Raw genomic sequence first — 57,671 nt, 5'->3', positions numbered from 1 at the left:
TCGTTGTAGATATTCCAAAAGACATGGCTGTACCGACTGAAAAGTTCGAGTACAAATACCCAGAATCTGTATCACTGCGTTCTTATACGCCACCAACAAAAGGCCACAGTGGTCAAATCAAGAAAGCGATTGATTTACTACTAGCGGCTAAGCGCCCAATTATTTATGCCGGTGGTGGTGTTATTCTGGGTGGTGCTTCAGATTTGCTTATTAAATTAGCACGATCTTTGAACGTCCCGGTTACTAATACGCTGATGGGCTTGGGCGGTTTCCCTGGAACCGACAAGCAATTCGTTGGCATGTTAGGCATGCACGGTAGTTACGAGGCAAACATGACAATGCATCACAGTGATGTGATTCTTGCTGTTGGTGCTCGCTTTGATGACCGCGTAACGAATGATCCAGACAAATTTTGTCCTGGTGCGAAAATTATTCATATTGATATTGACCCAGCTGCGATTTCTAAGACGATTCGTGCAGACGTCCCTATTGTTGGCCCTGTTACGCAAGTTCTAGAAGAAATGTTGTCCTTGGTTGAAGGTGAAAGCTCTAACACAGAAGCTTTAGTTAGCTGGTGGAAGCAAATTAATGAATGGCGTGGAGTTCACGGTGGCCGTTACGATACGAGCAACGATAAAATCAAACCTCAAGCGGCTGTTGAAGCGTGCTGGCGAGCAACCAAAGGCGATGCGTTTGTTGCCTCTGACGTAGGCCAGCACCAAATGTTTACTGCACAATACTATAAGTTTGATAAACCAAACCGTTGGATTAATTCTGGTGGTTTAGGCACGATGGGCTTTGGCCTTCCTGCTGCAATGGGGGTGAAGTTAAACTTTCCTAAAGAAACGGTTGTTTGTGTAACAGGTGAAGGCAGTATTCAGATGAATATTCAAGAGCTTTCGACTTGTTTGCAATACGGTTTGCCGGTCAAAATTTTGTGTTTGAATAATGGTTACTTAGGCATGGTTCGCCAATGGCAAGACATGAACTATGAAGGTCGTTACTCGAATTCGTTCATGGATTCTCTACCTGATTTCAAAATATTGATGGACGCTTATCGTCATAAATACGTTGAGATCAGAAGTAAAGATGAACTTGATGCCAAGATGGAAGAAGCGTTTGCAATGACAGACCAACTTGTCTTCATCAACTGTTACGTAGATCCAGATGAACATGTGTATCCAATGCAAGTACCTCGTGGTGCAATGCGCGATATGTTCTTGAGCAAAACGGAGCGTACTTAATATGAGACACATTATATCTGTATTAATGGAAAATGAGCCGGGTGCTTTGTCGCGTGTTGTAGGTTTGTTTTCTCAGCGTAACTTTAACATCGAATCATTGAACGTAGCGGCGACGGATGACCCAACCTTGTCTCGCTTAACACTGACAACATACGGTTCTGACCAGGTCGTCGAGCAAATCACTAAGCAACTAAACAAGTTGATTGACGTAATTAAGCTGGTGGACTTAACCGAAGGTCAGCACATCGAACGTGAAATGATGTTGGTGAAAGTACGTGCCACTGGCGCTCAACGTGCCGAAGTGAAACGTACGGTTGATATCTTCCGTGGCAACATTGTTGATATGACACCTTCTATCTACACGATTCAAATCGTTGGTGAATCAGACAAGTTAGACGGATTCCTACAAGCCTTGGGCGGTGCTCATTTGCTTGAAGTGGTTCGTACTGGTGTTTCTGGTATCGCTCGTGGTGAGAAGACCTTGTCTTTGTAATTATTTTTACGCGATTTTAAAAGCCGCTCATATGAGCGGCTTTTTTGTGTTTGTAACTTGTGGTAAACCCGCAGGGACGAATCCTGAAGTATTACTGCGAATTAAAGTCACAAAGCCTTCTCTCTTAAACCGCAGTTCGGTGAATATTCGAATTCATTTTTTCCATCAATGTAAACGTGACTTTTAAATTGATGGAAAGTGCTTTTTTATCTAGGAAAAAGTGAGTGAGGACTCTACGTTTTCTATAAGAAGATATTTAAAAACTTCACCATGGATTGTTTGAGCTGGTTGGTAGATCCACATAACAAGTGAGATGAAAAATTTTAAAAATCAAATGAAGGTAGGTAATGTATTTGCAGAATTGCTAGATTTTCCTGAAATCTATTCCATAGCTTCTTACTGTAGATTATCACTTTTTGAAATTTACTAAAGTTCTATATATTGAAAAACGAGTTTCAGCATATATTGTTATGCTGGCAAAGGGGATTTAGATAAGTAAAAAGAACTCAAGTAATCCCATGAAAAACGTATCCAACTAATTGATGCTATTAAAATTCCCTAAATCCATCACTGATACTTCTATTGATCTGCTCTGAGTTTCATTCGCTGTTTTTCTACCCGTATAGCTCACTTTATTGAAGTTGCCATTCTTTAGTAGTTGACGTTTAATGTCGCTCTTAAACATTAATGTTTTTTGCACCATGATTGTGCGATCATGTTGGTTATGGGAAACCAGATAATTCAGCTACCGCTACGACGAAAGAGTCAAAGTAAGGGGCTTTCAAGTAATACAAAGATGGCAGGTATGCCTGATACCATAGTAAAACTATATGAATAGTTAATGAGGAAAGAATGAAAACAAGACCAGAGATAACAATCTCTTCCTTAGATTCACAAAGACTGGAAGACCTAATAGATTCCTTACCTAAAGGTGCTGTTGCGGGTGTTAATGAGCTAGAAGAAGAGCTTGCACGTGCGACGGTTGTAGCGCCAAGGGAAGTTCCAGATAACATTGTTACCATGAATTCAACGGTGAAGTTTTTCGTTGAGTCGACAAACAAAGAATTTGAATTGACCTTGGTGTATCCAAAAGACATGGATTCAAGCGGTAAAACAATTTCAATTTTGGCCCCAGTTGGTAGTGCCTTGCTTGGTCTTTCTATCGGTGATGAGATTGAATGGCCAAAACCAGGTGGTGGTAATTTGAAAATTAAAATTATTCAAATTACTTTCCAACCAGAGAGATCAGGTGAGTATCAGCTTTAAATGACTAAGACTCAGACACTTCAGAGCTAAGTAAATACTTGAAGATTATAAATGAATTAAAGGATTGTTCTAGTTAGAGCAGTCCTTTTTTTATGTTGGTTGTCATAAGAAAAGCGGAATAGGTTAACCTATCACTTGTTTCACTTTATAATCTCAGCGATTGAGCAATGATGGCACTTTTAGTCACTCTAGCTGTAAGTAGATTTTTTAAGATATAAGGAACATCTTGATATGTTGATTTTGATAGTAGGGTTAGCGATTTTCTTCGCGGTACACAGTGTGCGTTTATTTGTTCCTGATTGGCGAAAAATGGCAGTGACGAAAGCGGGTTTGATGAGCTGGCGAGTTCGATTCAGTATGTTGTCTTTGCTATCTATTGGTTTCATTTTTATGGGTTATGGTCAAGCTCGGTTGGCACCCGTTTGGTTGTGGTTTCCACCTGTGTTTATGCCGCATGTCACTAGCTTAATTATGCTGGTTGCCTTGTTTTTCTTTTGCTCGGCTTTGGTGCCAAAAACCACCTTGAGAAGAGTGACGGGCTATCCTTTGTATTTGTCTGTGAAGTTGTGGGCTTTTGCCCATTTACTCAGTAATGGTAACTTAGCCGATGTGCTTTTATTCGGTAGCTTCTTGATTTGGGCGATTGTAAGTTTCGCTGTTTTCCGTCGTCGTGATAGAAACGAAGGCGTTACACCAGAAGAATCTAATATTCGATTTGACCTGATCGCTTTCGGATTTACCTTGGTGTCTTGGTTTGCCATTGTTCTATTTTTCCATAAAGCCGTGATCGGTGTTTCACCTTTGGTTTAGTCTTATCGGATGTATTAGAATCGCTCGCTTTATAAGGCTTACAAAAAAACGCCTGCTAAATGGCTTTAGCAGGCGTTTTTTTAGCTTCTAATTTTTGATGTCTAATTATTAAACTTAGTAGATACGTTTGTAGACGTTGCTGAGTAACGGTATGGATTTACCATAGATTATCTTCACCAGTACTAAGAAAAGTTCACCAGTAGCAATAGAGTCAGCCAAAGCATTGTGTGCTAAGTAAGGTGGTAAATTATGGCGTTCACGAACCGATGCTAACTGGTAATCGCCTGTGCCTGTATCGTTTTTGTTTCTCAGTAATGACTTTTCTAAAATAAGTGTGTCTAACCAAAGTAGTGGTAAAGGCTCTAAGCCAAAACGTAGTTTGACGTAGGTGTCGATAAAGCTCTTTTCCACTACCGTGCCGTGGGCAATGAGAATTTTTCCCTTCATAGCGCGAAATAAATCGTGCATGGCCTCATCAAAAAGTTGTCCTTCGCTGAGCATCTCCGGAACAATATGGTTGATGACGGCAGCTTCTGGTTTGACGTATTTTTCTGCCTTGATGTAGGTGTGAACAGAGGTACTGATGTCTACCAACATATTATGAATTAGCAAATGACCTATGCTTAAAATACGGTCTTTCTTGGGGTCCAATCCGGTTGTTTCTAAATCGAATACCAAAAATTCCAGCTCATTCAATTTAGCGTCTGGCAAAGGATAGGGCTCACCCAATAATTCCGCTATTGGTTCAGGCAAGTTGCCTTCGGCAATAAGGGTCGCCCGCTTTTTTTCAAGCTGATGTATCGGATGAAAACGATCTAATAAATTCATCACAAATATTAAGCTCCACTGAACTTGAGTTTGGCGGCATCTTGCAAATTCGAAATGATACGAAACGCGTCTTTTAAATGCATGCGCTCAAAGCTACCGAAAGACTGAGGTTCAATGTGATTATTTGGTTCATCTCCTTGTTTTAACGCTTCGAATTGGTGAGTGAAACGCAACTGACAAATGAAGCGATAAGCACCAATAATATTCTTCAAGGCATCTTCGCTGAGTACCTTTTTCTTATGGGCAAAACGGAAACGTTCTTCGGTGTTGGTTGATGTACAGCCAACAGAAATTCCGTAAATTCTCGCTAAATCGACCACCAAGGTAATGGCGTATTTTTTAATGTTGAGTGTGTTGCTGTTTTCACCGCCTTTTTCCAATACGAGATTATTGAAAATCCCCAGTGGTGGTGAAACCGCCACCGCGTCATTGATGAGTATGGATAAGAAACTTCGGTTTTGGCTAATGATTTTGTGAAGGTGTTGATGAAGAATGTCGCAAAACGCGCTTTCACCATAAATGCTTCGAGTTTCTAAAAATACACTGGCGTTCAATAGGGCGTTATGGTCTGGCGTGGTGATCCAATCTTTATAGTATTTTTTCCACGTACTTAGTTTCTGAGTCCACTTAGGGTTGGACGCCATAAAGTTACCAGGACAAAGGGTAAAGCCACATTCATCTAAAGACTTGCAGACAAAGTCTGCCATGGTTTTGAAGTATTCCAAATCTTCCTCTGTAGCAGAGTCGTCAATCACTAGAGCATTGTCTTGATCGGATGAAATATGAACTTCATTTCGAGCATGAGAACCAGCAACAATCCAAGCAAATTTACAGGGTGCTGGGCCAAATTTTTCTTCAGCTAATTGAATGATACGACGATTGTATGCATCGTAAATCATTGCCATTACTTGGCCAATAATTTCAGAGCGAACCTTACCTTCCACAAGAGCTTCAAAAATGGCTTGACGCTCGGAGGTTAATGACACCAGTTTTTCGACGGTTTTGGCTCGTTTCATTGTGTCGATCAAAAAGATGGCTTGAACTCGGTTTTTTTGCACCATATCGAAAGTGGTTAAAAGGCCATGTACTTTATGACCACTGACCACAGGAAGACTACGGACGTTGTTTTGCATCATCAAAGTGGCAGCAGTAAGAACCAAGTCATTTGGACCAACCGTAAGCGGAGATTTGGTCATTACATCACTGATGGGCCTATCAATATTGACGCCGTCTGCAATAACGCGTTTAGTCATGTCTCGGTCTGTAATAACACCAACGATTCGGCCTTTGTTTTTGATCACTGCGGTAGAAGTGCGAATAACATTACGCATCTCATGGGCGACTTGCTGGATGGTCATGTCAGAGGTCACTACCGCAGGGAAGCTATTGGTTACTTCAGACACTTTTTTAACAAACAGACCTTTGTCATTATCGGACCACACCACATTGAGGGCGTTTTGAATTCGTATTTGCGCCTGTGAGGCAAAGTGTTCTGCGTATTCAGGGTGATCTGCTAGCAGTTTCTCTAAGGCTTCGTGTGGGATCAGATAAAGTAATGTGGATTCTAAAGCAATCGCGCTGTAGCTTTCTTCACCAGCCGCATGGTCATCCAAAAAGGTAAAGCCGAATAGATCCTGTGGACCAAGCTTGGCACGTAATACGCCATTGGGTTTACGCTGTTCCATCACGCCAGTACGAATGATGTAAAGGAAACGCTTAGGGTCGCCTGGGTGGAAGTCAATTTTTTCTCCACGGCTTAAATAACTGATGTTAACTGAACTGGCGATTTTCTTCTGTAACTCAGGTGGCAACTTATCGAATGGATCAATTTGGTGTATGAATTCAAGAATGTTAGGCAGTAGTGATTGAATCATAAAGGGTACCGAATGACGGCCATTTAAAGGCCTGAATTTTATTTGTATGATTATATATTACACCACTGTAAAGCTTACTTATACCTTGCTTTATCAGTTCTTCTCCTTTCATTTCTTCTTTCCTGTTATTATAGAAAGTTACTTTTAAGGTAATTAAATAAAGACATTTTTTTAAGAAGAGTATGTACGGCTCTTATTCCCTATCTCTCTTAACTTATCTATCTTTCAGACTTAATAAATTTAACTTCAGGGGTTATAAATAGAATGATTTGCGGTTTCGATTATGGAACATCTAACTGTGCGCTTGGTTTGTCTCAAGACACTGATATTCGTCTTGTTCCCTTGGAAGGACAATACACTTTTTTGCCTTCCACTTTATACGCATTAGATCGAGACCTTATTACAGAATTCGTTGGTAAAAACATGTTAGTAGGAGATGATCGCCAAGCGTTTGTGTCGTCTCGGCAGCATGTTCTTACTCGTGCACAACGTGCTCGCCGAGAAGAAGACATTGATGATAATGATCAGACGTTGTTCTTTGGTCGGGCGGCATTTGATGAATATTTTCAATGGCCTGAAGATGGCTACTTTGTAAAATCACCAAAGTCGTTTTTAGGTGCGACAGGGTTGCGATCAGAGCACATTAATTTCTTTGAAGATGTGGTTGCCGCGATGATGCAAAACATCAAACAAAATGCGGAGAAGCACCTTGGCGAAGAAATTACACACACAGTGATTGGTCGTCCGGTGAATTTCCAAGGTATCGACTCGGAAGCCAGTAACCGCCAAGCATTAGAAATTCTCACAGCAGCAGGTAAGCGGGCTGGCTTTAAAGAAATTGAATTTTTGTATGAACCTATTGCTGCTGGTTTGGATTTTGAAACCAAACTTTCTGAAAACAAAACTGTGCTTGTTGTTGATATTGGTGGTGGTACAACCGATTGCGCTATGGTGCGAATGGGACCGGAATACCTAGGTAAAATAGATCGTCGTGCTGACTTTCTAGGGCACACAGGTGAACGGGTTGGAGGAAATGATTTAGATATTCGCATTGCAGGGAAACATCTAATGCCCTTGTTCGGTATGGACACCTTGCTAAAAAATGGTTTGCCGATGCCAACGCAATTGTATTGGAATGCAGTCACAACTAATGATGTTTCTGCTATTTCGACATTCAACAGTATGGAAACAAAGCATCAAATTGAGCAGCTTCGTTTAGATGCCGCGCAACCTAGATTGATTGAGCGTTTCTTGCGAATGCGTGAAGAGAAGCACAATTACCATATTGTTCGCAATGCGGAAGAAGCCAAAATAGCCTTGTCCGATGAAATGGAGCACAAGGTACTTATGGATTATATAGAAATGGGTTTAGCTTGTTCTATTCAACGTGATGCCTTGGCGAAATCCATTGATCCACCCTTAGAGAAAATGTTGCGATTAATGACTGCAGCCATTGAGCAAGCGGGTGAGAGTCCAGATCTAATTTATATGACGGGTGGGTCGGCAAAGTCCCCTGTGATTAGAGATGCGATTCAGCAACGAATTGGTGATGTGCCAGTGTTAGATGGTGATCATTTTGGTAGTGTTGCAGCGGGTTTAACAGTTTGGTCTGAACGTATTTTTAGATAAAAATTAGAGGAATACCTTATTCAATTGGATAGGGCATAACTTAAAGTTCTATTGTTTTACTTTAGCTGGCTTTCTGAGGTTTTCCGTATAGCCAGCCTTGGTGATATTTTATATGAATTGAATCCAATCTTTTTTTATCCGTATCGTTTTCTACTCCTTCTATGATGCAAGGAATTTCCAATGTGTTAAATATTTCCAGAAACGAGTGAAAAAAGGCCTCGTTTTTAAATCGTAAAACACTTTTATCAATCTTAATGAAGTCAAATTCGAATTCAAAAATGTAAGAAAAGTTTGAGAAGCCGGAACCAAAGTCATCTAATGCAAAGCGATATTCAAGGTTTCTCAGTTGTTGCATGGACTTTTTTACTTTTTCGCGATTCTTAAAGAGATCTTCGTCTTCAGTGATTTCAATGATAATTTCCCTTCTCGATCCCATAGCAATTTTAGACAAATAGGTGATCATCTTGTCATTAGTGAGGTGTCGTGCTGATAAGTTTACTTGGAAGTTTTTACAACTAAAATGTTTTTTTTCTTCTTCTAGTTTTTCCAATTGTCTCAAGGTGTGTTCGACATGAAGGTTGTGGTACTTAATCTCTTTTATGATATCGAGGGCGTTATTTTGACCTTCACATCGAGTGAAAACTTCGTATGAAAAAATAGTCTTGTTGTCGGTATTAACAATAGGTTGGTACACGTTGAAAAAAACATCATTTTGTATTTTTCTTTTGAGGCCTGCTTTTTTAAACGTAAATACTAAATATGGAATAATTATAAAATGAAAGAGAGCAAAGGAAAGTGCAAAGGTTGAAATATAAAATAGATTAGATGTTTTAACTTTGGTTTTGTATTGATATGTATAGGTTAGGTTAGAAATAAGTTGAGAAGAAACTTCTTTTTCATCTGCTCTTAACACCGCTTTAGGTATGGAGGAGGATGAAAGTTTTATATTCTGTAGTAGATTCTCAATAGATGACTGCTTGATTAGAGCATTAAATTCATAGTCTGTTGTAGTTTTCTTAATAACAGATATTCTTTCGTGATAGAAGTTTGAAGTATGAGGGCCTGAAAATAAAAAGCCATCATGGGGTAAGGTTTTTTTGACTTTGAAATGATTCTTCCCCCAAGAATTACACACTAAAGTACTGTCATTTTCTCCATTTTTGATGATACCTATTTCAATTACGCCATCAATGTTGAAGATGGATTTTCGCATAAAATTGAGTAAATCAGCAGAGCATTCTCCTTTATAAAGATGAGATGTTTGATTAAGAGTGGAGGCGATGGATTGAAAAAGGTTTTCTAAAAAAAAGATTTGTTTATTATTTTCAAATGAAATGTATTCAGATTCTTGTGCTGATATCCTATTGCTTTCTGCTTCTCCTAATAAGAAAGAAAGAGATAAAGCACAGATGAGACTAATTACAAAAACTCTCATTTTTCTAAGGAACATCATCAAATCCATAAGATAAAGGCTTAATGATTCTATACTAAGAAAAAGGCATTAGGATTTTTGTATTTGTAACGAAATGTATTATCTTTATTCGATTTAATTTCTCTAAAAAGAATTGTTTTCTCTCGTCTAGCTTTACTTGAAATGTCCTATTAATAATTTTGTATAGCCAAAAAAATGGCTAACAGTAAACTGTCAGCCATTACCTTAGAAAAATTTACTATAGTGAGAAGCGATCAACTGATGATTGTAGTTTCGTTAATACCTCAGATAAGACTTGTGTTGTCTCCATCATCTTACCTACACCATTAGCTGTTTCATTAGAAACGGTACGAATGTTAGAAACGTTTTCGTTAACGCTTGTTGCAACTGCTGATTGCTCGGTAATTGAACTGGCTATATTAATAGACATGCTGTTGATTAAGCTGACAGATTGAGTCACTTTTAATAGCCCTTGACTGGCTGATAATGCTTTTTCTGCATTGAGAATTGCTTGATCTTTACCATGTTGAACTTCAACAGAAGCACTTTTAGAGAGTTTTTGAAGTTGTGTGATCATTCCCTCAATTTCGGTTGTTGCGACTTGGGTTCTACTTGCGAGTGTTCTTACTTCATCCGCCACAACTGAAAAACCACGGCCTTGCTCACCGGCTCTTGCCGCTTCGATGGCAGCGTTTAAGGCGAGTAGGTTGGTTTGGTCGGCAATGCTGCGAATAACTTCTAGAACAGAGCCTATGTTTTCAGTTTCTTTTTCTACATCTTGCATAACTGTAGAGGCTTTACCAACAACATCGGCTAAGTTTTGCAAGTCGTTTGCCATGTCATTGACGACTCGTGTACCTGCTTTTGTTTCTTCATCTGCTCTTTGGGTTTCGTTAGTGGTATCTGTCACGTTCTGTGAAACATTTTCTACTGCAATTACCATTTGGCTCATGGCTGTTGCGACTAAATCGGTTTCTATCTGTTGTTGAGTTATACCTTGAGAAGCGATAGATGCTGTGGTGTGGACCTGATCACTAGAATTGGCTAACAGCTCCATACATGTTCTAATTTCTGTTTGCATTGAACGTAATTGCGAAACAGTGTCACGACCATGTCCAAATAAAATGTCTATTTCATTTCTGCTGTTTTCTCGGTTATTTTGAGTATTCGTAAATAGTTGAGTTGAGAGATTTCCGCTACCGAGTTCTTGCAAATCATTTCCTACACGCTTTAATGGAGATAAAATTCGCTGTGCAATAAAAGTGATCAAAAGAACCAAAATAATGGCGCAAACAAGAGAAATAACAATTAGATTATTACGAACAGAGTGAGCAACAAGGGTGAACTCTTCAACAGGGCCGCCAGTTAGAATTGCCCATCCCCATTTGTCAGCATGACTAAATGCGATGACTTTTTCCTTAATCACGCCATCAATTTCTTGCTCTGTTAAAAAGAACCCTTTGTTTTTCTCTTTAATCATGGCTAGGTATTTGTCAGAATCTTTAATGCCGATTTCAGTAAAGAGTTTTCCTTTGTGATCGGAATCAATCATGATTTTGCCGAAGTTATTACCTTCTTTAATATTGATAACAGTAGCTTTTCCAGTTTCACCAAAGGATAGCTGATTGATTTTATCCTCTAAGTTTTTTAAACCTTCTGTGTAGTCAAATCCTACATATAGAATGCCGTTTACTTGCCCCTCGCTATCTTTAAAAGGTACGTATTTGGTCATGTAATTACGACCGAAAAGATCAGCTGGACCTGAGTAGGTTTCACCATTAATTAATTTTTCATAACCAGGATGGTTTTTACCTAATAATGTGCCATATGCACGGTCACCATTGGTTTTTTTAAGAGAGGTACTTATGCGAAGAAAGTCATCACCATAACGGATAAAAACAGTGGCAGTACCACCAGTCATATTTGTAAATTGGTCTGGTTTATCGAAATTTAGGTTGATTACTTCTCCTGAATTCGTTGCTAAAGGACTGTCATATTCTCCAATTTTGACAGTATCAATATCACTAACGTTGATACCATCGGGAAAAAGAGTAAAAAAAATATCGGCTAATCTGTCTGTGCTTTTTTCTAAGTTTTCATTATAAAAGTTAAGTAGGGTTTCTCCTTGAGTTGCACTGATTTGAAGTTCATGTTCTATGCTTTCCATAAATCCATTATAGGATTTATTTGATGCTAGCCAGCTAAGAGTTCCAAAACAAATGATAGAAACAGTAAAAACAGTGATAGCGAGTTGATGAGCAACGGGGATAAATCTTATTCCTTTTATCATATAATAATACCTTTTACTTCTTGGTCCGATGAGTCAAATATCAAGTAAGATTATAATGCTTGAATAAAACAACCCTATTTGTTCAAGTCATTGTTAATTTGGAGTTTACTTGAAAAATATGTGTTGAGCCCTCCTTTAATTTTAAATAAAACAAAAAGGACGTGTTAACGGCCTTTTTGTTTTTAGTTTAATTAGTTTCTATTGTACCGTTTGGTTTGGGTGCGTGTTTTCAACATGGTGTTTTTGGTTTACAGGACGCACCATTAAGTTTGCAAAAAAACCAACTACAAGCAAGCTAGCCATTACATACATAGTGGAGTTATATAAACCTGATGTGGGGTCAACAGTTCCGCTTGGGGAAATTTCCATTAATGCTGAAACTGTAACCGTTTTGGCTGTAATCAATTCATTGAGCTGAGAAATAGATGCATTGAATTTCGCTTCAAATCGTAATGGATCTATTTTACTCGCCAAATCATGTATAGCTCTTTCAACAGATAAATTACGCAAGTAGGTAATAACAAACGGTCCTAATACACCTGCAGTTGCCCATGCTGTTAATAAACGCCCATGTATTCCACCAACATGTAAGGTGCCAAAAATATCTGCAAGATACGCAGGTATTGTCGAAAATCCACCACCGTACATAGTAAAAATAATCATGGTTGCGGCGTAAAACATAATTAACCAAGTAACGGATTGATCGGCACTTACTGCAGACGCAACAAAAGGTATAGAAAGGTATAAAACGGTTCCTATAATAAAGAAGCAATGGTATGTATTTTTACGACCAATGAAGTCCGATGCAGAAGCCCAGAAGAATCGACCACACATATTAAATACTGAAATCATAAGTACGTAAGTTCCAGCGAAAGAGGCCGTTGCAATGGTTGGTAAAGTTGAGCCAAAGATCTCTGTCATCATAGTTTTAGCGATGCCGATAACACCTATGCCAGCTGTGACGTTGAGGCATAAAACCAGCCAAAGTAACCAAAACTGAGGTGTTTTAAGAGACTGATCAATATGTACATTGTTAGTACTGATCATGGTATTTTTCTTGTCTTTTTCTGATGGTGTCCAACCTTCTGGCTTCCAATCTTTTGCTGGAACACGATATAAGAAAGAGGCAACCAACATGATGAGGAAATACACGATCCCTAAGGTTAGGAAAACACTAGATGCACCTGTGTCACCCGATCCGACGACATAAACACCGGCTTCACCTGGTGATGGTAGTTTTGATGCTTCTGTTAATGTAGCAACAACAACTTCTACTTTTTCATTAGCAACTTCAGCAAAGCGTCGACCACCTTCAGTGATCATCTGAACGGCAGATTCTGGACCAAGATAAGTTGGAGCCACAGCAAACTTTTCCAGTAAGAAAGTTTTTAAGGGGGCACCTATAATGGCACCGCCACCGAACCCCATAATTGCCATCCCTGTTGCCATGCCACGTTTGTCAGGGAACCAACGTAATAAGGTTGAAACAGGGGATACATAACCTAATCCCAAACCACAACCACCAAAAACGCCATAGCCTAGATACACTAGCCAGAGTTGATGAGTTGAAATACCTATGCTGCCAAGGATAAAACCACCACCCCATAAGAAAGCAGCGGTAACACCGACACAACGAGGGCCTACCTCTTCTAGCCATTTACCCGCTACAGCGGCAGATAGGCCAAGGAATACAATGGCAACAGAAAATATCCATACAACACTGCTTAAGCTCCAGTCATTGGCGGCACTTGTTACAACACCAAATTCTTTTGTGAGTGCAGGGTTGAAGATACTCCATGCATAGACAGAACCAATACATAAATGAATGGCAATAGAGGCGGGTGGCACTAGCCAGCGGTTAAAACTAGGCGAGGCAATTATTTTATCTTTCATTAAAAAAGATAAAAGAAAACGAAGATAATTCATAGGGGATGTCCTTATGGGTAATTGTTTTATTTTTATTTTTACAAAAGATTACATTTGGCCATTACATCATTATCCTAGATGTTTATAAATAGCCATAAAAATATTATCTGTTTTTTTTATTTTTTCAATGCAGTGTTTTTATTTAAAAAAACATTTTCATTTGGAAAAAACTTTTTAGATTAAAGTAACTATAAGCTGTATTTATAATAAGTAAGTTGCTAAAAAGGCATATAAAACGTACTCTTCCGGTTATTGGCTTCTGTACATTTATAGGTGGCCAATTCTTGTAAAGGTGTCAGTATTTACTGGTGAAACGGGAAATAGGAATGTTCTTCAAACAAAGCCTATACTGCCCCCGCAACGGTATGTAAGTGATGCGTTTTTTGGCTTGATTTCACTGTTTTTAATGGGAAGGGATGAAGTGATCAAAAATGCATGCTTAACACTTATGAGTCCGGAGACCGGCCTTTATTAATTAGGAATTTTTACTTTACTAAGAATAAGTGAAGATCCGCTAATTTGAATCATACGGGTGAGTATGAATCCTATTTTGGAGAATATAGTAATGCATATTGAACCAGGCGTTGTAGATGGCGCAAAAATTATTTTAAGTTACGCAACGGCAATTGCTGCTCTTGGATTTTCTGCGAGAGCATCGGTCAACATGATCAAAAAAGATGGTCTTATGTCTTTAATTGGTCGTAGTTTACTGACTACTTTATTGGTGTTTATTTTCTTTGAAGTGATGCCACATCATGCCGTTGGTGTATCAGAGGTTCATTTTATTCTTGGCTCAACATTATTTTTGATGTTTGGTCCAGCGGCCGCTGCAATTGGATTGAGTTTCGGGTTATTAGCGCAGGGTGTATTCTTTGCTCCTTTTGATCTACCTCAATATGGTATGAACTTAACAACCTTGTTGTTGCCTTTGTTTGCTATGGCAGCTATCGCTCGTCGTACCATTGCAGAAAATACCGCCTACGTGGACATCACTTATAAGCAGGCATTGCAATTGTCACTAACTTTTCAGAGCGGAATCATTGCTTGGGTGGCTTTCTGGGCATTTTATGGGCAAGGTTTTGGCGTGGAAAATATGAGTTCTGTTGCTAGCTTTGGTTTGGCTTATTTGAGTGTCGTATTGATTGAGCCTGTTTTGGATCTTGCAGTCCTTGCAGGAGCAAAAAATTTGAATCGTTTTAGGCATTCTTCATTGCTTGAAACGCGCTTGTTTAGCTAACTTAAAAATAGCATTTAAAACGGCCAAGCGATTCGATTGTTTGGTCGTTTTTTTATATTTGCTATCTGAATTAAGGCGACCTTTACTGATTCCTTCCATGTTCACTCACGAATTCTAAAAAAGCTTGGTTTGCTTTAGAAAGGTAACTGTCTTTGCGCCAGGCGATGCCAAGATCCAGCCATATTGGTGGATCAAATGAGCGGGTGATGAGTTCATCGTCATCGTCGATTACCATATTGAGTAGAGTTGAGACACCGAAGCCTTGTTGAGTAATGGATTTGATCAAGGGGATAAGGTTGGTTTCAAAACCAATTTTAGGTGTCATTTTGCATTGCTTTGCTAATTTATCAACAATCCGGCGGTGAAAGTAACCCTCTTTAAACATAACTAGCTCTTCTTCGAAAAATGCCTCAGGCGTGACCTTATTTAACTGACTAAATGGGTGATCAGTTGCCACGGTGACGCGCATCTCTTCTCGAATCAAAGCTTGTGTTTGCAAGCTATCTGGTAATGTTTCAGCGACAATGACACTTAGATCCAATTCACCACTTTCAAGCATCTTTTGCAGTTGCCATGTCCCACCTTCAATCACTTTTAAGGTGATTGTTGGGTAACAATGCCGAAAGGCCATAAGTATGGGAGGAAAGTAGTAAGAGCCAAGCATGCTTGGAATTCCGACACGCACTTCACCTTGGCTTAAGCCTTTTAGCTCGCTCATTTCTAGAAGCGCTTCGTCCATGGATTGGATTATTTTTTCTGCATGAAGGAGTAGTTTTTTACCTTCATCTGTCAGACCTATGTTTCTGTCTGCACGGTGGATTAGTGTTAGGCCTAGATCTGTTTCCAATTTTTTTATTGCCATACTAACAGCAGGTTGTGCCACGTTAAGTTGTTGCGCAGCTTTAGTGAAGCTTTCAGTTTTTGCGATGGCAATGAGATAACGTAGTGGCTTAATGTCCATCATTAATCCTTATGGATTGAATAAAATAGATATATTTTATTGATAAATTGGCTGGGCGTATAGTAGGCGAATAATATCAGTCTGTTTTGAATTTTATCCCTGTGGAGTTTGTCGTGATTGAAGCTGGTAGTTTAGTATTCTGGCGAGGCACTTTAGCCCTAGTAATTGGTTCTTTTATGGTGTTTGCTAATGTTTATGTAACTCAGCCATTATTACCAATGATAGCAAATGAGTTTTCGATTAGCCCGCTTCAGGCCAGCGCCAGTTTTACGATCACCACATTAACCTTAGGTATTTCTCTACTTTTTTATGGGCCAATCTCCGATGCTATTGGTCGCAAAGGTATTATGGTGATGACCATGGTTGGAATTACCATTACTACCTTTTGTCTTTCCTTAGTGCAAAGTTATGAATCCTTATTAGCATTACGCGGATTACAAGGCTTTTTCTTAGCAGGATTACCTGCCATTGCTGTCGCTTACTTGGGTGACGAATATACACCTGAAGCCTTAATGGTAGCAGTTGGTTTATACATTAGTGGTAACAGTTTAGGTGGTATTGGTGGCCGTTTGATTGGCGGTTTTGTTGGTGAATGGTTAGGGCGCTCAACAACCTTTGCTGTGATGAGTGGCATCAGCTTAATTTGTCTTTTGGTGTTTTTCTTTTTATTGCCTGCTTCCCGTCATTTTGAGCCTAAACCGTTACGAGTTGGCCATATTTTGAAAAACATGAAAGACCACTTACATAATCGTCGTTTGCTGACTAGTTATCTAATTGGTGGCTTCAGTTTTTTTATTTTCATTAATCAATACAGTTACATTACCTTCGTATTAGAAGCCGCGCCTTATAATCTTTCTGCCAAGTACGTAGGTTTACTCTTTCTGACTTATTTGTCCGGTACGCTTGGCTCGGCTATTTCGGGTAAATTAGCTAAGCGTTGGGATCAGCCTAATATTATGGTGTTGGGAACCTGTATTTTAATGTTTGGCTCATTAGTAACCCTTGGCGGCTCATTATTTACCATCATCACAGGTTTATTGATCAACAGTTTTGGTTTCTTTCTAGGACATTCTACAGCCAGCAGTTTTGTTAGCCGAAATGCGAAATATGCTAAAGCCAGCGCTTCCTCTTTGTATTTAATGTTTTACTATCTTGGTGCCAGCTTGGGCGGATTTTACCTTGACCCATTCTGGCAAGTGGGTGGGTGGATTGGAGTAATTATTGGATCTTGGGTGGTTTTGTTTTTAGTCGCTTTAGCTGGTGTCAGTTTGATTAAAGATAAGAAAAGAGTGTTACAAGTGAAAGGGGGAGTTGACAGTTTTAGTAAGTTTCATTTAACGAGTAGAGTAGTTACGGAGAAATATTCTTTGCTGCTTTTTTGATGGATCTTGTTATTTATGGTTTATGATTCCATTTTTGGCTTAATGTTACTCAATCTAGTTCCAGAATGTCAGTTTCTGAGGCTTTTATGTTGAGTCATATTTTTGTCTTACTTAGGTGGTATAAACTGTTTTATATCAAAGGCAGAGTATGACACTGTATGAGTTATTTATTCATTTCTCGAAAAAATGTACATTCCCGTTATTACAAAACCATCATTAAGCGTTTAAATCTAGATGCTCAATTATATATAATGGGGCTGCCAAAAATGTCTGCTTTACTTTATTTTAAACAAGCCTTTCAAATAGATTTCAAAGACATTCGAGAAGAACAATTAAAGCGTAAAAAAGCCTATAATCCTATTTGGTGTAATCCTGTTTTGAGTTTCCTCTACAGTCGTATTCTTATGTGTATTGAGCGACTAAGATATATGAAGATGATTGCTATATTAACTGAAACAAAGCCAAGCTATGTCGTTCTTTGGAATGGTCGTAAGTTACCAAATATGACAATCGTCATGGCTGCGAAGCGGTTAGGTATTAAGCTGTTTTATTTTGAAAATGGTTTGTTGCCAAATACCGTATCATTAGACCCAAAAGGCGTTAATTTCGCATCTTCTTTGAGTTGTGATCCAAATTTTTATTTGAAATTTGATCCAAACAACAATTACTCATTTTTTCCTCCAGAAGTCGTGCCTCGTAGCAACATTAGAAAACGCCAGAGTTTTGATAAAACTGAATTACCAAAGCGTTTTATTTTTGTGCCATTTCAAGTGCCTCATGATACGCAAATCGTCTGTTACTCGACTTGGATTAATTCGATGGAAATGCTGTATGACGAAGTTATAAGGGCAGTTAAAGCATTAAATGATCCTTCATTAAAAGTCGTCTTCAAAGAACACCCTTCTTGGCATAAACATTACACATCATTATATCAAAAAGACGAAATAGGGGTGTTTGCCAATGGTAATTCAACCAAGGAGCTCATTAAAAAAGCGGAGGTTGTATTAACCATCAATTCAACTGTTGGATTGGAGTCTTTATTACTTAATAAACGAGTGATTACATTAGGAGATACCTGTTACAACATTGAAGGCCTTGTTCTACATGCAAATGACAACCAAGAGTTAATGAAATGCTTAAAAAATATTTACCAAGGTTGGAAAATGAATAGCCTGTTACGAGATAAATTCTTCTCTTATTTAGAAAATATTTATTGTGTGCCACGTGTAAATAAAGACGATGAAGAGCATATTCTTGCAGTACAGATGCGATTAACAGGCGAAGATGCTTTTTCAGATTTTGAAAGAAGTAAGCTGCATTAGAATCACTTTTATTTACTACCTTTCTAATCTGCAGCCTTCCTCATTGTTTTCCTGCTTTTCATTGGTATCGGATCGTATTTATAAGTACTGTATCTGGTAATGCAAAATTATCTACTTGGGAAAAAAGATGAAAAAGCTAAAAGAACAAACCCTTGCTAAAGTAGCGGAAGGTCGCGCAGCAAAACCGGAGTTTATGAAAGGTGTAGATGATGTTATTGCACAAGCTAAAAGTTTTGAGCAAGGTGCTGATGCCTTAGGGTTAGGTGAACCAGCGCCAAACTTTGATCTCCCCAACCAAAACGGACAAGCAACGTCGTTGTTCTCTTTGTTAGGAAAAGGTCCAGTGGTTGTTACCTTTTATCGTGGTAGTTGGTGTCCATACTGCAATTTACAGCTTAGAGCTTTACAGTCGCGTTTAGGGGATATCCATGATTTGGGTGCTGAACTTATTGCCATCAGTCCGCAAGTCCCAGATGACTCATTAAGCAAAGATGAAATCAGTCAAATAGGCTTTCAAGTACTGTCAGATCAAAGTGCAAAAGTCGCTGTAGAATACGGCGTAGCATGGGAAGTGCCTGAATTTCTACTGGAACACATGCGAGTTGATCGCGGCCTTGACCTTGAAACAGTTAATAACGGCAATAGTAATGTGCTACCCATTCCTGCGACATTTGTTATTAATCGTGATGGAAAAGTGGTGTGGCGTTTTGTTGATGTGGATTATCGTATTCGTTCAGAGCCTGAGGATATTATTGAAGCCTTGCATAAATTACTTTAAAGCTAACAAGCAAAATGAACATTAAAGAAAACAGGCTCTCTCTAATGTTCAATTTTAGTGTTCAGCCTTCCAAGCTAACCATGGTAAACCAAGGCGAAGAGCATCAATTAATTGCTCTCGTGAATGTGTGTGATAGCCATAAACACGTATACCAAATATGTGTAGCATGACACTAGCAGCCTTTGCCCTTGCTTCACTTTCGGTATTATTTTTTCGAAAATTTTCGAAATAGAGGGACTCCACTTTACGTAAACTCTGTGAAACGTGGTTTTTTAGTTCGGCTTGTTGGTCACTCAGTTCGAGTTGGCTTTTGACCAGAAAACAGCTGCAATATTCTGCCTTGCAAGATTCTTCGATAAAACTCATGAAAATATCTGGGAGTGCTTCTTCTACCGAATTATATTGGGTAAGGGTAGCTTCTAAGTTATATAGGGATTGCTGAGCATAATAATCAAGTGACTCTTTGAATAAGCCTTCTTTGTTACCAAATGCCAAATAAATACTACCAGGCTTTAACCCTGTTTGTTCTACAAGAGTATGCATAGAGGTGGCCGTATAACCCAAGCGCCAAAAAGCATTGGTCGCCCTTTCTAATACCTTCTCTCTGTCAAACTGTATTCTAGTCATAGGATGTTTTTTACTCTGTGTTGTATGCAATCTTTTTGCACTTTCGCTAAGTATAGCGACTAAATTAAGGTAACTGCAAATTGTTGAGCGATTGTTCAAAAAAATTCTTGAATGATCACTCAACAACTGTTTGAATAAATTATCACGTTAATTTTATTTATTCATGAGGTTCCCTATGTCATTACAAGATCAAATTGCAGAATACAAAGCCGCATTTGTTCAAAAAGCGCCAGTTGATGTTCAAGAACTGATGAAGCTAGTTACTAAAAACCTAGCTGAAACAGGTATTGTTGATAAAGCTCCAAAAGTATCAGAAAAATTGCCAACATTTTCTTTGCCTAATCAAAACGGAAAAACAGTGAATCTAGATGATTTATTGGTGAAAGGCCCTGTTGTGATGACGTTTTATCGTGGCGGCTGGTGTCCTTACTGCAACTTAGAATTAAAAGCTTACCAGGATCAATTGGCTAATATTAAAGCTGCCAATGGAACTCTTGTTGCGATTACGCCTGAATTACCAGATGTTTCTCTTTCTACTGCAGAGAAAAATGCATTGGAATTTGAAGTCTTGTCTGATGTGAATTCTGATTATGCAAGAAGCCTTGGCTTAGTCTTTTCATTAGCGGAAGAGCTTCGTCCTATTTACTTATCTTTCGGTATTGAAATAGAAAAACACAACGGTGAAGGTCAATTCGATTTACCTTTGGCTGCCACTTTTGTTATTGCACAAGACGGTACGGTTGCCAGCGCTTTTGTTGATGCAGATTACACTGCTCGTCAAGAGCCTGCAGAAGCGGTTGCTGCACTTAAAGCTCTGTAATAGATAGCAAATAGTAGATAGTGTATTTAGCGTTTTACTAAAAAAGCTAAAGTAACTAAAAAAGCCAGTATGGACTTGTTTCTTACTGGCTTTTTGTTTTTTAAATTTTTTGAAACAAGACAAAAGCTGTCATAAATCCGCTATTAAAATTAACATGGTGTTTATTAAACCGCAGAACCTGTTAAACCGAGTGAAATATGAACACAAAAATTTATAAAGAAGTCCTTTTCTTAGCCAAAGAGCTAATGAGTTGTGCACATAAAAAAGACCAAGAAAATTTCGATGCTTATTATGAAGAATTGAAGCAAATTTGTGATGACAATGACGGCACAGATAAAGATCATCCGGTGCAGTGGGAAACACTGGCAGATTTCACGGATGATATAGAGCTCGCTATTTCGATATACGACACAGCCTTCAAAAAAGCTGAAGTGATTAACAATAAAGACTACCTTTCATCTATCAGTTTTTCAGCCGCATTATTAAAAATAGAGTTTGGTGATAAAGCGGGCGCCATTGAGTCTTTAGAAAAAGCCAAAATCCACAGTAATAAAATCATCGATAAAGAGTTAAAAGCTGAGATTCATGATTTATTAAAAGAACTGCAAGAATCATAAAGCTCAATAAAAAATAGTTAACGAGAAGACTAGGGTGTTATGTGAGAATGCTTTTTATGAATTTTCAACATTCTAGTATTGTTATCATATTGCTACTAACATCTATCTGCTTCCTTCGGTACACACCTTGATTAGTGTTAAAAGTGAGAGGTTTAAGTTACTGCCCTAAATAGATAATTTCTATATTTATTAACGTTTTCGTTCAAAAAATAATGCGCAAAAATTGAATAACACAAAGTTATGTTATTTACTGGTGTTAACAATATTCCAGTGGTGAACTGCTTTGGCATCATAGGCGTTGAATTTATAAAATAGAGCACTCCTAGCCCTCAAAATACTGCTTTATAAAGGGATTAACATGCATATAAGGTTTGTTTCAAATAATGACTTCAAAGTAAATGAGGTAAAGAAAATATTAGCAGAAGCAGGCGTGAAGGTGATCGAAACAAAGTATTCAATCAATGGGATACAGACTGAAAATGTTAATGAGTTAGTAAAAGATAAATTATTGAAAGCCTTTAAAAAAGTAGGACGCCCAGTTTTTGTGGAACACACTGGGCTTTATATTGATAGTTTGAATGGTTTTCCAGGCGGTTTGACCCAAATGTTTTGGGATAAATTAGAAGCCGATAAATTCTCGTCTCTATTGGGGCAAGGTGACAACCCTAGTTTAGTGGCTAAAACAACCATAGGTTACTGTGACTCTAAAAAAATGTATTTTTTTGAAGGCGAAATAAAAGGGCGTATTTCTCCTGAACCTAGAGGCGATAGAGGCTTTCAATGGGATTGTGTATTTATACCCGAAGGCGAAACAGAAACCTTCGCTGAAATGGGTGATAGGAAAAATGACATTTCAATGCGAAAAATTGCTTTTGATAAATTTAAAGCGTTTTTGGAAAAGGAATAAAGGTTAATGGAAAGGGCATCAATGGAACAATTATTAACTTCCTTTAGAGAAGGCAATGTCATTCTATTTGTTGGTGCCGGTGTATCTATGAACCTTGGGTTGCCATCATGGGATTCGTTGATTGATAAAATAGCGGAAGATTTGGATTATGATCCTGAAATTTACAAGACATTTGGCGATCATTTGGCTTTAGCGGAATATTATCGATTAACAAAAGGCAGTATCGGAGAGCTTGGTAGCTGGATGGATGAAAATTGGCATACTTCTGATATTGATGTATCAACTTCGAAAGTCCATGAAGAAATCGCTAAAGCAGAATTTCCAATCATATACACAACGAACTACGATAGATGGTTAGAGCATGCATTTGATTATTACAATATGCCTTATACTAAGATTTCATCCGTTTCGGATTTGAAAAATGTGAAAGATAATAGTACTCAGATTGTAAAGTTTCACGGTGATTTTGATGATAACAAATCCATTGTTTTAGATGAGACAAGTTATTTTGAGCGTTTAGGGTTTGAAACCCCTTTAGATATAAAATTGAGATCGGATATTCTCGGCAAATCTGTCTTATTTATTGGTTATAGTTTGGCCGATGTAAATATACGTTTTCTTTTCTACAAATTATCAATGCTTTGGAAAGCGCATCATCTTGGCGAAGCCCAACCCAAATCCTATGTGTTTTCACCCAAGCCAAATCCAGTACAAAAGAAAATTCTAGAGCAGTGGGGGATTGAAATGATTTCATCTGAGATTGAACATCCAGGTAAAGCATTAGAAGATTTTCTAAGCAAATTTATTGGCGATAGTATTAAGCAATAAAGCACGAATTAAAGGCTCTAATAACTTAATCCAAAAACTCCATGCTTTAGAGTGTGTCATTACTTATCTGCTCGTTTTATACCGCAAACCATTCTGCTAATCTTCTGGAAACCACTCTCGCTGCGGAAGAGGGCGTTTCTGATTCACGGATCAATGCAGACCAATTAAGGTCAAGTTTCGATTTTCCTAAACTTACGGCCGATACGGTTTTATTTTTAATCGCTGATTGAACTGCCCACCGAGATAATATACTGACACCAAAATTTGATGAGATTAGCTCGATTACCGCATCCGTGACTTCCACAACGGTAACTAAGTGAGGCACAACTCCAGAAGGGCGGATGAAGCGTTCGTATTCGAAGCCCGGTTGCGCAGATCTACTGTAGGTTAGATAGTCTTCACTTTCTAGGTCGACGGCATCAATAAAAAGTCTGTTTGCTAATTTGTGCTTAGGGTGAGTGATTAAAACAAGTTCGTCCTGAAAAACAGGAATAGAATCGATGCCAAGAGTCGCCATATGCCCAGGCGCTAAGATGACATCAACATCGCCGTGCTGAAGGTTTTTAAGTGGATTTTGTGTAGCGGACGCGACCAATTCTAATTGAATGTGAGGTTCTTTTTTTGACATGACTTTTAAAAAAGACGGTAACCAGTGGTAGCAGCTATAAGCCGCGATACCAAAGCGAACGACTGTCGTTTTGTTGTTTGTCATTTGCTGAAAATCAAATTCAGCCCTCTGTAGTGCAGGAATAATCTGATTAGCAGTTTGTGTCATGGCACGTCCTGACGGTGTTTGTCTAAGTCGACGGCCTTCACGCTCAAACAACAATCCTCCTAAGCGTCTTTCTGCTTCGGCAAGCCGATGGCTTAATGCTGACTGTGTTATGCCTAGCACATCCGCTGCCTGCCTTAGGGTGCCAGTTCTGTCTATCGCATTGAGCATTTCCCAGTGCTTGATGTCTAGTCTCATAAACTCGCCTTACTTCTTGGGATTTAGATTTCATCGATGATGTTTTATATATGCACAGTATTAATCAATAGAGTTTATTATTCATTATTTTTTTAATCAGTAGTGCGTTATCGTTTTGTCTCAACAGGATGGAATGAAATCGAGATGAAACAAGAATCTACAATGGACGGGCAGTATTTGGTTTTAATGGCAGCTTGCTTTTATGGTCTAAATCCGTACTTTGCTCAGCAGTTATTCAAGGACGGCTTAGGTGCTGAAATGGTCAGTTTGTACCGTTTTATTTTGCCAGCGATGTTTTTCGTTTTCTGCTTACGTGTGCCGCGAGAAAATAGAGCGGAAGCGTCTAGAAGTTTAGTTCTAGGCTTAGCGAGCGGCGTTTCTATCTTTGGGTACTTTCATGCTTTGGACACGATTCCTGCCGCCACCGCGATTCTTATTTATTACAGTTATCCCTTTTTTAGTGTGTTGATTGGCTGGTTGATTTTTAAGCGAGCACCGTCTCAAAATACCTTGGTATCGGCGGCACTGGTGCTTATTGCCGTGTCATTAACAATACGACCTGAATCCTTACCTGAGGGTGCTTTATTGGCTGTCGCTGCTTGCTTTCTAGCACCTTTAGCCGTTGCGACTCAGGTTCAATACTTATCTAATCCCAGACAAAAAATCCCCACACGTAGTCGAATGGCATGGATTACCATTGGTCATGTTCTGGTGTTATTGCCGATTGCACTCTGGGTTGGTCCCGTACAAATATTGCCAGTTTCTTCTGTCGGTATGCTTTCTGTATTAGGCATTGCTTTGTTAGCGGCTGTGATTCCTCAATTGCTGTTTATGTTAGGAGCGCCAAAGTCATGTGCGGATAGAAACGCATTAACGGGATCGTTGGAATTAGTGGTTGCATTAATAACTGGCGCGGTTTTATTAGGGTCTAATTTAGATCGACTAGAACTGACCGCTATGGTGTTGATTGTGTTGGCGTTGTTTATTAAACAAGTGAAAAGCAAACCGATTGTAGAGGCGGCTCTACAACGTCGACATCAGTAATTCCAATCATAGATGGTTGTTACAGTGAAAAATTATTTTTAGAATAAAAGATTGCGATCACAACAAAAGTGTCTTGGTTGTTGAGTTATTGGGTCTACAAACGACAGTTCTTTTGCGAGTAGTTGTAACGGTGATTGATAGTTATCTGCCGACTCTGGTTGCAGCTCACTTCCTAGTGGCAAATAGTATTTATCATTTAATATAGGCCAGCCTAGAGTCTGCATGTGGAGCCGAAGTTGGTGGGTTTTTCCGGTTACTGGCCGTAGTTCAAATAACGCCTTCTGATCTGTTTGTTGTACACACCTAATCACTGAATGACTGTTGGCTATGCCTTCTGTCACCTTCATAAGAAAACTCGGTTCAGACTTCTCAATACGATTCTTTATCTCCCATTCTTTACCTACTACATTGCCCATGGCGTGGTTGTTGGAACAGGCAATCGCTTGGTAGGTTTTGTGTATTTGTCGAGTTTTAAAAAACTGATGATAATCATGGCGTGTGTCTAGATTGGTAGAAAATATGACCAATCCCGCAGTTACTCTATCTAGTCGGTGTAAGGCTTGTAAGTGCTTGATACCAGTTCGGCGACGTAAACGGTCTTGAAGACATTCGTTCACATACACTCCGCCGGGTGTCACTGGGAGAAAATGGGGTTTATACGCCACTAGAATATGTTCATCCTGAAACAGTATGGTTTCTTCAAAAGGGATAACAGGTTCATTTTGAACTTCTCTGTAATAATAGACACGTTGCTGAGGTCGAAGGAGGGATTGCGCGTTTATTAATGAGCCGTCATGCCAATGTACTTTTCTATCTGTCATGCGTTGTTGCCAGATTTTAGCATCAATATAAGGGAATTTAAGAATTAGGTATTCCAGCACTGTGGCGACGCCGGGGTCAGTCTGAGGTAAACTTAGCTTTGATGGATTTTCTGACATTGCCATGTAGCGATATAAACCTTCGACTATAATGTGCTATTTATGCTGACTATAACATGAGCTTGATTATGTGAGCTTGTGGTAAGTGTTTTATGAAGAGAAAAATATGCAACGTCCTACGAAAGAGCAGGTAAGTGAGTTACCCATGTATGTGGGCCTTGATCTGTTAGATATTAAGATTATTGAAAATGAACAGGATGCGGCAGAAGCATTACAAGCGTTAGAAAACGAAACCTGTGTAGGGTTTGATACTGAGAGTAAGCCGATTTTCCGTAAAGGCCAAGTAAGCCCAGGACCATCGTTAATTCAAATTGCTACAGAATCAAAAGGTTTTTTATTTCCGACTCGTTTCCCTGCTGCGGTCACTGCAGCAGCTAAAGTTTTAGTTAATCCTGCAATTCAAAAAGTCGGCTTCGGCATTAAAGACGATAATAAAGAGCTACGTAACAAACTTAATATCGATATTGTGAATACACAAGATTTGTCTTTTACCCTAAAGCGCCTTATCGATGATAAAAATACCATAGGAGCACGCTCTGCGGTGGCTATGGTGCTAAAGGCTCGTTTAGGTAAGGGAGCGCAAAAGTCCAATTGGGGGGCTTACCCACTTAAAAGTAGCCAGATTCTTTATGCCGCTAATGATGCCCATGCTGCCATTTGTGTTCAAAAAGCATTATCGACACTGGTTTAAATACAGGTAAGGAAACACCTTGGCCCAATCTAACATTACTTTTTTCGAACGTTTTGAAGCTGATATCCTTTCAGGAAAGAAAACCATCACAATCAGGGATGAAACGGAAAAAGATTATGCACTCAATAGTGTTGTACAAGTGTCTACTTATGAAGAAGGGCGTTGGTTTTGCCAACTAAGAATACAATCAATTGCCCCTATAAAAGTCAGTGAATTATCAGATTTTCATGCTAAACAAGAGAACATGGCGCTTCCTGAGTTGAAAGATATTATCCAAGAAATTTATCCAAATATCGAAAAGTTGTATGTGATTTCATACGAGCTTATTGGTTAGTTATTTTTTTGATTTCATTAGGCTATTTATTAAATTTATCTCTTCAAATTTTTACTTTTTATTTCAATATCTTGGGCATGAAATCTGCATGTAGACTTTATTAAAGAAGATGTTTATTCTGAATTTAATCGAAAATTATTTTATAGGAAAATACTATGAAAAAGCATGGTTTACGCCATACGGTTTTGCTCTCCAGTATCTTAGTCTCATTGGCCGCCACAAACGCATCAGCAGAAACCTTCCGCTGGGCTTCCAATACTGATCCACAAACTATGGACCCACATGCTGTAAACTCTGCACCAGTATTGTCCTTTTTGAACAATGTCTATGAAGGTTTGGTACGACGTGGCGAAGGGATGGCTATCGAACCATCATTAGCAACGTCTTGGGAACCACTTGTTGGTAAAATTGGCTGGCGCTTTCATTTACGTAAAAACGTTACCTTCCAAGATGGTGCTGCTTTTACTGCGGAAGACGTATTATTTTCTTACCAACGGGCTTCTAGTGAAGCGGCTGATGTTCGTTCATGGTTCGCGCCAGTTGCTGACGTCACGATTGTTGACGAATACACGATTGATTTTGTGACAAAGGCACCTAATCCTCTTTTCCCTGATTCTATCGCTAACTTCATGATTTTGGACAAAGACTGGGCTGAAAAAAACAATGCTGCTTTGCCAGCAAGTGATGCTGAAAATTTTGCGACTATGAATGTAAACGGTACCGGACCTTTTGTTTTATCAAGCCGTGACCCAGGCGTTAAAACTGTTTTAAAACCGTATTCTGGTTGGTGGGACACGGCGACACACAATGTGACGGAAGCTGCCTTTACACCAATTGGTAACCCTGCAACAGGGATTGCCGCTTTGCTTTCAGGCGAAATCGACTTTATCCAGCCAATTCCATTGCAAGATGCTAAACAAGTTGAAAGTCGTAAAGGCTTTAAAATCTTAGAAGGTGAAGAAACCCGTGTCATTATGTTTGGTTTCGGCCATGAACACGAAAAACTGCTTTATTCTTCTGATGTGAAAGATGCGAATCCATTTAAAGATCCTCGTGTTCGTTTAGCGGCATCTCACGCGATTAACATGGCGTCGATTGATCGAGTCTTGTTCCGTGGCAAAATTGAAGCGGCATCTCAATTAGTACCAGCTGGTATCTCAGGCTATTCTGAGAAAAACGCCGCTCGCCATGAATACGATCCAAAACGTGCGAAAGAGTTACTAGCAGAAGCAGGCTACCCGAATGGCTTTAGCTTTGGCTTGAAATGTACTAATGATCGTTATATCAACGATGAAGCTTTGTGTCGTGCCGCTGCGTCTATGCTGAGTGCCGTTGGTCTAAAAGCGAAATTAAGTACTGGTCCAGTTCGTGATTACTGGACTCAGTTACGTGCGGATGACTTCGATATGTACTTGTTAGGTTGGTCTCCAGGTACCTTTGATATGGAACATCCAATTCGTTTCTTGTTGCATAGTCAAGATGATGTGAAAAAATTGGGTTCTTGGAACTTCGGTAATTACTCAAATACACGTGTTGATGAGTTACTTCCATTGATTCAGCAAGAAATTAATCCTACCAATCGTCAGAACCTAATCGATGAAGTGGTGTCTATTACGCAGAAAGAAGCGGCGTATATTCCGCTTTATACTCAACCATTAATTTGGGCAACAAAAGAAAATGTTGATATGACGCAACGTGCGGATAACTTCTTCTTATTGCGTTGGGTTACTGTGAATTAATTGTAGAGCCTTTTATAAGGTTAGGGTACGAGCTAATACTTTGTTGAAGATAGGATTTTTTTCTTCTTTAGCAAGGTATTGGCTTTACTTTTTTAGACGGCATTGGTTTTTTTGCTATTGGCTTCGTTTGCTATGTCATCTAAAACACCTTCTAACATAAAAAATTAACTGTTTAAAAGTTGAACATTGATGTTTTATTTTATTTCTAAGCGCCTCATCCAATCTGTGTTTGTGATGCTAGCAGTGGCTTTTTTAGCCTTCTCTTTGTTCCGCTTTGTTGGGGACCCGATTACGCAAATGACGGGCGTGGAAACCTCCGTTGTCGATCAGGAAAGACTGCGTGAAGAATTGGGACTGAATGATCCCTTCATTAGCCAATTTGGTCGATTCACTGTCGATATGTTACAAGGCGACTTTGGTTACTCGTTTCGTACTCGTCAACCTGTTGCTGAAATGATCGCCAGTCGTATTCCTGCGACCCTTGAATTGGGCGTTGTTGCATTGCTTATTTCACTGGTAGTTGGTATTCCCGCCGGTGTTTATACGGCGTTACGACCACGGGGCGTTATTACTCAAACCATACTAATGACCACGCTTATTGGTATTTCTATACCGACCTTTGTTATCGGCATCATGCTCATTTTTTTATTTGGCGTACAGCTAGGGTGGTTGCCTACTTTTGGTCGAGGGGAAACCGTCAATATCGGTTTCTGGGAAAGTTCTTTCTTTTCTATTGATGGTTGGCGAGCGCTTATCTTACCTGCGGTTACCCTTGGTGTTTATCAACTCACATTGACGATGCGTTTGGTGCGAGCACAAATGATGGATGTGATGCGATCTGATTATATTCGTTTCGCTACCGCTCGCGGTGTACCAATGAGACAGCTTTATTTCCGACATGCACTGGTGAACACCATGGTACCGGTTATTACCATTATTGGTTTGCAGTTCGGCGGTGTTATCGCGTTCTCGATTGTCACCGAAAGTGTTTTCCAATGGCCCGGAATGGGCTTGTTGTTTCTGGAATCTATCCGTTTTGTTGATATCCCTGTGATGGGGGTGTATTTGGTTGTCATCGCTTTTTTCTTTGTGGTGGTGAACTTGCTTGTTGATCTTTTGTATGTGGCCATTGATCCACGTCTTCGAGTGTAGGTAGGGAGATGAATATGAAAGAATTTATTAAGCGCTCAGAAGGTCTTTGGCTGTTTACTCGTAGCCCTGCGGTTATGGTTGCGGCGGTTATCGCTATTCTGATTTTTATTGGCGCTGCATTTGCGCCTTGGATTGCGTCAGCGAATCCTTATGATTTGGGGTCGTTCAGTTTGATGGACGGATTACTTCCGCCGATTTGGCAGGAAGGCGGCATCTCACAATTTATGCTGGGTACCGATGATCAAGGACGAGATATGATTTCGTCGATTTTATACGGTGCACGTTTGTCTTTGCTGATTGGCTTGTCTGCCATGGCGATTGCCACCGTGCTTGGGGTTGGGCTTGGTCTTGCAGCAGGATTTTATGGTGGTCGTTTCGATGCCATCATTATGCGAATTGCCGATATTCAACTTGCCTTGCCTGCTATTTTAACCGCCTTACTGATTGACGGTATTGCGCGTGGAATCTTACCTCCAGAGGTGCAGCAAGATTTGCGCGTTGTGGTTTTAACACTTGCGATTGCTTTATCCCTTTGGGTGAATTTTGCTCGTACTGCCCGTGCCTCTACGTTTGTGGAGATGAACAAAGAATACGTACAAGCGGCGATCATCATGGGGCAAGGTCCCATTCGCATCATGTTTATTCATATCTTGCCGAATATTTTGGGGCCGCTTTTGGTCATCATGACGGTTGATCTTGCTTCCGCGATTTTGCTCGAAGCGACCTTGTCATTCTTGGGCATTGGCCTTGCAGCGGACAGTCCATCATTAGGCACACTTATCCGTATTGGCATGCAGTTTATGTTGTCAGGTGAGTGGTGGATCTTATGGATACCGACTTTATTTCTTGTGGCATTAGTTGTCTCTATTAATACGCTTGGTGATTTCATGCGTGATGTTTTTAATCCGGGGTTACGCTAATGCTCACAGTAGAAAACTTAACCGTACGTTTTCCCACTCGATTTGGTGATACGACAGCCATCGAGAATATTAATATAAATGTCCAAGCGGGGGAGATCCACGGTCTTGTCGGTGAAAGTGGTGCAGGTAAATCCACTGTTGGCGCTGCTGTTATTGGTTTGTTGCAAACACCGGGTTATATCGCTGAAGGCAGCATCATGTTGGGTGATACGGATTTGCGCGCCTTGGATGTGAATCAAGCTCATGCCTTGCGTGGCAAACGTATTTCGATGATTTTTCAAGATCCGCAAACCAGTCTTAATCCTTTGATGACGGTTGAAGATCAGTTGGTTGAAACCATCTTAGCCCATGAAAAAATGTCAGCGGACGAGGCTCGTACTCGCGCTATCGACTTGCTCGAAGAAATTGGCATTAAGAATGCGGCAGAACGCATCAAATCTTGGCCGCATCAGTTTTCTGGTGGTATGCGTCAACGTGTGGTGATTGCATTGGCGCTTTGTACTAATCCTGAACTTATTATCGCTGACGAACCAACCACGGCGTTAGATGTTGCGGTACAAAGCCAAGTGCTGGACTTGATTCGCTCATTGGCAGACAAACGTAAGATTGGCTTTATCCTGATCACTCATGATATTGGTGTTATTGCACAAATCGCAGATCGCGTAACGGTTATGCGTAATGGTCATGTCGTTGAATCGGGCGAAACTGCACAAGTATTGGGGCGTCCTAAGCATGCTTATACACGAGCATTAATGAGTGCTGTGCCGCCAATGGATCATAAAATTGATCGATTCAGTGTACCGGCTACAGAAGGTATTGAAGGTGCTAGCGTTTCTATCGGTGATCTTGCTGAGCAATGGTTGCTTGAAGAAAAAGGCTTGTCTGAAGGTGAGCAGAAAGAACTTTCAATCGGTTTATCAATTGAAGCACTAGACGTTCGTTTTTCTGGGACACGTAAATCATTGTGGCGTAAACCAGAGGACTTCATTGCACTCGATAAAATCAGCTTTAACGTCAAACCTGGCAGCATTATGGGGTTGGTTGGTGAAAGTGGTTCCGGTAAGTCTACCGTCGCTAAAACTATCACAGGACTGATTACACCTAACAGTGGCACCATGATGCTTGGTAACGAAGTATTACCAGCAGGAAAGTCTCGTAGCCGTAAACATCCTTCTCGTCGAATCATTCAAATGGTCTTTCAAGATCCTTACTCAAGTTTAAATTCGCGTCATAAGATTGGCTCTATTTTGACAGAACCGCTTTGGTTTTATGGTTTAGAAAAAGACCCAGCGAAACGTCAAGAGCTCGCGGCTTCTATGCTTGCTTTGGTTGGTATGGCACCAGATGCGATTGATAAATACCCACATCAATTTTCTGGTGGACAACGTCAACGTATTGCCGTGGCACGCGCGTTATTGGCTCGACCGCGATTCTTGATATGTGATGAACCGACTTCCGCATTGGATGTATCGATCCAAGCTGAAATTCTTAATCTCTTGAAAGATTTGCAATCGAAGTTTGGACTGACCATTTTATTTATTAGTCACAACCTTTCAGTGGTGCGACAAATGGCCGATGACATGGTTGTACTGCGTAATGGCGTGATCGAAGAAGCGGGTAAAACCGAAGATCTGTTTGAACGTCCACAAGCTGAATACACAAAAAAACTGCTGTCCTTGACGCCTGTGATGCCGAAAAACTGGGCTCTTTAGGCTTATTGTTTAACTGATATGGAAATTAAATCAATACATAAAGCCAGCTACCACTGCGGTGCAGTAGAACTTGAACTGACATTGCCGAATGGATTAAAGACCCTCGTCGTTGCTCTTGTTCTATGTGCCGCAAAAGAGGCGCGATTGCGTCGTCGGTATTATTAGAGAATTTGCGTATAGTGAAAGGCGAAGACAACCTTTCGCTGTACCAATTTAATACCATGGCAGCTAAACATTATTTTTGTAAAACCTGTGGCATTTATACCCATCATCAATGTCGTTCAAATCCTCATCAATTTACGATCAATGTTGCTTGTTTGTAAGGTGTGAACCCTTATGAACTTGAACCCGTTAAAATTTACAATGGCACACATCACCTGAAGGACACCATCAAGTTATAACAAAGTGGTGATAACAAGCCCATAGAACCTGATTACATTCATTATGGGTTTTAAAATTATCTAGATCGGTGAACTTAATTGGAATAAATCACGTATAAGTAGTTAATTCAATCAATAGAAGTAGTACTCAAATGCGAATAATTATTTTAGCCATAATCTTGCCACTGTTAGCAGCATGCAGCACAACCTATCCAAACCAATCGGTTCAAGGTCAAACATTCCCATCTATTACCGGACAAACTCTGGAAAAAAATGAGTTAAACATTCCTGCTGATTTTAACCAAGAAACAGTGTTGTTATTAATAGGCTACAAGCAGAATTCACAGTTTGATATTGACCGTTGGTTAATTGGTTTAGACATGACAAATACCTTGGTGGATGTATACGAACTGCCCACCATTCAAGGTCTGTTCCCAAGGATGTTCAGCACAGTGATTGATAATGGAATGCGTAAAGGCATCCCAAAAGAATTATGGAAAGGTGTGGTAACGGTTTATAAAGATGGCGACAAAGTACAAGAATTTACTGGTAATGAAAATGGTAACAACGCCAGAGTGGTATTGCTTAACAAAGGTGGTGCGGTTTTGTATTTCTATGATGAAGGCTTTTCGGTGAGTGCGTTGAATAACTTGAGAGAAGTATTAGACAACGCTATGTAAGCTCAGAAAATTGTATTCCAGGTACCATTGAATTTCGGACATTGAATGTTGTACCTATGTTTTAGATTGTAAGATTGATCTTGCTAGGCTTTTTGAAAAGGCTCAGAATCAAATTTAACCTAATTCACTTATCTTGATAACGAGCCAATAATGTTAAAACGACTTCATCACTGGTTAGAAAATAAACGCATTAAAAAAATGGCGTTTACAGAGGATGAATGGGAGTCTGCCATTGCCGATTGGCCTGTAATGGAACGTTATCAAGGTGCTGAGCGTGATGCATTGCGGAATATGGCTTTTCGTTTTCTGGCTCGTAAAAATTTTGTTTCTGGTGGCGGTTTTCAATTTACCAATGAGATGTGTCTTAAAATTGCCACTATGGCCTGCGTACCTATTTTGAACCTTGGTTTAGATTGGTATAACGGTTGGTTCACTATTGTTGTTTACGAAGGCGACTTTGTTTCTAATAACGCTTATCGTAGTGATGATGGTGTGGTTCATACTGGAAGACAAGCATTGAGCGGTGAAGCTTGGCTAAAAGGCCCTGTGATTTTGTCGTGGGAAACTGTTTGTGAAACGGGCGCGCATGCTCGGCATTCCAAAGCCAGTAATGTCGTAATTCATGAATTAGCACACAAGCTTGATATGTTACGGGATGGTGCCAATGGTGCGCCGCCAATGCACCCTGATATGCTACCAGGTGAGTGGCACGATATCTTTAGCGCCGCATGGGATAGATTGCAGCGTGACTCACATCAGCATCGTCGATTGCCTCTTGATGAGTACGCATTAACCAATCCGGCTGAATTCTTTGCGGTGTGCAGTGAGACGTTTTTTGAAGACCCTGAAAAAATGAAAGAGCACATGCCAGAAGTATATCGGCTGTTGTGTCAGTTCTATCGTCAGCGTCCTGCTGTTTAAGTTAGCTTAATGCTTTGTAGTCGTTTAAACCGCCAGCAATGTACTTGGCGTTAACGTACCCCATATTTTTCAACGAAGCGGCTGACAATGCGCCACGATTATTAGCATTGCAGTAGCACAATATTTCCGTATTCAAATCTGGAATTTTGCCTTCAACAATCATTTCCAATTTACCGCGACTGATGTTCATTGACCCTACAATGTGTCCTTTCGCGTGTTCTTCCGAATCTCGAATATCCAAAGCAACAGCACCTCGTGACATTCTGTCATCAACTGTATCAGGTGCTATACCTTCTACTTGAGCCTGGGCTGAATCGGCCATAGCTTGAAACTTACTTGTATATTGCATGATGTCTCCAATAATTTAATCTAGGTAAAACTAATTTAGTTATTTCTAATGTAGTAAAGTGAAACGGATAAATCAAGACGTACATTGGTTAGTAGATACATACGACTACATGTATTGCTAGTAAGCGTTATATAAAATTAGAACTGAGCTACCTTATTCTAAGGTGAGGTGCGATTGATACTGGCAGCATGTCCTTGTGGCCATGGGTCGCTGTAGTTTGGATTTGTTAGAAATTCCTTGTCAGTGAGGCTTTCAAGAAAAGCGATCAAGTCGCTAATTTCTTGTTCATTGACTTCAAATCCAATAATCATACCGTCTTGCATTGGATGTCCTTCGCGACCTCCCTTTGCATAATGTTGAATGACACTACGAAGGTCTTTAATGGAACCGTCGTGCATGTAGGGTGCTGTAACAGCGACATTACGCAATGAAGGAGTACGAAATCGCCCTGCATCTTCAGCTAGATCTGTGAATTCAATTAGGCCAGAAGCCGTTGCTGAGTAATTACGGTACAGGCCTGTGTTATGAAAACCAGTCTCACTCCATGGGCTAATAGATGTTTTAAAATTGTCACTGAACATAACGCCTTGATGGCAGTGATAGCATTCGAACTTATGATCAAAGAAAAGTTGCTCACCTTGTTTGGCGGCGGGAGATATTGCTTCTGGTTGACGACCATATTTGAATCGATCATAGGGACTATTGAACGACATAAGGCTTCGTTGAAAAGCACCAAGTGCTCGGGTTATGGTAAATAGCTCTGGTTTTGGACGCTCTGGAAAAGCTGCTTTGAAGGCCTTTTGGTAATAAGGATCGTTTGCTAAACGTCTAAAAATTTCATTTTCTTTTCCTGCGGATCCCATTTCTTCTGGGTCTTCACCAAATAAAGGAACCAGCGATTGGAACTCTAATGAAGTGAGATGAGGGTTCGCCCAAGTGAGTACTGGCAAATAAGCTACATTCATAAGTGGTTGAGGGTTTTTATGGGTGAGGATACCCTTAATGCCAACGCCAAATGAACGACCATCAGTGAAAGCTCGGCCTTGTTCATGACAAGATGAACAGGCAATAGTTTGATCTGCGGACAAGCGAGCGTCATAAAATAGATGGCGACCAAGGTCGACCTTTTCCACACTCATCGGGTTGTCTTCGGGGACTTGAGGCTTTGGCATCCAATCCGGCAACGGCCATTTGTAGTCAGCCGCTAAGGCGGTGTTAGTCCCAATTAAAATGAGGCCTAACACAACTAGAAAGTGGAAGCGCATCTATTTATCTACTTTAAATAATTGCTGTTCACCCGCAGGTATCTTCATGTAATTTAAGCCAAGCTTTTTCATAACGGTTAAGCAATCTGGATCGTTCGGGAAAGACATGCAGCCGGGTGATGTTTTTGGTGCATTAGTACTTAAATCCGCTTCAGCTACTACAGGTGCTGGATCAATTATAATAGTGTCTTTTTTCGGCTCAAAATTATCAAAAGAAATATTCATGCGGTTTGAATTTGCACAGCTTGTCGGAGCGTCTGTTTTGGATGAAGATTTACACATGGTTGAGCCAAGGTGTAGAAACCAGCCTTTCGGCCCACCTTTACTTTTATTCGTTGGTACAAAATCGATTCTTGCAAACTTATAACCACCACGCCAATTCCAAAACATGGAAGTCAGGTTAAGTGGAGAAGGTGACACTGTTGGGTCTGCGTGGTTTTGCTCAAATGGTACACCGACATCAAAACTAACTCCTGTGTAATTACCATCAGGAACGCTACCATTTATTTGAGTGTTAGTTTGTGGCGTGCCATTTCTACAGTTACCAGTTCGGTTCTCAAAGTCTAAAAGGGCAACGGAGCCATTTTGCCAAATGTTTTCATTTAATGTCACAGGGACTTGTTTGCCATCAGTAGTTGTCATATGAATATTGGATAGATACATACGAAAATCGCGAACAATGACGCTTGTTTTTGTGCTGCCAAGGTTATGATAGGTGTCGCTACAACTGAAAGGTTGGCTTGCTATTTCAGCAGCAAAATTAAGGGTTACTTCTTGATCTGCAAAAGCAGAACTCGCTGCGAATGCAGCCATTAGGATAAGTTTTTTCATAGTCTTAATCTTTTAGTTTTTATTAATAAATAATGTTGAATTTATTAATTTTATATCGGTACTGTCTTGAGCTTCAATGATCTGGCGCAATTTTGTAAAATATATTTAAGAAAAGTGAAAAGAATAATTATTTCTTCTTCATCGTAAGCAGCGATTTTTGCTCATCAAAATACGCCAGCATGCGATGTTCCAGATAATAGATAGGTTTGAATAGCCCCCCATCACAAACCCCACGTGACCGCCGTATTGGTGTATTTCCATCTCTATGTTTGCTGAAACGTTATCGAATTTACCATGGCTTTGTTTGGGTAAAACCAAAGGCGTCATGAATGGATCATCAAGTGCGTGGATGATCAGCGTGTTGGTTTTTATGCGAGGCAAATATTGTCTTGCGCTGTTTTTCGTATAGTAATCTTGTGCGCCATCGAAACCGTTTATTTTTGATGTGTAGATATCATCAAACTCTCGAATTGTACGGATGTTTTCAATCTGTTCAGACGTTTTATCCAGCAAGGCTTCCATATCGTGTTGCTGGTATTTTCGCAGCAAGGTTGCTTTTAACGAACGTAATAAATGGGACTCATAAGGACGCGAACTACCGTGACTAATGGCATCAGCACTAATGTCTAATTGCATCGGCGTACTAATCGCAATCGCAGCGTTAAGAGGCGACTGATGCCCGTATTCTCCCAGCAGCTTCAACAACATATTAGCTCCGAGTGAATAACCCACCGCGAACAAAGGTGCATCAGGAAAAGCTTGTTTAACCTGCTCAATCCAAGCCTTTGCATCGCCTGTTTCACCACTATGATAGGTTTGTGGTGAACGATTATCACGACCAGAACAGCCCCGAAAATGCATTAACACACAGGCGTAACCACCTTGCGTTAATGTCTGCATCGCGCCTTGAATATACGGTGATTGATGTGACCCTTCCAAACCATGAAACAACACAACGATCGGCGTTGAACTGCCTTCGTCTGGTTTATTTAACCAATAACAATCAACAAAATCGCCATCGTCTAATTCAAATACCTCGCAAGTCGTCGCCAACTTTAAAGGCTTACGGAAAAACGTCGCGTAAACAGTCTGTAGGTGTTTGTTTTTCAAAAGGAAAGGTGGGTTGAACTGAACCAAAAGATGCTCCGGTTGGTGGTAGTAATGTTAAAGTGTATTTTGGCTTTATGTTTATTTGTTAATAGATTGCTTTGATAACTTTTGAATCAAGTATTTGGATAATGCTGTATTTGACTTAGATACCTTGAGATATCTACTGCCCCATTATTTTTAGAGCAATATAAGGGAAGATTATAAACACTAAAGATAGGGTTTTATAATTTGCTAAATATTTAAAGTAGATCACTGGTAATTCGTTTTTAGGGATATCAAACATTTTACTATGTATCGCAACAATGATTGATTTAGCTGAAGCTAGGACGATTGTAGCAAAAAGAAGAAACCCTATATTTAGAATTGAAACCCATCCAAGTAGTTCAGTTAATTGAGTAAGAGAGATCATTTTTTAATTTCCTTTGATTTGAGCTTTTAATTTATCTGTAAGGGGGGCATTTTATGTTCCTTGTTCAATTCCTGATTAAAATATAACCATAGACAGAGGGCTTATCAATCTTTGTCTTTTATGAAGGTTAAGGTCAAGATACTTTTTTGGTGATGAAGTTAATTGCTGTTTTTAAATATAGATGGGGATTATATGAGTGAACGGCTTATGTGAACGTCAGGAATAAAGCTTTATTCCTACCTAAAAAAGGAGAGAGGGTGAAAAAAGGGTTCGATCTTATTTATTCAGAAGATTAGAAAAAGCAAATCCCACAGTTCGATAATATCACTTAATCTTGCTTAGGAATTCGCTTTACTCTAAACTTTTATTGGTCTGTTAGTGGTGAATGCCACTGCCACCAGCAACGGTAATGTTATATGGCGTGCCGCCAACATTAACCGTGCCGACTTCTGAAAAATCCTTTGTACTGATACGGCGAATTAAACCGGCATTTGGATCAGTCATCACGATTTCATTGCCTGCCATGGCTAGTCTTGGGCGTGGATCATTCCAGTGACCATCCATACTGTATGGTTCGGTGACACGTACACTGGCTTCGATTTTACCTGTGAGTAAATTTACTCGGTGGAGTTGTCCATTCTCAGTTAAAACATATCCATTTTGAATTTTCACTGGATCAAGAAGGAAATCCACTTTACGGAATGGCAACGCTACAAGTCGCATGTGAGGTGCTTCAGCTGGGTCGATGATGGCTAGATTGTTTGAACCATAGCTGGCAAGGAAGACTTGAAAAGATTTTGCACCATGAAAAGTGCCTGCCATTTCTCCTTTAGGGAAATCGGAAGGGTAGGGCAACATTTTATATTGAGTGCCATTATTATCTTTTTTAGCGGTTAAAACGCCTTCTTTACAACCAACAACTAAGTAAGAACCCGAGAATGCTTCCCCATGCAGTCCAGTGCAAGTTTGTAGGCTTTCAATAGATGTACCTTTTGTATTCACTTCTTGTAATCCAATGCGAGGCGGAGCCTTTCCTTCTTCTGCTTCATCTGCAGCAATACTGGATAACCAACCTTTCCCCCAAGGCACGACAACTCCGTGATGTGCATAATTTTGTAGGACGCGACTTTCTTCAATGTGACCTTCGCTTAGTTCATCGCCGTCTAAAATAGCGGCATAACCACCTTTATCAAAGTTTATAGACACAATGTCATCGTGTTCAATGACATGGAATGGTCGTGGGCCTTGCAGGGTTTTCTTAATCGCTTTAGGGGGTTCGATCTCAATGTCGTTGTGTTCTCCATGATTATGAAAATGAATTCCTGATTGGATGAAATTAACTTGATTATCGTCTGATTGAACTGCAACGACGACACTGTTATTAGCGACAGAATAAAGTTTGCTTTGGCCTGCAGTGCCAAACGTCCAGCGTTTTTGAGGGGAACTCAAATCGAATGCAGTGACTCGTGCTGCATCATGATCACCAACAAATACACGATAAGTTGTCACATTATCATCATTGTTATTCTCATCGTGGTGATGGCTTGCGCATGCCGTAATTGCAAGGCTCATTGTCAAAAGGCTAGCCCTGCCAAGTAATTTGATCATTCGGTCTTCTCCATTGAAAGTATCGTATTTTGCTAAGGTTTTATTGTAGAGAATTGAAATAAGATTCAATCTCGATAGATATGTTATAATATAACTTTATGGTCTTGCAATGAAATAATATGTTTCTTTCTGGCGTATTGGAAAACCGCTTTTTTATCTAGTTATTGGGTCTTGTAGATTAGATGAGCGAGGCTTTCTATTATTCATGTAGGTCGTCCTTTTTTATATACGGTTTTGCAAAGAATCGTCGTGCTAACGTTAAGTCAGATGAACTAAAAGTATTGAAAATAATGGCGAAAGAATTATTAAGCTATAGTAACGAAGAAATCAAATCTGCCCTGCATCAAGGTTCATTGATTGAGGTAAAGAATGATGAATAAATCTATTTTAGAAGTTGTGCATGAAACCGCTAAAGATCTGCATAAATCAGGAATAATGAAAGGCACTACGTTGAGAGAGTTTGATGCACTCTGCTTGCCTGAAGTAAAAGAATTAACAGCTGAACAAATAAAACAGATCCGAACGAAAAACCTTGCCAGCCAAGGTGTATTTTCGGCTTATCTTAATACGAGTAAATCGACGGTTCAAAAATGGGAGCAAGGTCTAAAAAAACCAAATGGCCCATCGATGAAATTACTCAACTTAGTCGAAGATAAAGGCTTACAAGTATTTTTTTTTAGAAAAAAACGAATGCGGAATAGAGCTCACCTTGCTTCAAATACAATTCTATCCAAACTGAACTGTAGGTCAGATGAGCGAAGCGTGATCTGACATGATAGATATAGACTTAGAATCACGCTAGAAAACGATGTTGTCGTAAGGTGGGATCAAAGGTGAATGTGCAAGTTTTACCTAACTGCCTGCATAAGTTGACCGACACGGCGTCGTTTTTGTGGTTCAAAGCTTCGCTTACCACTATTCCGGCAACTTATATAGGGCGTTGCACTTCGCTTTACACCCCAATTGATCTCTCCACATCTACAAATTTCTAGCATTTTTCCTCACCTTTTCACCACTCCAAAAGCCGCCTTTATCTGCGGTTTTTTTGTGTTTGTAAATCGTATAAAAAATAAGCTGACAAGGCTTTTGTTTATCTGTAAAGTTGCGCTCCTTTTGTGGTCTTCTGACTATTTTGATTTTCTGTTTTTCGAGATTTAACTGCTATGACTTTCAGTGTTTGGTTAACCATTGCGCCGCTTTTAATGTTGCTATCTTTAGGGCCGGGTCCTAATAATTTTACGGCGATGCATAATGGTATTCAGGTCGGTGCAAGGAAAGCGTTAATTGCTGTTATTGGCCGTAATGTGGCGTTTAGTATTTTGATGTTGGTGTCTGCCTTGGGTTTGGGGGCGATTATTGTTTCTTCTGCATTTTGGTTCAGTGTGGTTAAGTGGTGTGGTGTAGCGTATTTGTTTTATGTCGGCATCAAAACATGGCGCAGTGCAGCGGTGGTTCTGGAAGAGCATGAAAGTGAAGAAGGAACGAAAGTAAAACGAGGTAATTTTGCTCGTATGCGTCAGGAATTTTTAGTGGCGATTGGCAACCCCAAAGCCGTGTTGTTGTTTACGGCGATTTTCCCTCAGATGCTGGATCTTAGTCAGCCTGTTTCTATGCAGTTTTTCTGGATGGGATTAACTTTTTGTATTACGGAATTTATTGCAGCTTATGTTTATGCGATGAGTGGTAAGCAAATTCGCCGTTTGATTCGTAGCCCGAAAGGCATGCGTAATTTGAATCGTAGTATGGGCAGTGTATTTGTCATGGCTAGTGGTTTCTTGGCAACGGCAACTCGGGCTTAATTGAATTTCATTCAGCGTTTATAAGGAACTAATAAAAAAGGGTGGCTAAAAAGCTACCCTTTTTTGTGAACAATAAAAGCTTAGCTTCTTTTAGCTGTGTTCTTTCAGAAACTCTTCGCTTAGGTAAAGCTCTTCATTGCTGTTTACTTTTACGTCACGGTCTAGAATTGTTTGTGCGATTTTCTTCGCTTCTTCTAGAGAGTGCATTTCGTATGTACCGCACTGGTATTCGTTAAGCTCTGGAATGTCTTCTTTCGCTTTTACTTTTAAAACATCTTCCATTGCTGCTTTCCAAGAAGCTGCTACTGTCTCTTCGTTTGGTGTTCCGACCAAGCTCATGTAAAAGCCTGTACGACAACCCATTGGAGATATATCGATAATTTCTACACTGTCACTGTTTAGGTGGTTACGCATGAAACCTGCGAATAAATGCTCTAGCGTATGGATACCACGTTCAGAAAGAATCTCTTCATTTGGTACGCAAAAACGTAAATCAAAAACGGTGATGTCGTCACCTTTTGGTGTCGCCATGGATTTTGCTACACGTACTGCTGGAGCATCCATGCGTGTGTGGTCTACGCGAAAACTGTCTAATAAAGGCATAAAAAATCTCCTACTTGTACATTCTAAATAATATAGTGTTTATTTGTGTCATCAAACTTGCAGTGCTTTAAAGGTTTTAATGACGCACCATAACAATGGAGGCTATTGTACATGAAGTTTTGAATCTTTGATGGGAGTTTTTGGCGCTCTTATGAATTCATAAAAAAGTGCCAAGCAAAACATAATTGCAGCAAATAGCATGCTTTGACCTATGAAGAACACCATAAAACCACAGCTAATTAATGCAATTAGAGTCAGGACTTGAGCAATGCGATTTACCAATTTAATAGCCGCTATGCAGGTCAATGTGTAAATCAACAAAAAGCTTCCGTTGGTCATCTCAATAAACCATGACATTTTCCAACCAGACAGTTCAGAAAATAGAATCGAAAAAAGCGTAATACACCCGACTAGTAAGACGGCTTTTTCTGGAGCACCATTTTTATTAAGGCTTGCAAACGTGGTTGGTAAAGCGCCTTTTTGGGCCATGGATTGAATCATTCGGGAAAACCCTAAGATGTAAATTCCTACATTAGCAAAGGCGATAATGTAAGCGCCAACGGCGAAAATTCGGCTGCTGGTTTCTCCCATTAATTTGCTAACGAGCAAAGCCAATGATTGGCTATTGGTGACTTCGTCGCCATAGGTATGATGCCATGCGATAAGAAGAACCAGACTTAGGTAAGCCAAAATAACAAGCGTCATGCCGCCCAATAAAGCGATGGGAAAGTCTCGTGCTGGGTTTTTAAACTCTGCACCCATATGCGCCATCACTTCTATGCCGAGGAAACACCAAAATATAACGCCAGTCGCATAAAGAGCCTGTTGCCAATGTTCTGGTGCTGTTGGTGTTTCAATTACCTGTAGGCTGGATTGAATGTCGCCAATAAAGCACAACCATACAATGGCGATGATCATGCTGATTACAACACCTGTTTGGAAACGTGCAGAAGTTTGCATTCCAACAATGGAAAACGCCAGCATACCAATCAATGTTACTAGGCTAAAAACTAGAATCCATTGATCTGATGTTTTAAACACAATGGTGAGGTAGGCCGCTGCGACTTTAATAGCAACCGCTGGACCGACTAACAATATGCTGAGGAATAACCAGCCAACGGCTTTTTCATAACGAGGGCCAAAGGCGCGTCCAATATAATGGGAAGCGCCGCCAGCAGAAGGATATTTAGAGCCGAGTAGAGCAAAGATGAAAGCAATCGGAATTACCATTATGGCGGTAATTAACCAAGCGTAAAAAGCAAAAGACCCTGCTTCTGCCACAGACATGGCTGGTAAGATCATTAAGCCAGTACCAATGAAAGTGGTGACTGTCATGGCGATACCTTGTAGCGGGCCGAGGGTTCTTTGATATTGAGACATGGGTTTGCCTTTGTGTCATTGTGCTAATAGTGGAATTAAGCTGTGGCGTTCAATAATTGAATTCAACAGCTGTTTTTTATTGTTGCTAAGGATAAAATAGCGGCTTATATAAAGCGCTATACAAGCTGTCTCTATTCGCGCGCATATTGTCGGAATTTCCGTCATTTTGAATCAAGGGTAATCATGCAGATTGCCAGTCATAATTATTCAAACAACAAAGAGAGGAATCGAGTGGCAGATCATTACGATCAAAAAATATTAGCCTTGCTCGTGGAAGATGCGCGGCTTTCTGTTTCAGATATTAGCCGCCAAGTAAACTTGTCTCGTTCGGCGGTAACTGAGCGTATTAAACGTATGGAAGATAATCGCACTATTACTGGCTATCATGCCCACACTTCGGTTTCAAAAGAAGACGGTGTGACAGCGTATTTGGCGTTAACTTTTCGACCTTTATCTTGTGACCTTGTTCAGCCTTTTATTGATGCGATTCCTGAAGTGAAGTTAGCGCACTCTATTAGCGGTGATTTGGATTTAATACTTTTGGTGCAAGCTCATTCTATGGCCCGCTTAAATGCGATTCGAAGTGAAATGGATGGTTGGCCAAATCTTGATAAGGTTGTGACGCATATGTGTTTGGCGAATCGATTAGATAGATGGTAATGGATTAGACATGAAGTAGTTAATTACTGAATGTGCATAAAAAAACGGGCTTCTTAAATTGAAATTGAGGAGCCCGTTTTTTGTTAACTTTGATAAAAAAAATATGGTGTTAAGGCATCATACCTAGGGCAGTTAGGCCTGTGTTTTCAGGTAAGCCAAGCATGATGTTCATGTTTTGGATCGCTTGTCCTGAAGCGCCTTTTACTAGGTTATCAATGACTGACAAGATAACGACCTTGTCTCCACCTTGAGGACGGTAAACGGCGATACGACAGAAGTTTGCTCCTTTCGTACTGCGAGTTTCTGGCAAGCTACCTGCTGGCATAACATCAACGAAGAATTCACCATTGTAACGTTCTTCAAATAATGCCTGAAGATCAACTGATGTATCTGTTAATGTTGCGTACATAGTGGAATGTATACCACGAATCATAGGTACCAAATGCGGTACAAAAGTTAAGCCGACAGGTGCCTTGCTTACTGCTTGCAAGCCTTGTTTGATCTCTGGAAGGTGGCGATGTCCAGAAACTCCGTAAGCTTTAAAGCTTTCGCTTGCTTCACATAATAGTGAGCCTATGTTTGCACCTCGACCTGCACCACTTACGCCTGATTTTGCATCGACGATAAGATGTGCAGGATCAATGATTCCAGCTTCTAATAATGGAATAAGTCCAAGTTGTGTTGCTGTAGGGTAGCAGCCTGGGTTGGCAACAAGTTGAGCGCCTTTGATAGCTTCGCGGTTTATTTCAGGTAAACCGTATACGGCTTTTGCTACGTAATCTGGTGTTCGGTGATCCATGCCGTACCATTTAGCCCATTCAACTGTGTCTTTTATTCGGAAATCTGCTCCCAAATCGACGACTTTCACACCGCGGTCAATGAGTTCTGGAACTTGGTCCATTGCAACACCATGAGGCGTGGCAAAAAATACTAAATCGCATTTTGCTAATTCATCTAGGCTTGGATTTGTAAATCGTAGATCATAATGACCACGTAAGCTTGGGTAGATATCGGAGATCAGTTTGCCTTCTTCACTTCGAGATGTGATTGCAATCACTTCAACTTGTGAATGGTTTGCGAGAAGTCTTAATAACTCGGCTCCGGTGTAACCCGTGCTACCAACGATACCTATTTTATACACTGTTGCTTCCTATTTTTTATGTCGATATTGGGACGATTGCGCATTTGTTATATAACTGATTGAATAGTGCACGAAATTTGCTCGAGTTGAAAGTGAGGTAAGGGTCTGAAAGGGTTAAATTTAAAGGAAAAATGGTCTCTTAAGGCAAGGTCGTATGACGACTTGTCAATATTGGCGGTTTTAGGTGCTTTGTGTGGTTTGTTCTGTGGGCTTGTAATGGCGTTGTTTTATGCCGTTATCTATTTGCCCGCACGATATTTCATTGGTGTAGACGTTGATTCTTTTGAGACGTTGCCTGTTGAATGGCGTGTTGGCTTATCGGTTTCAGCTTGTGTGTTGTTGGCGTTGATTTTTACAGGCTTGCCAAAACAACTACATAAAGTAGGTGTACCTTATGTGGTTGAGAGGTTGAATTACTACAATGGTAATTTACCTATTTGGAATGCGGTTGTGCAGTTTTTTACTGCGGCAATTGGTTTGGTCGGTGGTCTTTCTATCGGTAAAGAAGGGCCTGCCGTTCATTTGGGGGCAACGCTTGGTGGTTATTTGGCTGGAAAGGCCAAGTTACCTCAATATGGTGTTGAAACCTTATTGGCTTGTGGTGTTGCTGGTTCGATTTCTGCGATTTTTCAAACACCATTGGCGGGCGTTTTATTCGCCTTTGAAGTCATTTTTCTTGAATATCGTCAACGTTATGTTTTACCTGTTTTGTTGTCTTCAGTGATTGCGACTCTTGTCAGTCATTATTTTATTGGTCCTTTACATATTTTTAGCATCGACAGTATTTCGTCTGTGGTACTTTCGTTAGATATGTTTCTTGCCTGCTTTGCCCTAGTTGTGTTTATTGTTTTGTTGTCTGCGCTTTTCCTTCATACACAAAAAATATTATGGCGTTTTAGTGGAGTTTCTATTTGGGTGCGGTTTTCTGTGATTGCTGGGGTAACCGCTTTAGTTGCGATTTATTTACCTGAAGCACTTGGTAGTGGTTATGGCCCTTTGACTGATTTATTATCAGGTGAGTTTGTTGTTTATTCTCTTTTTTTACTGGTGATAGTAAAAACCTTATTAACCGCTTTTACTGTTGGCTTAGGGGTTCCAGGAGGAATGATAGGACCAACTTTCATTATAGGTGGTTTAATTGGTGCACAAGTCGCTCAGATGTTTGAAAGCGAATTTATTTATGTTGCTTTATTTGCTTTGCTAGGAATGGCTGCGATGATGGCGGCTTGTTTTCAGGCGCCTTTAACTGCCTTGGTCGCGATTGTCGAAATGACGAATTCGTCGGAGGCTATTGTTCCTGCTTTATTCGTTATTGTTTTATCTTGCTTACTAACAAGAGTCTTTTTTCATCAAGAGTCAGTATTTGTTGAGAGGCTGAGTTATATAGGTATGGCATCTTCGATAAATCCACTCCAACGTTATCTTCGTCAGCATACAGTGAAACCTGTTGCCGAACCTGTATTGGTACTTTCTGCACAGCTTCCTCTTGAGCGAGTAAATGATTTAGCCCTAAGTGTGGTAGACTACACTGTATTTAAACAGGCTGAAAAGTGGCATTTAGTTCGCCGCACACTTTTGTTGGAAACCTTGCAAACATTAGATTTTGGACCTCAGCCTTGGCTTGTTGTTGATGATGAAGTTGTGTTGATGGATTTGACGAAAGCGGTTGAATCAATACCTATTCCATTGATAGATGAACCTGCCTCATTGGAAACTATTTTGAGTTGGTTTCAAACAACAGGATTGTCTGAGGTATTAGTGGCGTTACCTGACTGTTCTTTTTGTCTTGTTTCTCGACATCGTCTGGATCAGTTTTTATTGGAAGAGGATTAGGTGAGTTTAGTCACTAATTTGACGTTGTTATTTTTAAGTACACTACATTATTTGTTATAGGATTTTAGGAACATGAGTCGATCTGAAGATTTATATGCACGAGCACAACACCGTATTCCTGGAGGTGTGAATTCTCCAGTACGAGCTTTTAACGGTGTAGGTGGTACGCCTGTTTTTTTCCAAAAGGGAGAGGGCGCTTATGTTTATGATGAAGATAAAAACCGTTACATCGATTATGTTGGATCTTGGGGGCCAATGATTTTGGGCCATTCTCATTCAGATGTTTTGGATGCAGTAAGGCAGCAGCTTGATTTCGGTTTGAGTTTTGGTGCGCCAACAGAAATTGAAATTACCATGGCTGAAAAAGTATGCGAACTAGTGCCTTCTATGGACATGGTTCGTATGGTGAACTCTGGAACAGAAGCAACAATGAGCGCGATTCGCCTTGCTCGTGGCTATACTGGACGTGATAAAATCGTCAAGTTTGAGGGTTGTTATCACGGGCACTCTGACTCTTTATTGGTTAAAGCCGGTTCTGGTGCTCTAACCTTGGGTGTACCGAACTCTCCTGGTGTCCCTGCTGATTTGGCGAAGCACACAATTACATTGCAATATAATGATATTGAAGAGGTAAAGCGTTGCTTTGCGGAAATCGGTGATCAAGTAGCTTGTATTATTGTTGAACCAGTTGCTGGCAATATGAACTGTATTCTGCCTGTGGATGGATTCCTTCAAGCACTTCGTGATGTGTGTGATGAATCTGGTGCGGTTCTGATTTTTGACGAAGTAATGACGGGATTTCGTGTCGCACTTGGTGGTGCTCAGGAGCATTTTGGTATTGTTCCGGATCTGACGACACTTGGTAAGGTTATTGGTGCCGGAATGCCAGTGGGTGCATTTGGTGGCAAACGCGAAATTATGGAATGTATTTCACCGCTTGGCCCGGTTTATCAAGCAGGTACTTTATCTGGTAACCCAGTTGCTATGGTGGCTGGCTTGGCTGTTCTGAATAAAATTAGTGAGCAAGATTTCCATAAAACATTAGGTGAAAAATCTGCTCGTCTTGTTGCTGGCTTGAAGCAGGCGGCAGATGATTGTGGTGTACCATTTTGTGTTGTTAGTGTTGGTGGGATGTTTGGTTTCTTTTTTTCTGATGCTGAAGTTGTCAGTAGTTTTGCAGAAGTTCAGCGTTGTAACCTAGAACGATTTAAAACTTTTTTTCATCATATGTTGGAAGAAGGCGTATACCTTGCGCCCGCAGCATTTGAAGCTGGTTTTATTTCCCAGGCGCATACAGATGATGATATCGATTTTACAATAGAAGCTGCTAAGCGTTCTTTCGCTAAGCTCGTATAAACAATTTGTGATAATGGAAAGGTCTACAGAATGTCTATAGATGATATTAAAAAAGCACCCGTTGATGAAATTGAAGACATTGACGTTGGCGATGAAAAAAACAGCCAAGGAAAGGGGTTTATTTATTACCAAACTTGTTCACGACAGCTGCACTTTTTTCAGGCTTCTATTCGATCATTGCAGCCATGGATGGAAATTTCTCACACGCCGCAGTGGCTGTGTTTATTTCTATGGTGTTTGATGGTTTAGATGGTCGGGTTGCTCGTATGACGCACACCCAAAGTGCATTTGGTGCAGAATATGATTCTTTGGCAGATATGGTGTCATTTGGTATTGCACCAGCATTAATTGTTTTCACATGGTCATTAGCACCTCTTGGTAAAATTGGCTGGATTGCAGCTTTCATTTATGCGGTTGGGGCAGCGCTTCGTTTGGCTCGTTTTAATACTATGCTGGGTGTTGAGGAAAAGCGTTATTTTACTGGGTTACCTAGTCCTGCTGCTGCGGCAATTGTTGCTGGTGTTATTTGGGCTGCGAATGAAAAGGGGGTTTCCGGTGAAAGTGTTGCTATGTTAATGGCGTTACTTGTACCTATTGCTGGTTTGCTGATGGTGAGTAATGTTAAATACCGTAGTTTTAAAGACCTTAATCTAAAAGGTCGAGTACCTTTTGTTGTGCTTCTAATTGCAGTTCTTATTTTTGTACTGGTAGCCCTAGAGCCATCGCTCGTATTGATGATTGTATTTTGCCTTTATGGTTTATGGGGACCTTTGGGGATTATCTTCAAAAAGCTGCGCTAAAGTGGAAAACTAAATGTTTTCTATATTTAGCTTTCGCTTTTGAAATTAAAGACGCTTTTGAACTAGTTGTATGAATCCTTGTCAATAACCCTAATTATAGAGAGGATGCATTATGCTTATTCGTAATAAAAAAGCGTCTGACTGCTTAGAGTCAGAAGTCACCGACCAATCCGTTTATTTGAATCGTCGTCAGTTTATGAAAGTGGGCGGCGGTGTCGCTTTGGGTGTTGGTGGGATTGGTCATGTTGCTGCATTGCAAGAAGGTAATTCTTTAATCCCACCTGCATCTCTTGCCAATTCCTTTCAAAATATTATCGAAACGTCATATGGTTCTGGAGAGAAGGTTGCACCTTTTGATGTGGCTACATCTTACAATAATTTCTATGAGTTCGGTTACGGCAAAAATGATCCCAAAGACAAATCGGTTGAATTTAAAACCACTCCTTGGACTATTACGGTAGAGGGTGAGGCTGAGAAAACTGGTGTTTTTGATCTTGATGACATTATAAAAGAGTCCATGCTAGAAGAACGTATCTATCGACTTCGTTGTGTTGAGGCTTGGTCTATGGTTATTCCTTGGGTTGGTGTTTCTTTGGGTGATGTTTTGAAGCGCTTTAAGCCAACATCAAAAGCTAAGTACGTTTACTTTGAAACTCTGTACGATCCTAAGCAAATGCCTGCACAACGTGGCGGCAGTTTTGATTGGCCTTACCGTGAAGGTTTACGTATTGATGAAGCAATGAATCCTTTGGCGATGTTTGCCGTGGGTATGTATGGAAGTGTGTTACCTAATCAGAATGGTGCACCTGTTCGATTGGTTATTCCTTGGAAGTATGGTTTTAAAAGTATTAAATCAATTGTCAAAATTCGTTTTGTTGAAACTATGCCTGAAACGACGTGGAGTTTGCTTGCTCCTAGTGAATATGGTTTCTATGCCAATGTAAATCCCAGAGTTGATCATCCTCGCTGGACTCAAAAACAAGAGAGACGATTGCCTAGCGGTGTCTTGTTTCCTAATGTCATTGATACAAAAATGTTTAATGGTTATGAGGAAGAAGTGGCTTCTTTGTATACAGGTATGGATCTGAAAAGGTTTTATTAGTATGGCTGTATTCTGGGACAGGAAAGAAAAGCCGTATGTAATGCTTTTCTTTCTGATGCCTTTGGTTTGGATGATAGTTTCACTTTTTTTAGGACGCTACTTTCCAGACCCAGGTGAATCTCTGATGAGCTTGAGCGGTATTTGGGCAAGCGTTTTTATTATTGCTGTTTTATCTATGACACCTTTCGTTAAATATACTTCTTTTAAGGTGCTTTCTCGTTATCGACGTTTTGTTGGTTTAGCTGCATTTTTCTATGCACTATTCCATCTAATAACGTATTTGATTTTGTTTGCTGGATTGAATTTATCTTGGATAGTTTCTGATTTACTTGATAAACCTTATATCTATGCAGGTGTTGTTGCTTTGTTAGTTCTTAGTGTTCTTGCTGCGACTAGTACTAAAGCTATGATGAAGCGGTTGGGGAAGAAATGGAAACCTACTCATAAGTTTATTTATTTTGCTGCTATTTGTGTTTTAGCTCATCTTTGGTGGCAGGTTAAAAGTGATGTGACAGTTGCCCTATGGATTTCGGTGTTTATTGCGCCGCTTTTGTTTCTCAGATTCGATCAAACTTATATTTATAAAAAGTATTTTAAGAAAACCTAAAAAAGTACTTGCGCTGAAAAACCTAGGCTGTATTATACGCCTCCACTGACACGGACAAGACTTCAATACAACGAAGACGAAGTTCAACTTTTTAGGAAGTAAGCAAGTCAGTACGCTCTTTAAAATAGATAATCAGATAATTTGTGTGGGCGCTCGCTAGAGACTTCAGAAGACCATCGCATTGCTACTTGTAGCGTGTAGTTGGTCAAAAAAATTGAAGACTTACGAGAGTCTGCATGCAATTCGCTTTATGTTGGTTTGCTGTTCTTAATTGGACGGTGGATTAATTAAGTTATTTGTTAGTGTAATAGATTTGAGTGAGCATGTTCTTTAACTGAAGAGTTTGATCATGGCTCAGATTGAACGCTGGCGGCAGGCTTAACACATGCAAGTCGAGCGGTAACAGGGGAGCTTGCTCCTGCTGACGAGCGGCGGACGGGTGAGTAACGCGTAGGAATCTGCCTAGTAGAGGGGGACAACATGTGGAAACGCATGCTAATACCGCATACGCCCTGAGGGGGAAAGGAGGGGATCACTTGTGACCTTCCGCTATTAGATGAGCCTGCGTGAGATTAGCTAGTTGGTAGGGTAAAGGCCTACCAAGGCGACGATCTCTAACTGGTCTGAGAGGATGACCAGTCACACTGGGACTGAGACACGGCCCAGACTCCTACGGGAGGCAGCAGTGGGGAATATTGGACAATGGGCGCAAGCCTGATCCAGCCATGCCGCGTGTGTGAAGAAGGCCTTAGGGTTGTAAAGCACTTTCAGGGGTGAGGAAGGGTACGTTGCTAATACCAGCGTACTTTGACGTTAGCCCCAGAAGAAGCACCGGCTAACTCTGTGCCAGCAGCCGCGGTAATACAGAGGGTGCAAGCGTTAATCGGAATTACTGGGCGTAAAGCGCGCGTAGGTGGTTTGTTAAGTCTGATGTGAAATCCCAGGGCTCAACCTTGGAATGGCATCGGATACTGGCAGGCTAGAGTACGGTAGAGGGGTGTGGAATTTCCTGTGTAGCGGTGAAATGCGTAGATATAGGAAGGAACATCAGTGGCGAAGGCGACACCCTGGACTGATACTGACACTGAGGTGCGAAAGCGTGGGGAGCAAACAGGATTAGATACCCTGGTAGTCCACGCCGTAAACGATGTCTACTAGCCGTTGGGTTGTAATGACTTAGTGGCGCAGCTAACGCAATAAGTAGACCGCCTGGGGAGTACGGCCGCAAGGTTAAAACTCAAATGAATTGACGGGGGCCCGCACAAGCGGTGGAGCATGTGGTTTAATTCGAAGCAACGCGAAGAACCTTACCTACTCTTGACATCCACAGAACTTGGAAGAGATTCCTTGGTGCCTTCGGGAACTGTGAGACAGGTGCTGCATGGCTGTCGTCAGCTCGTGTTGTGAAATGTTGGGTTAAGTCCCGTAACGAGCGCAACCCTTATCCTTATTTGCCAGCACTTCGGGTGGGAACTTTAAGGAGACTGCCGGTGACAAACCGGAGGAAGGTGGGGACGACGTCAAGTCATCATGGCCCTTACGAGTAGGGCTACACACGTGCTACAATGGCGTATACAAAGGGCTGCAAGCTAGCGATAGTGAGCGAATCCCATAAAGTACGTCGTAGTCCGGATTGGAGTCTGCAACTCGACTCCATGAAGTCGGAATCGCTAGTAATCGTGGATCAGAATGCCACGGTGAATACGTTCCCGGGCCTTGTACACACCGCCCGTCACACCATGGGAGTTGATTGCTCCAGAAGTAGCTAGCTTAACCCTTCGGGGATGGCGGTTACCACGGAGTGGTCAATGACTGGGGTGAAGTCGTAACAAGGTAGCCCTAGGGGAACCTGGGGCTGGATCACCTCCTTAAACGATAGAAGCTCTGGTGAGCGTTCACACAAATTATCTGATGGTACAAGTTGGCGAGAGCTGATGACGTACAATATCTACTTTATAAGAAGCACAGAAAGTATTTGGGTCTGTAGCTCAGTTGGTTAGAGCGCACCCCTGATAAGGGTGAGGTCGGCCGTTCAAATCGGCCCAGACCCACCAATTCTTCAAGAATTGATTTTGGTTCAAAGCTGAAATGACGTTGGTTAGAGAATAACCCCATTCCTTAATAAAGAGTGGTGAGGTTGATGTCTTTCCGTTCAAATCGGCCCAGACCCACCAAATACAACTAAGTGAAAGATATGGGGCTATAGCTCAGCTGGGAGAGCGCCTGCTTTGCACGCAGGAGGTCTGCGGTTCGATCCCGCATAGCTCCACCATTTCTCCTTAGTATTTCTGTGTAAAAGATTAGCTAGAGTTCTAAGCAAGACGCTAAAAAGAAACCAATTAAGAAAGTTATTTCTTAATGTGTTTCTGATTTTTAGTCTCTGACTTAGTGCTTTGCACTAAACTTGCTCTTTAACAATTCGAATTTTGAAATAACGATAAATCAAGTGTTAAACCGGTGGAAGCTCACTTTAACCTAGTGACTTCTATTATCGTAAATCCTAAGAGGTACAAAAGCTCTTAGGTATGTGATCTGAATGTGAAACTCTTCGGAGTGGAAACTATTTTGGGTTATATGGTCAAGTGACCAAGCGTGCACGGTGGATGCCTTGGCAGTCAGAGGCGATGAAGGACGTGGTAATCTGCGAAAAGGTTCGGGGAGTCGATAAACAGGCTTTGATCCGAACATGTCCGAATGGGGAAACCCACCCGCTTGCGGGTATCGTATGGTGAATACATAGCCATACGAGGCGAACGAGGGGAACTGAAACATCTAAGTACCCTTAGGAAAAGAAATCAACCGAGATTCCCTAAGTAGCGGCGAGCGAAAGGGGATTAGCCCTTAAGTGGTTTAGGTGTTAGTAGAAGGCTCTGGAAAGGGCCGCCGTAGAGGGTGATAGCCCCGTATACGAAAACACCTTTATCATGAAAACGAGTAGGACGGGACACGTGATATCCTGTCTGAATATGGGGGGACCATCCTCCAAGGCTAAATACTCCTGACTGACCGATAGTGAACCAGTACCGTGAGGGAAAGGCGAAAAGAACCCCTGTGAGGGGAGTGAAATAGATCCTGAAACCGTGTACGTACAAGCAGTGGGAGCGGACTTGTTCCGTGACTGCGTACCTTTTGTATAATGGGTCAACGACTTATTTTCAGTAGCAAGGTTAAGCGAGTAGTGGAGCCGTAGGGAAACCGAGTCTTAATAGGGCGTTTAGTTGCTGGGAATAGACCCGAAACCGGGCGATCTATCCATGAGCAGGTTGAAGGTTGGGTAACACTAACTGGAGGACCGAACCCACGTACGTTGAAAAGTCCGGGGATGACTTGTGGATAGGAGTGAAAGGCTAATCAAGCTCGGAGATAGCTGGTTCTCCTCGAAAGCTATTTAGGTAGCGCCTCGTATCTCACCATTGGGGGTAGAGCACTGTTTGGGCTAGGGGGTCATCCCGACTTACCAACCCCATGCAAACTCCGAATACCAATGAGTGCAATTACGGGAGACACACGGCGGGTGCTAACGTCCGTCGTGGAAAGGGAAACAACCCAGACCGTCAGCTAAGGTCCCAAAGTTACAGTTAAGTGGGAAACGATGTGGGAAGGCTTAGACAGCTAGGAGGTTGGCTTAGAAGCAGCCATCCTTTAAAGAAAGCGTAATAGCTCACTAGTCGAGTCGGCCTGCGCGGAAGATATAACGGGGCTCAAACTGTACACCGAAGCTACGGATGCTTAGTTTACTAGGCATGGTAGAGGAGCGTTCTGTAAGCCGTTGAAGGTCAAGCTGTAAGGCAGGCTGGAGGTATCAGAAGTGCGAATGTTGACATGAGTAACGATAAGGGGAGTGAAAAACTCCCCCGCCGGAAGACCAAGGTTTCCTGTCCCATGTTAATCAGGGCAGGGTGAGTCGGCCCCTAAGGCGAGGCAGAAATGCGTAGTCGATGGGAAACAGGTTAATATTCCTGTACTCGTACATATTGCGATGGAGAGACGGAGAAGGCTAGGCCAGCACAGCGATGGTTGTCTGTGTTTAAGGCGGTAGGTTAGGTGCTTAGGCAAATCCGGGCACCTCCCTTTATTGGGGAGACCGAGAACTGACGACGAGCCCTCTTTTGGGTGAAGTGGTTGATGCCATGCTTCCAGGAAAAACTTCTAAGCTTCAGATATGTTCGAACCGTACCCCAAACCGACACAGGTGGTCAGGTAGAGAATACCAAGGCGCTTGAGAGAACTCGGGTGAAGGAACTAGGCAAAATGGTACCGTAACTTCGGGAGAAGGTACGCCGGCCGGTGTGAAGGACTTGCTCCGTAAGCACTAGTCGGTCGAAGATACCAGGTGGCTGCGACTGTTTATTAAAAACACAGCACTCTGCAAACACGAAAGTGGACGTATAGGGTGTGACGCCTGCCCGGTGCTTGAAGGTTAATTGATGGGGTTAGCGTAAGCGAAGCTCTTGATCGAAGCCCAAGTAAACGGCGGCCGTAACTATAACGGTCCTAAGGTAGCGAAATTCCTTGTCGGGTAAGTTCCGACCTGCACGAATGGCGTAACGATGGCCACACTGTCTCCACCCGAGACTCAGTGAAATTGAAATCGCAGTGAAGATGCTGTGTATCCGCGGCTAGACGGAAAGACCCCGTGAACCTTTACTATAGCTTCACAGTGAACTTTGAACCTATTTGTGTAGGATAGGTGGGAGGCTTTGAAGATAGGACGCCAGTTCTATTGGAGCCAATCTTGAAATACCACCCTGGTATGTTTGAGGTTCTAACTCAGGTCCATTATCTGGATCGAGGACACTGTGTGGTGGGTAGTTTGACTGGGGCGGTCTCCTCCCAAAGAGTAACGGAGGAGCACGAAGGTGTGCTCAGCATGGTCGGAAATCATGCATAGAGTGTAAAGGCAAAAGCACGCTTAACTGCGAGACAGACACGTCGAGCAGGTACGAAAGTAGGTCTTAGTGATCCGGTGGTTCTGTATGGAAGGGCCATCGCTCAACGGATAAAAGGTACTCCGGGGATAACAGGCTGATACCGCCCAAGAGTTCACATCGACGGCGGTGTTTGGCACCTCGATGTCGGCTCATCACATCCTGGGGCTGAAGCCGGTCCCAAGGGTATGGCTGTTCGCCATTTAAAGTGGTACGCGAGCTGGGTTTAGAACGTCGTGAGACAGTTCGGTCCCTATCTGCCGTGGACGTTTGAGATTTGAGAGGAGCTGCTCCTAGTACGAGAGGACCGGAGTGGACGAACCTCTGGTGTTCCGGTTGTCACGCCAGTGGCATTGCCGGGTAGCTACGTTCGGACGGGATAACCGCTGAAAGCATCTAAGCGGGAAGCCTCCCTCAAGATAAGATCTCACTGGGACATAAGTCCCCTAAAGAGCCGTTCGAGACTAGGACGTTGATAGGTTGGGTGTGTAAGTGCTGTGAGGCATTGAGCTAACCAATACTAATTGCTCGTGAGGCTTGACCATATAACACCAAAGTGGTTTTGGATGAGAAAGAAAAATCTCATCACAAAGAGACACATATTACGATAAAGCATCAGCAATGATGAGCATCGGTTTAATACTTGATTGACGTTATTTCAAAACGAATTGTTAAAGATCCAAGCATGTCTTCGCGTGTTTTGGTAAGGCCAACGAAAGAAAGCCACCAGAACGAACGCAACCGAATTGCTTGACGATCATAGAGACGTTGAACCACCTGATCCCATCCCGAACTCAGAAGTGAAAAGCGTCATCGCCGATGGTAGTGTGGGAGATCCCATGTGAGAGTAGGTCGTCGTCAAGCTTATAATACTAAGAGCCCCACATAGCCAACGCTGTGTGGGGTTTTTTATTGCAGATAAGCATGTGAGAACACTAAGTCGTCAAGCTTATAATACTAAGAGCCCCACATAGCCAACGCTGTGTGGGGTTTTTTATTGCAGCTAAGCATGTGAGAGCAGTAAGTCGTCAAGCTTATAATACTAAGAGCCCCACATAGCCAACGCTGTGTGGGGTTTTTTATTGCAGATAAGCATGTGAGAACACTAAGTCGTCAAGCTTATAAATAAGAGAAGCTC

The 57,671-nt window shown here is 41.0% G+C and carries 50 protein-coding genes, 2 tRNA genes, 3 rRNA genes, 1 pseudogene and 1 riboswitch (1 of these 57 running past the window's edge); of the genes and pseudogenes, 38 read left to right on the top strand and 18 right to left on the bottom strand.

What is annotated here, in order from left to right; translation table 11 throughout:
- The 4 genes from AC0L3Y_RS00280 to AC0L3Y_RS00265 all read left to right on the top strand — a co-directional run.
- Window positions 1-1,244 carry the 3' portion of an acetolactate synthase 3 large subunit gene (locus AC0L3Y_RS00280; protein WP_473467319.1) on the top strand. Its footprint begins 469 nt before the window's first position, so the window shows 1,244 of its 1,713 coding nt (coding positions 470-1,713); its start codon lies off the left edge, out of view; the stop codon is at window positions 1,242-1,244.
- A 1-nt stretch (window position 1,245) separates the two neighbouring features.
- Window positions 1,246-1,737: an acetolactate synthase small subunit gene (ilvN, locus tag AC0L3Y_RS00275; RefSeq protein WP_473467317.1), complete on the top strand. Its 492-nt coding sequence runs from the start codon at window positions 1,246-1,248 to the stop codon at window positions 1,735-1,737.
- 852 nt (window positions 1,738-2,589) lie between these two features.
- On the top strand, window positions 2,590-3,003 hold the full coding sequence (gene rnk / locus AC0L3Y_RS00270; protein ID WP_473467313.1) for a nucleoside diphosphate kinase regulator: 414 nt from the start codon (window positions 2,590-2,592) through the stop codon (window positions 3,001-3,003).
- 231 nt (window positions 3,004-3,234) lie between these two features.
- On the top strand, window positions 3,235-3,813 hold the full coding sequence (locus AC0L3Y_RS00265; RefSeq protein ID WP_473467309.1) for an NnrU family protein: 579 nt from the start codon (window positions 3,235-3,237) through the stop codon (window positions 3,811-3,813).
- Between the two features lie 114 nt (window positions 3,814-3,927).
- On the opposite strand, the gene AC0L3Y_RS00260 is transcribed toward AC0L3Y_RS00265, so the two are convergent.
- Together AC0L3Y_RS00260 and AC0L3Y_RS00255 are read right to left on the bottom strand one after the other, a co-directional pair.
- A complete protein-coding gene (locus AC0L3Y_RS00260) occupies window positions 3,928-4,641 on the bottom strand; it encodes a 3'-5' exonuclease (RefSeq protein WP_473470561.1) in 714 nt (237 codons plus the stop codon).
- Window positions 4,642-4,649: 8 nt separating this feature from the next.
- On the bottom strand, window positions 4,650-6,515 hold the full coding sequence (locus tag AC0L3Y_RS00255) for a DUF294 nucleotidyltransferase-like domain-containing protein (protein ID WP_473467307.1): 1,866 nt from the start codon (window positions 6,513-6,515) through the stop codon (window positions 4,650-4,652).
- A 264-nt stretch (window positions 6,516-6,779) separates the two neighbouring features.
- Between AC0L3Y_RS00255 and yegD the strand changes: the two genes are divergently transcribed.
- Window positions 6,780-8,144, top strand: a complete 1,365-nt coding sequence (gene yegD / locus AC0L3Y_RS00250; protein WP_473467303.1) for a molecular chaperone — start codon at window positions 6,780-6,782, stop codon at window positions 8,142-8,144.
- Between the two features lie 61 nt (window positions 8,145-8,205).
- Here yegD and AC0L3Y_RS00245 read toward each other — a convergent pair whose 3' ends face one another.
- From AC0L3Y_RS00245 to AC0L3Y_RS00235, 3 genes are all read right to left on the bottom strand, one after another.
- Complete coding sequence (locus tag AC0L3Y_RS00245) at window positions 8,206-9,606, bottom strand: EAL domain-containing protein (RefSeq protein WP_473467300.1); 1,401 nt, start codon at window positions 9,604-9,606, stop codon at window positions 8,206-8,208.
- A gap of 208 nt (window positions 9,607-9,814) precedes the next feature.
- The gene (locus AC0L3Y_RS00240) at window positions 9,815-11,866 is read right to left on the bottom strand and encodes a methyl-accepting chemotaxis protein (protein WP_473467297.1); all 2,052 of its coding nucleotides are present in this window, start codon (window positions 11,864-11,866) and stop codon (window positions 9,815-9,817) included.
- Between the two features lie 198 nt (window positions 11,867-12,064).
- Entirely contained in the window at window positions 12,065-13,792 is a 1,728-nt protein-coding gene (locus AC0L3Y_RS00235) for an OFA family MFS transporter (protein WP_473467295.1), read from the bottom strand.
- Window positions 13,793-14,065: 273 nt separating this feature from the next.
- Window positions 14,066-14,276, top strand: a riboswitch (cobalamin riboswitch).
- An 81-nt stretch (window positions 14,277-14,357) separates the two neighbouring features.
- Here AC0L3Y_RS00235 and AC0L3Y_RS00230 point away from each other — a divergent pair.
- Entirely contained in the window at window positions 14,358-15,029 is a 672-nt protein-coding gene (locus AC0L3Y_RS00230; RefSeq protein WP_473467291.1) for an energy-coupling factor ABC transporter permease, read from the top strand.
- Window positions 15,030-15,111: 82 nt separating this feature from the next.
- Here AC0L3Y_RS00230 and AC0L3Y_RS00225 read toward each other — a convergent pair whose 3' ends face one another.
- Window positions 15,112-15,990, bottom strand: coding sequence for a LysR family transcriptional regulator (locus AC0L3Y_RS00225; RefSeq protein ID WP_473470559.1), 879 nt, complete (start codon window positions 15,988-15,990; stop codon window positions 15,112-15,114).
- Window positions 15,991-16,103: 113 nt separating this feature from the next.
- Between AC0L3Y_RS00225 and AC0L3Y_RS00220 the strand changes: the two genes are divergently transcribed.
- The 3 genes from AC0L3Y_RS00220 (at window position 16,104) to AC0L3Y_RS00210 (ending at window position 19,472) form a co-directional block, all read left to right on the top strand.
- Window positions 16,104-17,372 carry an MFS transporter gene (locus AC0L3Y_RS00220; RefSeq protein WP_473470558.1) on the top strand — a complete coding sequence of 423 codons (1,269 nt, stop codon included), beginning with the start codon at window positions 16,104-16,106 and terminating at the stop codon, window positions 17,370-17,372.
- A 158-nt stretch (window positions 17,373-17,530) separates the two neighbouring features.
- Window positions 17,531-18,694, top strand: coding sequence for a capsular polysaccharide export protein, LipB/KpsS family (locus tag AC0L3Y_RS00215; RefSeq protein ID WP_473467288.1), 1,164 nt, complete (start codon window positions 17,531-17,533; stop codon window positions 18,692-18,694).
- A 127-nt stretch (window positions 18,695-18,821) separates the two neighbouring features.
- The gene (locus tag AC0L3Y_RS00210; protein WP_473467286.1) at window positions 18,822-19,472 is read left to right on the top strand and encodes a peroxiredoxin-like family protein; all 651 of its coding nucleotides are present in this window, start codon (window positions 18,822-18,824) and stop codon (window positions 19,470-19,472) included.
- A 54-nt stretch (window positions 19,473-19,526) separates the two neighbouring features.
- Here AC0L3Y_RS00210 and AC0L3Y_RS00205 read toward each other — a convergent pair whose 3' ends face one another.
- Window positions 19,527-20,099, bottom strand: a complete 573-nt coding sequence (locus tag AC0L3Y_RS00205) for a TetR/AcrR family transcriptional regulator (RefSeq protein WP_473467284.1) — start codon at window positions 20,097-20,099, stop codon at window positions 19,527-19,529.
- A 175-nt stretch (window positions 20,100-20,274) separates the two neighbouring features.
- Here AC0L3Y_RS00205 and AC0L3Y_RS00200 point away from each other — a divergent pair, with 175 nt between their 5' ends.
- From AC0L3Y_RS00200 to AC0L3Y_RS00185, 4 genes are all read left to right on the top strand, one after another.
- Window positions 20,275-20,919, top strand: coding sequence for a peroxiredoxin-like family protein (locus tag AC0L3Y_RS00200; RefSeq protein ID WP_473467281.1), 645 nt, complete (start codon window positions 20,275-20,277; stop codon window positions 20,917-20,919).
- Between the two features lie 197 nt (window positions 20,920-21,116).
- Window positions 21,117-21,536, top strand: a complete 420-nt coding sequence (locus AC0L3Y_RS00195) for a tetratricopeptide repeat protein (protein ID WP_473467278.1) — start codon at window positions 21,117-21,119, stop codon at window positions 21,534-21,536.
- Window positions 21,537-21,894: 358 nt separating this feature from the next.
- Window positions 21,895-22,443, top strand: coding sequence for a non-canonical purine NTP pyrophosphatase (locus AC0L3Y_RS00190; RefSeq protein ID WP_473467275.1), 549 nt, complete (start codon window positions 21,895-21,897; stop codon window positions 22,441-22,443).
- A 21-nt stretch (window positions 22,444-22,464) separates the two neighbouring features.
- Window positions 22,465-23,271, top strand: coding sequence for an SIR2 family protein (locus AC0L3Y_RS00185; protein ID WP_473467273.1), 807 nt, complete (start codon window positions 22,465-22,467; stop codon window positions 23,269-23,271).
- 76 nt (window positions 23,272-23,347) lie between these two features.
- On the opposite strand, the gene AC0L3Y_RS00180 is transcribed toward AC0L3Y_RS00185, so the two are convergent.
- Window positions 23,348-24,241, bottom strand: coding sequence for a LysR family transcriptional regulator (locus AC0L3Y_RS00180; protein ID WP_473467270.1), 894 nt, complete (start codon window positions 24,239-24,241; stop codon window positions 23,348-23,350).
- 144 nt (window positions 24,242-24,385) lie between these two features.
- On the opposite strand from AC0L3Y_RS00180, the gene AC0L3Y_RS00175 reads away from it, so the two are divergent.
- Window positions 24,386-25,285, top strand: a complete 900-nt coding sequence (locus AC0L3Y_RS00175) for a DMT family transporter (protein ID WP_473467268.1) — start codon at window positions 24,386-24,388, stop codon at window positions 25,283-25,285.
- 38 nt (window positions 25,286-25,323) lie between these two features.
- On the opposite strand, the gene AC0L3Y_RS00170 is transcribed toward AC0L3Y_RS00175, so the two are convergent.
- The gene (locus AC0L3Y_RS00170) at window positions 25,324-26,229 is read right to left on the bottom strand and encodes a pseudouridine synthase (RefSeq protein ID WP_473467267.1); all 906 of its coding nucleotides are present in this window, start codon (window positions 26,227-26,229) and stop codon (window positions 25,324-25,326) included.
- A gap of 100 nt (window positions 26,230-26,329) precedes the next feature.
- Between AC0L3Y_RS00170 and AC0L3Y_RS00165 the strand changes: the two genes are divergently transcribed.
- The 10 genes from AC0L3Y_RS00165 to AC0L3Y_RS00120 all read left to right on the top strand — a co-directional run bounded on the left by AC0L3Y_RS00165 (window position 26,330) and on the right by AC0L3Y_RS00120 (window position 34,752).
- Complete coding sequence (locus AC0L3Y_RS00165) at window positions 26,330-26,914, top strand: 3'-5' exonuclease (protein ID WP_473467264.1); 585 nt, start codon at window positions 26,330-26,332, stop codon at window positions 26,912-26,914.
- Between the two features lie 19 nt (window positions 26,915-26,933).
- A complete protein-coding gene (yqfB, locus tag AC0L3Y_RS00160; RefSeq protein WP_473467262.1) occupies window positions 26,934-27,248 on the top strand; it encodes a N(4)-acetylcytidine aminohydrolase in 315 nt (104 codons plus the stop codon).
- A gap of 155 nt (window positions 27,249-27,403) precedes the next feature.
- A complete protein-coding gene (locus tag AC0L3Y_RS00155) occupies window positions 27,404-28,987 on the top strand; it encodes an ABC transporter substrate-binding protein (RefSeq protein ID WP_473467258.1) in 1,584 nt (527 codons plus the stop codon).
- 189 nt (window positions 28,988-29,176) lie between these two features.
- Window positions 29,177-30,139 (top strand): ABC transporter permease, encoded by a 963-nt coding sequence (locus AC0L3Y_RS00150; RefSeq protein ID WP_473467255.1) that lies wholly within the window; start codon window positions 29,177-29,179, stop codon window positions 30,137-30,139.
- A gap of 14 nt (window positions 30,140-30,153) precedes the next feature.
- Window positions 30,154-31,059, top strand: a complete 906-nt coding sequence (locus AC0L3Y_RS00145) for an ABC transporter permease (protein WP_473467252.1) — start codon at window positions 30,154-30,156, stop codon at window positions 31,057-31,059.
- Window positions 31,059-32,771, top strand: a complete 1,713-nt coding sequence (locus tag AC0L3Y_RS00140; protein ID WP_473467250.1) for a dipeptide ABC transporter ATP-binding protein — start codon at window positions 31,059-31,061, stop codon at window positions 32,769-32,771. The genes AC0L3Y_RS00145 and AC0L3Y_RS00140 overlap by 1 nt, the downstream gene beginning before the upstream one ends.
- 18 nt (window positions 32,772-32,789) lie before the next feature.
- Window positions 32,790-32,936 carry a hypothetical protein gene (locus AC0L3Y_RS00135; protein ID WP_473470651.1) on the top strand — a complete coding sequence of 49 codons (147 nt, stop codon included), beginning with the start codon at window positions 32,790-32,792 and terminating at the stop codon, window positions 32,934-32,936.
- Window positions 32,894-33,094 carry a GFA family protein gene (locus AC0L3Y_RS00130; RefSeq protein WP_473467248.1) on the top strand — a complete coding sequence of 67 codons (201 nt, stop codon included), beginning with the start codon at window positions 32,894-32,896 and terminating at the stop codon, window positions 33,092-33,094. The genes AC0L3Y_RS00135 and AC0L3Y_RS00130 overlap by 43 nt, the downstream gene beginning before the upstream one ends.
- A 209-nt stretch (window positions 33,095-33,303) precedes the next feature.
- Complete coding sequence (locus AC0L3Y_RS00125; RefSeq protein ID WP_473467244.1) at window positions 33,304-33,831, top strand: hypothetical protein; 528 nt, start codon at window positions 33,304-33,306, stop codon at window positions 33,829-33,831.
- A 150-nt stretch (window positions 33,832-33,981) separates the two neighbouring features.
- On the top strand, window positions 33,982-34,752 hold the full coding sequence (locus AC0L3Y_RS00120) for a M90 family metallopeptidase (RefSeq protein WP_473467240.1): 771 nt from the start codon (window positions 33,982-33,984) through the stop codon (window positions 34,750-34,752).
- Between the two features lies 1 nt (window position 34,753).
- On the opposite strand, the gene AC0L3Y_RS00115 is transcribed toward AC0L3Y_RS00120, so the two are convergent.
- The 6 genes from AC0L3Y_RS00115 to AC0L3Y_RS00090 all read right to left on the bottom strand — a co-directional run bounded on the left by AC0L3Y_RS00115 (window position 34,754) and on the right by AC0L3Y_RS00090 (window position 40,324).
- Window positions 34,754-35,101 (bottom strand): rhodanese-like domain-containing protein, encoded by a 348-nt coding sequence (locus AC0L3Y_RS00115; RefSeq protein WP_473467238.1) that lies wholly within the window; start codon window positions 35,099-35,101, stop codon window positions 34,754-34,756.
- 158 nt (window positions 35,102-35,259) lie between these two features.
- On the bottom strand, window positions 35,260-36,366 hold the full coding sequence (locus AC0L3Y_RS00110) for an MbnH family di-heme enzyme (protein WP_473467236.1): 1,107 nt from the start codon (window positions 36,364-36,366) through the stop codon (window positions 35,260-35,262).
- Window positions 36,367-37,197 carry an MbnP family copper-binding protein gene (locus AC0L3Y_RS00105; protein WP_473467235.1) on the bottom strand — a complete coding sequence of 277 codons (831 nt, stop codon included), beginning with the start codon at window positions 37,195-37,197 and terminating at the stop codon, window positions 36,367-36,369. It abuts the gene before it with no gap.
- Between the two features lie 138 nt (window positions 37,198-37,335).
- Window positions 37,336-38,334, bottom strand: coding sequence for a hydrolase (locus AC0L3Y_RS00100; RefSeq protein WP_473467233.1), 999 nt, complete (start codon window positions 38,332-38,334; stop codon window positions 37,336-37,338).
- A gap of 133 nt (window positions 38,335-38,467) precedes the next feature.
- Window positions 38,468-38,716 carry a DUF6868 family protein gene (locus AC0L3Y_RS00095; protein WP_473467230.1) on the bottom strand — a complete coding sequence of 83 codons (249 nt, stop codon included), beginning with the start codon at window positions 38,714-38,716 and terminating at the stop codon, window positions 38,468-38,470.
- A 375-nt stretch (window positions 38,717-39,091) separates the two neighbouring features.
- Window positions 39,092-40,324 (bottom strand): hypothetical protein, encoded by a 1,233-nt coding sequence (locus tag AC0L3Y_RS00090; protein WP_473467228.1) that lies wholly within the window; start codon window positions 40,322-40,324, stop codon window positions 39,092-39,094.
- 182 nt (window positions 40,325-40,506) lie between these two features.
- Between AC0L3Y_RS00090 and AC0L3Y_RS00085 the strand changes: the two genes are divergently transcribed.
- The 3 genes from AC0L3Y_RS00085 (at window position 40,507) to AC0L3Y_RS00075 (ending at window position 42,123) form a co-directional block, all read left to right on the top strand.
- Window positions 40,507-40,704 carry a type II toxin-antitoxin system RelE/ParE family toxin gene (locus tag AC0L3Y_RS00085; RefSeq protein WP_473467226.1) on the top strand — a complete coding sequence of 66 codons (198 nt, stop codon included), beginning with the start codon at window positions 40,507-40,509 and terminating at the stop codon, window positions 40,702-40,704.
- The gene (locus AC0L3Y_RS00080; RefSeq protein WP_473467224.1) at window positions 40,694-41,095 is read left to right on the top strand and encodes a helix-turn-helix domain-containing protein; all 402 of its coding nucleotides are present in this window, start codon (window positions 40,694-40,696) and stop codon (window positions 41,093-41,095) included. The genes AC0L3Y_RS00085 and AC0L3Y_RS00080 overlap by 11 nt, the downstream gene beginning before the upstream one ends.
- A 392-nt stretch (window positions 41,096-41,487) precedes the next feature.
- Entirely contained in the window at window positions 41,488-42,123 is a 636-nt protein-coding gene (locus AC0L3Y_RS00075; RefSeq protein WP_473467223.1) for a LysE family translocator, read from the top strand.
- A gap of 90 nt (window positions 42,124-42,213) precedes the next feature.
- Here AC0L3Y_RS00075 and luxS read toward each other — a convergent pair whose 3' ends face one another.
- Window positions 42,214-42,726: an S-ribosylhomocysteine lyase gene (gene luxS / locus AC0L3Y_RS00070; RefSeq protein ID WP_473467219.1), complete on the bottom strand. Its 513-nt coding sequence runs from the start codon at window positions 42,724-42,726 to the stop codon at window positions 42,214-42,216.
- A gap of 102 nt (window positions 42,727-42,828) precedes the next feature.
- Window positions 42,829-44,106 carry an L-methionine/branched-chain amino acid transporter gene (gene yjeH / locus AC0L3Y_RS00065; protein ID WP_473467218.1) on the bottom strand — a complete coding sequence of 426 codons (1,278 nt, stop codon included), beginning with the start codon at window positions 44,104-44,106 and terminating at the stop codon, window positions 42,829-42,831.
- A gap of 183 nt (window positions 44,107-44,289) precedes the next feature.
- Between yjeH and AC0L3Y_RS00060 the strand changes: the two genes are divergently transcribed.
- The gene (locus tag AC0L3Y_RS00060; protein WP_473467216.1) at window positions 44,290-44,766 is read left to right on the top strand and encodes an Lrp/AsnC family transcriptional regulator; all 477 of its coding nucleotides are present in this window, start codon (window positions 44,290-44,292) and stop codon (window positions 44,764-44,766) included.
- Between the two features lie 109 nt (window positions 44,767-44,875).
- Here AC0L3Y_RS00060 and argC read toward each other — a convergent pair whose 3' ends face one another.
- The gene (argC, locus tag AC0L3Y_RS00055) at window positions 44,876-45,907 is read right to left on the bottom strand and encodes an N-acetyl-gamma-glutamyl-phosphate reductase (protein ID WP_473467214.1); all 1,032 of its coding nucleotides are present in this window, start codon (window positions 45,905-45,907) and stop codon (window positions 44,876-44,878) included.
- Between the two features lie 216 nt (window positions 45,908-46,123).
- Here argC and AC0L3Y_RS00050 point away from each other — a divergent pair, with 216 nt between their 5' ends.
- The 10 genes and pseudogenes from AC0L3Y_RS00050 to rrf all read left to right on the top strand — a co-directional run bounded on the left by AC0L3Y_RS00050 (window position 46,124) and on the right by rrf (window position 57,397).
- The gene (locus AC0L3Y_RS00050) at window positions 46,124-47,740 is read left to right on the top strand and encodes a chloride channel protein (protein ID WP_473467211.1); all 1,617 of its coding nucleotides are present in this window, start codon (window positions 46,124-46,126) and stop codon (window positions 47,738-47,740) included.
- Window positions 47,741-47,812: 72 nt separating this feature from the next.
- Window positions 47,813-49,096 carry a glutamate-1-semialdehyde 2,1-aminomutase gene (gene hemL, locus AC0L3Y_RS00045; protein WP_473467209.1) on the top strand — a complete coding sequence of 428 codons (1,284 nt, stop codon included), beginning with the start codon at window positions 47,813-47,815 and terminating at the stop codon, window positions 49,094-49,096.
- 30 nt (window positions 49,097-49,126) lie between these two features.
- A pseudogene (gene pssA, locus AC0L3Y_RS00040) lies at window positions 49,127-49,896 on the top strand (CDP-diacylglycerol--serine O-phosphatidyltransferase).
- Between the two features lie 112 nt (window positions 49,897-50,008).
- Window positions 50,009-50,998 carry a protein-methionine-sulfoxide reductase catalytic subunit MsrP gene (msrP, locus tag AC0L3Y_RS00035; protein WP_473467207.1) on the top strand — a complete coding sequence of 330 codons (990 nt, stop codon included), beginning with the start codon at window positions 50,009-50,011 and terminating at the stop codon, window positions 50,996-50,998.
- 1 nt (window position 50,999) lies between these two features.
- Window positions 51,000-51,605, top strand: a complete 606-nt coding sequence (locus AC0L3Y_RS00030; protein WP_473467205.1) for a protein-methionine-sulfoxide reductase heme-binding subunit MsrQ — start codon at window positions 51,000-51,002, stop codon at window positions 51,603-51,605.
- A 331-nt stretch (window positions 51,606-51,936) separates the two neighbouring features.
- Window positions 51,937-53,476 (top strand): 16S ribosomal RNA (locus AC0L3Y_RS00025).
- A gap of 106 nt (window positions 53,477-53,582) precedes the next feature.
- Window positions 53,583-53,659, top strand: a tRNA-Ile gene (locus AC0L3Y_RS00020).
- Between the two features lie 142 nt (window positions 53,660-53,801).
- Window positions 53,802-53,877, top strand: a tRNA-Ala gene (locus tag AC0L3Y_RS00015).
- A gap of 304 nt (window positions 53,878-54,181) precedes the next feature.
- Window positions 54,182-57,078 (top strand): 23S ribosomal RNA (locus AC0L3Y_RS00010).
- A 204-nt stretch (window positions 57,079-57,282) separates the two neighbouring features.
- A 5S ribosomal RNA gene (rrf, locus tag AC0L3Y_RS00005) occupies window positions 57,283-57,397 on the top strand.
- The 16S, 23S and 5S rRNA genes sit together here with 2 tRNA genes alongside, the layout of an rRNA operon.
- Window positions 57,398-57,671 lie beyond the last annotated feature (274 nt).

Source organism: Marinomonas sp. GJ51-14, assembly GCF_055808695.1.
This window is presented reverse-complemented; position numbering and strand designations above follow the sequence as displayed.

Coding starts and splice junctions, on each gene's coding strand:
- ilvN (WP_473467317.1), top strand. CDS start 1,246: ATGAGACACATTATATCTGTATTAATGGAAAATGAGCCGGGTGCTTTG.
- rnk (WP_473467313.1), top strand. CDS start 2,590: ATGAAAACAAGACCAGAGATAACAATCTCTTCCTTAGATTCACAAAGA.
- AC0L3Y_RS00265 (WP_473467309.1), top strand. CDS start 3,235: ATGTTGATTTTGATAGTAGGGTTAGCGATTTTCTTCGCGGTACACAGT.
- AC0L3Y_RS00260 (WP_473470561.1), bottom strand. CDS start 4,641: ATGAATTTATTAGATCGTTTTCATCCGATACATCAGCTTGAAAAAAAG.
- AC0L3Y_RS00255 (WP_473467307.1), bottom strand. CDS start 6,515: ATGATTCAATCACTACTGCCTAACATTCTTGAATTCATACACCAAATT.
- yegD (WP_473467303.1), top strand. CDS start 6,780: ATGATTTGCGGTTTCGATTATGGAACATCTAACTGTGCGCTTGGTTTG.
- AC0L3Y_RS00245 (WP_473467300.1), bottom strand. CDS start 9,606: ATGGATTTGATGATGTTCCTTAGAAAAATGAGAGTTTTTGTAATTAGT.
- AC0L3Y_RS00240 (WP_473467297.1), bottom strand. CDS start 11,866: ATGATAAAAGGAATAAGATTTATCCCCGTTGCTCATCAACTCGCTATC.
- AC0L3Y_RS00235 (WP_473467295.1), bottom strand. CDS start 13,792: ATGAATTATCTTCGTTTTCTTTTATCTTTTTTAATGAAAGATAAAATA.
- AC0L3Y_RS00230 (WP_473467291.1), top strand. CDS start 14,358: ATGCATATTGAACCAGGCGTTGTAGATGGCGCAAAAATTATTTTAAGT.
- AC0L3Y_RS00225 (WP_473470559.1), bottom strand. CDS start 15,990: ATGGACATTAAGCCACTACGTTATCTCATTGCCATCGCAAAAACTGAA.
- AC0L3Y_RS00215 (WP_473467288.1), top strand. CDS start 17,531: ATGAGTTATTTATTCATTTCTCGAAAAAATGTACATTCCCGTTATTAC.
- AC0L3Y_RS00210 (WP_473467286.1), top strand. CDS start 18,822: ATGAAAAAGCTAAAAGAACAAACCCTTGCTAAAGTAGCGGAAGGTCGC.
- AC0L3Y_RS00205 (WP_473467284.1), bottom strand. CDS start 20,099: ATGACTAGAATACAGTTTGACAGAGAGAAGGTATTAGAAAGGGCGACC.
- AC0L3Y_RS00200 (WP_473467281.1), top strand. CDS start 20,275: ATGTCATTACAAGATCAAATTGCAGAATACAAAGCCGCATTTGTTCAA.
- AC0L3Y_RS00195 (WP_473467278.1), top strand. CDS start 21,117: ATGAACACAAAAATTTATAAAGAAGTCCTTTTCTTAGCCAAAGAGCTA.
- AC0L3Y_RS00190 (WP_473467275.1), top strand. CDS start 21,895: ATGCATATAAGGTTTGTTTCAAATAATGACTTCAAAGTAAATGAGGTA.
- AC0L3Y_RS00185 (WP_473467273.1), top strand. CDS start 22,465: ATGGAACAATTATTAACTTCCTTTAGAGAAGGCAATGTCATTCTATTT.
- AC0L3Y_RS00180 (WP_473467270.1), bottom strand. CDS start 24,241: ATGAGACTAGACATCAAGCACTGGGAAATGCTCAATGCGATAGACAGA.
- AC0L3Y_RS00175 (WP_473467268.1), top strand. CDS start 24,386: ATGAAACAAGAATCTACAATGGACGGGCAGTATTTGGTTTTAATGGCA.
- AC0L3Y_RS00170 (WP_473467267.1), bottom strand. CDS start 26,229: ATGGCAATGTCAGAAAATCCATCAAAGCTAAGTTTACCTCAGACTGAC.
- AC0L3Y_RS00165 (WP_473467264.1), top strand. CDS start 26,330: ATGCAACGTCCTACGAAAGAGCAGGTAAGTGAGTTACCCATGTATGTG.
- AC0L3Y_RS00155 (WP_473467258.1), top strand. CDS start 27,404: ATGAAAAAGCATGGTTTACGCCATACGGTTTTGCTCTCCAGTATCTTA.
- AC0L3Y_RS00150 (WP_473467255.1), top strand. CDS start 29,177: ATGTTTTATTTTATTTCTAAGCGCCTCATCCAATCTGTGTTTGTGATG.
- AC0L3Y_RS00145 (WP_473467252.1), top strand. CDS start 30,154: ATGAAAGAATTTATTAAGCGCTCAGAAGGTCTTTGGCTGTTTACTCGT.
- AC0L3Y_RS00140 (WP_473467250.1), top strand. CDS start 31,059: ATGCTCACAGTAGAAAACTTAACCGTACGTTTTCCCACTCGATTTGGT.
- AC0L3Y_RS00135 (WP_473470651.1), top strand. CDS start 32,790: ATGGAAATTAAATCAATACATAAAGCCAGCTACCACTGCGGTGCAGTA.
- AC0L3Y_RS00130 (WP_473467248.1), top strand. CDS start 32,894: ATGTGCCGCAAAAGAGGCGCGATTGCGTCGTCGGTATTATTAGAGAAT.
- AC0L3Y_RS00125 (WP_473467244.1), top strand. CDS start 33,304: ATGCGAATAATTATTTTAGCCATAATCTTGCCACTGTTAGCAGCATGC.
- AC0L3Y_RS00120 (WP_473467240.1), top strand. CDS start 33,982: ATGTTAAAACGACTTCATCACTGGTTAGAAAATAAACGCATTAAAAAA.
- AC0L3Y_RS00115 (WP_473467238.1), bottom strand. CDS start 35,101: ATGCAATATACAAGTAAGTTTCAAGCTATGGCCGATTCAGCCCAGGCT.
- AC0L3Y_RS00110 (WP_473467236.1), bottom strand. CDS start 36,366: ATGCGCTTCCACTTTCTAGTTGTGTTAGGCCTCATTTTAATTGGGACT.
- AC0L3Y_RS00105 (WP_473467235.1), bottom strand. CDS start 37,197: ATGAAAAAACTTATCCTAATGGCTGCATTCGCAGCGAGTTCTGCTTTT.
- AC0L3Y_RS00095 (WP_473467230.1), bottom strand. CDS start 38,716: ATGATCTCTCTTACTCAATTAACTGAACTACTTGGATGGGTTTCAATT.
- AC0L3Y_RS00090 (WP_473467228.1), bottom strand. CDS start 40,324: ATGATCAAATTACTTGGCAGGGCTAGCCTTTTGACAATGAGCCTTGCA.
- AC0L3Y_RS00085 (WP_473467226.1), top strand. CDS start 40,507: ATGAGCGAGGCTTTCTATTATTCATGTAGGTCGTCCTTTTTTATATAC.
- AC0L3Y_RS00080 (WP_473467224.1), top strand. CDS start 40,694: ATGATGAATAAATCTATTTTAGAAGTTGTGCATGAAACCGCTAAAGAT.
- AC0L3Y_RS00075 (WP_473467223.1), top strand. CDS start 41,488: ATGACTTTCAGTGTTTGGTTAACCATTGCGCCGCTTTTAATGTTGCTA.
- luxS (WP_473467219.1), bottom strand. CDS start 42,726: ATGCCTTTATTAGACAGTTTTCGCGTAGACCACACACGCATGGATGCT.
- yjeH (WP_473467218.1), bottom strand. CDS start 44,106: ATGTCTCAATATCAAAGAACCCTCGGCCCGCTACAAGGTATCGCCATG.
- AC0L3Y_RS00060 (WP_473467216.1), top strand. CDS start 44,290: ATGCAGATTGCCAGTCATAATTATTCAAACAACAAAGAGAGGAATCGA.
- AC0L3Y_RS00050 (WP_473467211.1), top strand. CDS start 46,124: ATGGCGTTGTTTTATGCCGTTATCTATTTGCCCGCACGATATTTCATT.
- hemL (WP_473467209.1), top strand. CDS start 47,813: ATGAGTCGATCTGAAGATTTATATGCACGAGCACAACACCGTATTCCT.
- msrP (WP_473467207.1), top strand. CDS start 50,009: ATGCTTATTCGTAATAAAAAAGCGTCTGACTGCTTAGAGTCAGAAGTC.
- AC0L3Y_RS00030 (WP_473467205.1), top strand. CDS start 51,000: ATGGCTGTATTCTGGGACAGGAAAGAAAAGCCGTATGTAATGCTTTTC.